A 55,789-nucleotide genomic window follows, 5' to 3' on the forward strand; every position below is an offset into this window, starting at 1 on the left:
AATTGTTGAGTTAACAGAGTTGTTCTTTAAGGAGCAAATTGAGTATAATCAAGAGGCAAAGGAAGTTCTAGCAGAGGAGCAAGTACCAGAAGTCATGGCATCTTTTGCTGGTCAGCTTGAACGACTTGAATCTTTCACACCTGATGAAATCAAGGCTGCTATTAAAGCAGTACAAAAAGAAACAGGGCATAAAGGCAAGAAACTATTCATGCCAATTCGTGTGGCTGTCACAGGACAAACGCATGGCCCAGAACTTCCGCAAAGTATTGAACTACTAGGTAAAGAAACGGTATTAAACCGCATTAAACAAATATAAGGAAATCGTTGCGAGGGAGAAGTACAATGTTTTCGTCCATCACAGAAAGAGTCTTCACCGGCTGAAAGAGACTTATGGGCAGACGTTGGAAATGCACCCTCAAGACCCTTGAGGAACACGAGTACGTTAGTATGCAAGGGCGGTACCCTCCGTTATGGGATTAAGTTGAGAAGGCTGCGAAATGAGGGCTTTCTAAACAGAGTGGAACCGCGTTTTCAAAACGTCTCTGTCATATGGCAGAGGCGTTTTTTATTTGTCCAAAAAAGAGAGCAAGTCCGAAGAGAGATTGATGGGGAAGAACGGGGGGAGCATGTGTTTTTCAAAATGCTGAAAGAAGATATTGATACTGTGTTTGATCAAGATCCTGCTGCTAGAAGCTATATTGAAGTAGTGCTAACCTATTCAGGGCTTCATGCGATTTGGGCTCATCGTATCGCGCATGCATTTTATAAGCGGAAGCTGTACTTTCTTGCGCGGATCATTTCTCAGGTCAGCCGGTTTTTCACAGGGGTTGAAATTCACCCTGCGGCAACCATTGGCAGGCGCTTCTTCATTGACCACGGTATGGGAGTGGTGATTGGGGAAACATGTGAAATTGGAGACAACGTCACTGTTTTCCAAGGCGTGACATTAGGGGGAACAGGGAAAGAAAAGGGAAAGCGGCACCCGACCATTTTAGACGATGCGCTCATTGCGACAGGTGCAAAGGTGCTTGGTTCCATTACAGTCGGAAAAGGAGCCAAGATTGGGGCGGGGTCGGTCGTGTTAAAGGACGTACCCGACCATTCCACCGTTGTCGGTATACCTGGGCGAGTCGTCGTTCAAAATGGTAAGAAAATCAATCGTGATCTCAATCATCAAGATTTGCCAGATCCAATTTCCGATCGTTTCAAAGAATTGGAACGAGAAATGGAAAAGCTAAAAGGTGAGCTGGCTTCATTGAGCAGAAAGGAAGAACAATCATGACAATCAATATTTATAATACATTGACACGTAAGAAGGAAGAATTCGTCCCGCTTGAGCCAGGAAAGGTCAAAATGTATGTGTGCGGACCAACCGTTTATAACTACATTCATATCGGGAATGCAAGGCCTGCTATTGTTTATGACACTGTACGTAAGTATTTAGAATACAGCGGCTATGATGTGAACTTTGTCTCAAACTTTACAGATGTGGATGATAAGCTCATCAAAGCAGCCAATGAACTCGGGGAAGATGTCCCGACGATTGCTGACCGCTTTATTCAAGCCTACTTTGAAGACGTCAGTGCACTAGGCTGCAAAAAAGCTGACCTTCACCCGCGAGTGACGGAAAATATGGATGATATCATTGCATTTATTGCGACATTGATTGAAAAGGGCTACGCCTATGAAGCGGATGGTGACGTGTATTACAGCACACGCTCATTTGAAGGCTACGGAAAGCTTTCTCACCAGTCGATTGATGAACTGAAGACAGGTGCCCGTATTCGTGTAGGTGAGAAGAAACGAGATGCGCTGGACTTTGCTTTATGGAAGGCTGCAAAGGATCAAGAAATCTCATGGGATAGCCCGTGGGGCGAAGGACGACCAGGCTGGCACATCGAATGCTCGGCCATGGTTAAAAAATATTTAGGTGATACAATCGATATTCATGCAGGCGGACAGGATTTAACCTTCCCTCACCATGAAAATGAAATCGCTCAATCTGAGGCTTTGACAGGCAAACCTTTTGCAAAGTATTGGATGCATAACGGATATATTAATATTGAGAATGAAAAAATGTCAAAATCACTAGGCAACTTTGTGCTTGTGCATGACATTGTGAAAGAACAGGATCCTGACGTGCTTCGCTTCTTTATGTTGTCGGTTCACTACCGTCATCCAATTAACTATTCAATGGATTTGCTAGAGAGTACAAAGAGTGCGTTTAACCGGCTTAAAACGTCGTATGCCAATTTACATCATCGCCTCGAGAGCAGCACGAATATCACAGAAGACAATGCTGAATGGCTGGCGAAGGTTGAAGAGCAGCGAGCGACATTTATTTCTGAAATGAATGATGACTTCAATACGGCAAATGCGATCTCTGTTTTATTCGAACTTGCGAAACAGGCGAATTATTATATGGAAAATGATCATACTTCGGAGGAAGTGATCAAGGCATTTATCGGCTTGTTCCAAGAAATCACGTCTGTTCTTGGATTCTCTTTAGAAGAAAAGCATACGCTCGATGAAGAAGTAGAAGCGTTAATTGAAAAACGCAATGAGGCTAGAAGAAATCGTGATTTTGCGCTATCTGATCAAATTCGTGACCAGTTAAAGAGCATGAATATTGTATTGGAGGACACTCCTCAAGGTACTCGCTGGAAAAGAGGAGAATAGGTCATGTTGAATTTTGAAAAGCTGAAAGATGGTAAACAGTTAAACGGACTTGCGCTTGCTTACATGGGTGATGCCATTTTTGAAGTCTATGTGAGGCATCACCTCCTCCAAACGGGGGCGACAAAACCAAATGAGCTGCACAAACGAGCAAGCAAAATTGTTTCAGCTAAATCTCAGGCAGCTATTTTATTTACGCTACAGCAGCAAGGCTTTTTCACTGAAGCAGAAGAAGCGGTGCTGAAAAGAGGAAGAAATGCAAAATCAGGCACAGTGCCTAAAAACACAGACGTTCAAACGTATCGTTATAGTACGGCGTTTGAAGCGCTCATGGGTTATTTATTTATTGAAAAGCAGGACGAGCGCTTAGAAGAGCTGATTAGTCAGGCGATTGAAATCGGAACGTCAGGGAGGAAGACAAATGAGTCAGCAACATGATTATGTGATTGGGAAAAATGCAGTGATTGAAACACTGAAGTCAGATCGGGAGTTATACAAGCTCTGGATGGCAGAAAACACTGTAAAAGGACAAGCCCAGCAGGTCATTGAACTCGCAAAAAAACAAAATATCACCATTCAGTATGTTCCGAGGAAAAAGCTTGATCAAATGGTAACAGGTCAGCACCAGGGAATCGTTGCACAAGTAGCAGCATATGAATATGCAGAATTGGACGATCTATATCAAATCGCTGAACAGCGGAATGAACAGCCATTTTTTCTTATCTTAGATGAAATTGAAGACCCGCATAATTTAGGTTCCATTATGCGTACAGCAGATGCTGTAGGTGCACATGGGATTGTGATTCCGAAAAGGAGAGCGGTCGGCTTAACGACAACCGTTGCCAAAGCATCCACTGGGGCGATTGAACATATTCCTGTTGCCAAAGTCACCAACCTTTCAAGAGCTCTTGATGAGATGAAAGAAAGAGGAATCTGGGTTGCGGGAACAGATGCGTCTGCCAAACAGGATTACAGACAATTTGATGGCACGATGCCGCTTGCTCTCGTGATTGGCAGTGAAGGAAAAGGGATTGGCCGATTGATCAAAGAAAAGTGTGATTTTCTGATTAAGCTGCCTATGGCCGGAAAGGTCACTTCGTTAAACGCGTCAGTTGCCGCTAGTCTATTGATGTATGAAGTGTATCGAAAACGTTATCCGTTAGGAGAATAGAGATGGACATCCTCTTAGTCGATGGATACAACATGATAGGTGCTTGGCCACGGCTGCAGCACTTAAAGGAAAACAGCTTTGAAGAAGCCAGAGACATACTGATTCAAAATTTAGCAGAATATCAAGCATACACAGGGTATCGAGTCATTGTTGTATTCGATGCCCATATGGTCAAAGGAATCGAAAAAAAGCGGATCAATCACCGAGTAGAGGTCATCTTTACGAGAGAGAATGAAACAGCTGATGAGCGGATTGAAAAGCTTGCCCAGGATTTGAATAATATTCGGACGCAGATTCATGTGGCGACCTCAGACTTTACAGAACAATGGGCAATCTTTGGACAAGGAGCTCTTCGAAAGTCGGCTCGAGAGCTTTTAAGAGAGATTGAAGTGATCGAACGAAAGATTGAAACGAGAGTCAAAAAGATTACTTCTGATAAACCAGCATCCAAGATTGAATTGTCAGAAGATGTATTGAAAACGTTTGAAAAATGGCGGCGTGGGAATCTAGAATAGCTTGACGATATTTCAACCATTAATGTATAATATTTCTATCTAGGTGCGGTCGGGGGGATCGAAGTGAATCTAAACAACAGCAAGGATAAATCCATCAGAGAGCAATTTTGCCAGTTGGAAGATGAACAAGTCATTGAAAGGGTTCATGTCGGAGATAGTGATGCGCTAGATTACTTAATAACGAAATACCGCAATTTTGTACGTGCAAAAGCAAGATCTTATTTCTTGATTGGAGCGGATCGAGAGGACATTGTCCAAGAGGGGATGATCGGACTTTATAAGTCTATCCGCGATTTCAGAGAGGACAAGCTTACTTCATTTAAGGCTTTTGCAGAATTATGTATTACCCGCCAAATTATCACCGCAATTAAAACAGCTACTCGCCAAAAACATATCCCGTTAAATTCCTATGTATCATTAGATAAGCCAATATATGATGAAGAATCAGACAGAACATTATTGGACGTCATTTCCGGTGCTAAAGCGCTTAACCCAGAAGATTTAATCATTAGCAAAGAAGAATTTGATGATATCGAAATGAAGATGGGTGAACTACTAAGCGAGCTGGAAAGAAAGGTTCTTGTGCTTTACCTTGATGGCAGATCCTATCAAGAGATTTCTGAAGATTTAAACCGTCATGTGAAATCAATTGATAACGCACTCCAAAGAGTAAAGAGAAAATTAGAGAAATATTTAGAGCTTCGCGAGATTAGTCTCTAATCAAACCTATATTGACAGCTTTTTCGACACTGTGATAAGGTACTAAGGAAATGATGTCGAGAAAATAGGTGTAAATATGAGGAAAAAGATTACTCTAGCCTGTAAAGACTGCGGAAGCCGCAATTATACGACAATGAAAAGTGATGCTTCAGCAGCTGAAAGATTAGAAGTTAAGAAATATTGCAAGACTTGTAATTCACATAAAACACATTTAGAAACGAAGTAAGATTTGCGTTCTTTAATCTGTGGAGGTCTTTTACAATGCGTATTATCAGTTTCTTAAAAAGTGTCGGGAAAGAAATGAAGAAGGTCAGCTGGCCAAAGAAAAACGAAATGATTCGTTACACAATCACTGTTATTTTAACAGTCGTATTCTTTGCAATCTTTTTCTCTTTTCTTGATATAGGAATCTCACAATTAATCGAATTAATTCATTAATACTTGAATAATGGTCTGCTGAACGTGCTATAATAGATCATAATATGACTTGCCAAAAAACCCGTTTTACGGGTTTTTTCAATTGCTTGAAAATATTTACCGGTACTCGAGATTCGTCAAATAGACATTACGAAATGTGGGGAGGGAAGGACTAAATAGTCCTGAACGAAATGGAAAAGAATTGGTATGTTGTGCATACGTACTCTGGCTATGAAAACAAAGTAAAAGCGAACTTGGAAAAGCGTGTTGAATCAATGGGCATGCAAGATAAGATCTTCCGCGTTGTTGTACCAGAAGAAGAAGAAACAGATATTAAAAATGGTAAGAAAAAAGTTGTCAAAAAGAAAGTATTCCCTGGCTATGTCCTAGTGGAAATCGTGATGACTGACGACTCTTGGTATGTTGTTCGTAATACACCAGGTGTCACAGGATTCGTTGGATCAGCTGGATCAGGCTCAAAGCCGACAGCGCTTTTGCCAGGCGAAGCTGAAACCATTCTGAAGAGAATGGGTCTTGAAGAACGCAAAACAGAAATCGACTTTGAATTGAAAGAAACAGTCAAGGTCATCGACGGACCATTTGCGAACTTCACAGGCTCTATCGAAGAGATTGATTACGATAAAAGCAAAGTCAAAGTATTCGTTAATATGTTTGGTAGAGAAACACCCGTGGAACTTGAGTTCACGCAGATCGATAAATTGTAATTCAAAAGAGCTTGAAATGAGTGTATAGAAGTGGTAATATAGCAAAGGTACGTCTTGAGTTCGCTCAAGATCGCTAGCTAGTTATTTCGTCATTCATATAAAGAATGAAGTTGTTGAGTGGGAGGGGGATTCCCCTATTACCACATCACGGACTTTAAGGAGGTGTGTCTCGTGGCTAAAAAAGTAGTTAAAGTTGTTAAATTGCAAATTCCTGCTGGAAAAGCTAACCCAGCTCCACCAGTTGGACCTGCACTAGGTCAAGCCGGTGTTAATATCATGGGATTCTGTAAGGAGTTTAATGCTCGTACAGCTGACCAAGCTGGTCTTATCATTCCTGTTGAAATTTCGGTTTTTGAAGACCGTTCATTTACATTTATTACTAAAACTCCACCTGCTGCAGTTTTACTTAAAAAAGCAGCTGGTATTGAGTCTGGTTCTGGTGAACCTAACCGTAATAAAGTGGCAACTGTTAAGCGTGATAAAGTACGCGAAATCGCGGAAACAAAAATGCCTGACTTAAACGCTGCTAGCGTTGAATCAGCTATGCGCATGGTTGAAGGTACTGCACGCAGTATGGGTATTGTCATCGAAGATTAATTTATTGTCTTGTTGGGTTGCGAGTTTGGTTTTGACAAGTTCGCAACCCTTATTCGTGGGAGGTTATTCCGCTAAAACCACATAAGGAGGATTTTTATAATGGCTAAAAAAGGTAAAAAGTATGTAGAAGCTGCTAAGCTAATCGAACGTACTAAAGCGTATGATGTAGCTGAAGCTGTTTCTCTTACAAAAAAAGCAAATACAGCGAAATTTGATGCGACTGTAGAAGTTGCTTTTCGTTTGGGCGTAGACCCTCGTAAAAACGACCAACAAATCCGCGGTGCAGTTGTACTTCCTAACGGAACTGGTAAAACTCAACGCGTTCTTGTGTTCGCTAAAGGCGAAAAAGCAAAAGAAGCAGAAGCTGCTGGAGCAGACTACGTTGGAGATTCTGATTACATCACTAAAATCCAACAAGGCTGGTTCGATTTCGATGTAATCGTTGCAACACCTGACATGATGGGTGAAGTTGGTAAGATCGGTCGTGTACTTGGACCAAAAGGTCTTATGCCAAACCCTAAAACAGGAACTGTTACATTTGAAGTAGAAAAAGCAATCAATGAAATCAAAGCTGGTAAAGTAGAATACCGCGTTGATAAAGCTGGTAACATCCACGCGCCAATCGGAAAGGTTTCTTTCGAGGACGAAAAGCTTGTTGAGAACTTTGCAACAATCTATGACACAATCCTTAAAGCAAAACCTGCAGCGGCTAAAGGTGTATACGTGAAAAACGTTTCTGTTACATCTACTATGGGCCCTGGTGTGAAAGTGGATCCATCTTCTTTCTCTGCAAAATAAATCTTGACTTATCACAATCATTTTGATAATATCAAAATGTTGTAAAATAGAATATGTCCATTTATACCGTAGACAGCAGGGGCCTTATGGCTTAATTAACCCGCCGAGGTGTATATGTCACAGTCTTACGTTAACGTATGCTTGTATATACAGCCTCCATGTCTTAATGGAGGCTTTTTATATGGAGAACCGTTCGTTAGGAACGTGATGGCCTGATCGGTATAAGTGTTACACAAACAATGTACAGGAGGTGTAACCATGAGCAATGCAATCGATACAAAAAAAGTTGTCGTTGATGAAATTACTTCTAAATTTAAAGACAGTATGTCTACTGTAATTGTAGATTACCGCGGTCTTTCAGTTTCTGAAGTGACTGAACTTCGTAAACAGCTTCGTGACGCTGGCGTAGAATTCAAAGTTTACAAAAACACTTTGACTCGCCGTGCAGTTGAACAAGTTGAACTAACAGGTTTAAACGATTTCTTAACAGGTCCAAACGCTATCGCATTCAGTAACGAAGATGTTATCGCACCTGCGAAAATCATCAACGAATTTGCGAAAAGCCACGAAGCTTTAGAAATCAAAGCTGGTGTCATCGAAGGAAACGTAGCGACTGTAGAAGAAGTGAAGGCTCTTGCGGAACTTCCGTCTCGCGAAGGCTTACTATCTATGTTGCTTAGCGTTCTTCAAGCTCCAGTTCGTAACCTTGCTCTTGCTACTAAAGCAGTTGCAGATCAAAAAGAAGAACAAGGCGCTTAATGCGTACTTAACGTAAAAAACTTAAAATGGAGGAATTACAAATGGCTTTAAATATCGAAGAAATCATTGCTTCAGTTAAAGAAGCAACTGTACTTGAGTTAAACGACTTAGTAAAAGCAATCGAAGAAGAATTTGGCGTAACTGCTGCTGCTCCTGTAGCTGTAGCTGCAGCTGGTGGTGCCGCTGCTGAAGAGAAAACTGATTTTGATCTAGTACTTGCTGGTGCTGGAGACCAAAAAATCAAAGTTATCAAAGTGGTTCGTGAAATCACTGGTCTTGGCTTGAAAGAAGCTAAAGAACTTGTTGACAACACTCCAAAACCACTTAAAGAAGGTATTGCTAAAGAAGAAGCTGAAGAACTTAAAGCTAAGCTTGAAGAAGTTGGCGCTTCTGTAGAAGTTAAGTAATCTTCGCCTAATCTTTTGGGAAAGCTCGCTTTTACTGGCGGGCTTTTTCTTTTCTATTCTCCTGAAACGATTGAATCCAGAGGAGGTCCATTCACCATGAGTGACCACTATTATACGGAAAAGCCATCAGTGAAAAGCAATAAACAGACATGGGACTTCACCTTGAGAAACCGTACCTTTACTTTTACAAGTGACAGTGGAGTGTTTTCTAAGAAAGAAGTCGACTTTGGTTCAAGGCTTTTAATTGAAGCTTTTGAAGAACCTGATGTGGATGGCGATATCTTAGATGTCGGTTGCGGTTATGGACCGATTGGCTTATCGTTAGCAAACGAAATGACGAGCCGCACCATTCATATGATTGATGTGAACGAAAGAGCAGTCGAACTTTCAAAGGAAAACGCTAAACATAATCGCGTTGATAATGTCCGCATCTATCAAAGTGATTTGTTCTCGAATGTTCATTCATCAGCTGCTTTTGCCTCTATACTGACCAATCCCCCAATACGGGCAGGGAAGAAAGTTGTACATGCGATCTTTGAAAAAAGTGCTGATCATTTATTGCCGGAAGGTGAGTTGTGGGTGGTTATTCAGAAAAAGCAGGGCGGACCATCTGCGATTGAGAAATTAGAACAGCTCTTTGGAGAAGTCGAAGTTGTATTGAAAAAAAAGGGCTACTATATTATCAAAGCTAAAAAAGTTTGACGCAGTTTCCTAGCTGTGTTAACATTATAAAATGCCAATGTGTATATTTTGCTTAATAGGCTTAAAAAACAACTGTTTTGTATAAATTATGCATATTTGGGAAAACTAATAAAATCGGTATTTGTTTTTGGATGTGGTTTTCTTATTTTAGAAACCCTTTTTTCTTTTGTCTTGTAAAAGTATTTCTTTACTGACATTTGAAAGGCTGAAATACTTTTTACACATATAATACGCATGATTTGAGGGGTGAATCAGTTGACAGGTCAACTAGTTCAGTATGGACGACACCGCCAGCGCAGAAGCTACGCACGCATAAGCGAAGTGTTAGAATTACCAAATCTCATTGAAATTCAAACCTCTTCTTATCAGTGGTTTCTTGATGAGGGTCTTAGAGAGATGTTTCAAGATATATCCCCAATTGAGGATTTTACTGGTAACCTTTCTCTTGAATTCATTGATTACAGCCTAGGGGATCCTAAGTATCCTGTAGCAGAATCAAAAGAACGTGATGTAACTTACTCTGCTCCACTAAGAGTAAAAGTTCGTTTAATTAACAAAGAAACTGGAGAAGTAAAAGACCAAGATGTGTTCATGGGTGATTTCCCAATCATGACAGACACAGGTACTTTTATCATTAACGGTGCGGAACGTGTAATCGTTTCTCAGTTAGTACGTTCTCCAAGTGTATATTTCAGTGGTAAAGTAGACAAAAACGGTAAAAAAGGTTTTACTGCGACTGTCATTCCAAACCGTGGCGCATGGTTAGAATACGAAACTGATGCGAAGGATGTAGTCTATGTACGCATCGATCGCACACGTAAGTTGCCGGTTACGGTTCTTTTGCGTGCTCTCGGCTTCAGCTCTGATCAAGAGATTCTTGACCTCATTGGCGAGAATGAATACTTACGCAACACGCTGGAAAAAGACAATACAGAGAATGCGGATAAAGCACTTCTCGAAATCTACGAGCGCCTCCGTCCTGGAGAGCCGCCAACTGTTGAAAATGCGAAAAGCCTGCTAGACTCTCGCTTCTTCGATCCGAAGAGATATGACCTAGCAAATGTTGGACGCTACAAGATTAATAAAAAGCTTCATATTAAAAATAGACTGTTCAATCAAAAATTGGCTGAAACGTTAGTTGACCCTGAAACAGGTGAAATTCTAGCAGAAAAAGGTCAAATTTTAGACAGAAGAGTTCTTGATAAAGTTCTTCCATACTTAGAAAACGGCATCGGATTTAGAAAGCTTTATCCAAATGGTGGCGTAGTAGAAGATGAAGTAGAACTTCAATCTATTAAGATTTATGCACCGTCTGATCAAGAAGGCGAGCAAGTGATCAACGTGATCGGTAATGCATACGTAGAGGAAGCTGTGAAAAACATCACGCCTTCTGACATCATTGCATCGATCAGTTACTTCTTCAACCTTCTTCATGGTGTAGGTGACACAGATGATATCGATCACCTTGGTAACCGTCGCCTGCGTTCTGTAGGTGAGCTTCTGCAAAACCAATTCCGTATTGGTTTAAGCAGAATGGAGCGTGTTGTTCGTGAAAGAATGTCGATTCAAGACACAAACACGATCACACCTCAGCAACTGATCAACATCCGTCCTGTGATCGCTTCTATCAAAGAGTTCTTTGGTAGCTCTCAGCTTTCTCAGTTCATGGATCAAACAAACCCGCTTGCTGAATTGACGCACAAACGTCGTCTGTCAGCGCTTGGGCCTGGTGGTTTGACACGTGAGCGTGCAGGAATGGAAGTTCGTGACGTTCACTACTCTCACTATGGTCGTATGTGTCCGATTGAAACACCAGAGGGTCCAAACATTGGTTTGATCAACTCTCTATCTTCATTTGCAAAAGTGAATCGTTTCGGCTTTATTGAAACACCTTACCGCCGGGTTGATCCTGAAACAGGTAAAGTGACACCAAGAATCGATTACTTAACTGCGGATGAAGAGGATAACTACGTAGTAGCACAAGCGAACGCTATATTAGGTGAAGATGGTTCGTTTATCGATGATAATATCATTGCTCGTTTCAGAGGAGAAAACACCGTTGTTCCTCGAAACCGCGTTGACTACATGGACGTTTCGCCAAAGCAGGTTGTTTCTGCAGCGACAGCATGTATCCCATTCCTAGAAAACGATGACTCTAACCGTGCTCTAATGGGAGCAAACATGCAACGTCAGGCTGTGCCTTTGATGCAGCCGGAATCACCGATTGTTGGTACAGGTATGGAGTATGTATCAGGTAAAGACTCTGGTGCTGCTGTCATCTGCCGTTACCCAGGTGTTGTAGAACGTGTTGAAGCTAAAAATATTTGGGTTCGCCGCTATGAAGATGTCGACGGACAACAAGTCAAAGGAAACCTAGACAAATACAGCTTGCTGAAATTTGTCCGCTCTAACCAAGGGACTTGCTACAACCAGCGTCCAATCGTAAGTGTTGGAGATGAAGTCGTAAAAGGAGAAATCCTTGCAGACGGTCCTTCAATGGAAAAAGGTGAATTGGCTCTAGGACGTAACGTCATGGTCGGCTTCATGACTTGGGACGGTTATAACTACGAGGATGCGATCATCATGAGTGAGCGCCTTGTAAAAGATGACGTCTACACGTCTATTCATATTGAAGAATATGAATCAGAAGCTCGTGATACAAAGCTTGGACCGGAAGAAATCACTCGTGATATTCCAAACGTTGGGGAAGATGCTTTACGCAACCTTGACGAGCGTGGAATCATCCGTATCGGTGCAGAAGTAAAAGACGGAGACCTTCTTGTAGGGAAAGTAACGCCTAAAGGTGTAACAGAACTAACAGCTGAAGAACGTCTATTACATGCAATCTTCGGTGAAAAGGCTCGTGAAGTACGTGATACATCTCTACGTGTTCCACACGGCGGCGGCGGAATTATCCACGATGTCAAAGTCTTTAACCGTGAAGATGGAGATGAATTACCTCCAGGTGTTAACCAATTAGTCCGCGTATACATCGTTCAGAAGCGTAAAATTTCTGAAGGTGACAAAATGGCTGGACGACATGGTAACAAAGGGGTTATCTCTAAAATCCTTCCAGAAGAAGATATGCCGTATCTTCCAGATGGAACACCGATTGATATCATGTTAAACCCTCTAGGGGTACCATCTCGTATGAACATCGGTCAGGTACTTGAGCTTCATATGGGTATGGCTGCACGTTACCTTGGCATCCACATTGCGTCACCAGTATTTGATGGTGCGCGTGAGGAAGATGTTTGGGAAACGCTTGAAGAAGCAGGTATGTCCCGTGATGCGAAAACAGTCCTTTATGACGGTCGAACTGGTGAACCATTCGATAACCGTGTATCAGTCGGAATCATGTACATGATCAAACTGGCTCACATGGTTGACGACAAACTTCACGCTCGTTCAACTGGACCATACTCACTTGTTACGCAGCAGCCACTTGGCGGTAAAGCACAGTTTGGTGGTCAGCGTTTCGGAGAGATGGAAGTATGGGCACTTGAAGCTTACGGTGCAGCATACACACTTCAAGAGATCTTAACAGTTAAATCGGATGACGTTGTGGGTCGTGTGAAAACATACGAAGCCATCGTCAAAGGGGATAACGTCCCTGAACCAGGTGTCCCTGAATCATTCAAAGTGTTAATTAAAGAACTTCAAAGTTTAGGTATGGATGTCAAAATCCTATCTGGCGATGAAGAAGAGATAGAAATGAGAGATTTAGAAGACGATGAGGAAACGAAGAAAGCAGACGGATTAGCGTTATCTAATGACGAAGATGCTGCAGATCTCGCACCTGTCGATCTTGAACGTGACGCAGTCACAAAAGAATAGCAGAAACGATTAGAGCAAGTGACTAGGGTATAACCCGAAGATTAAAAGGGAGGTAGGCCCCTTGCTAGATGTGAACAATTTTGAGTATATGAACATCGGTCTCGCATCACCTGATAAAATCCGTTCTTGGTCTTTTGGTGAAGTGAAAAAGCCTGAAACGATTAACTATCGTACACTGAAACCTGAAAAAGATGGTCTCTTTTGTGAACGTATCTTCGGACCACAAAAAGACTGGGAATGTCATTGTGGAAAGTATAAACGCGTTCGTTATAAGGGTGTTGTATGTGACCGTTGTGGTGTAGAAGTAACACGGGCAAAAGTCCGTCGTGAGAGAATGGGGCATATCGAACTGGCTGCCCCAGTTTCCCACATTTGGTATTTCAAAGGTATCCCAAGCCGTATGGGTCTTGTTCTTGATATGTCACCACGTGCGTTAGAAGAAGTGATTTACTTCGCTTCATACGTCGTGACAGATCCTGGCAACACACCGCTTGAGAAAAAACAACTTCTTTCTGAGAAGGAATTCCGTGCTTATTTAGATAAATACGGTAATACATTCCAAGCAGCTATGGGTGCAGAAGCAATCAATAAACTTCTTCAAGATATCGATCTTGTAAAAGAAGTAGATGCACTGAAAGAAGAGCTGAAAACTGCTCAAGGACAGCGTCGTACTCGTGCGATTAAACGCCTTGAAGTGCTAGAAGCCTTCCGTAACTCAGGAAACAAACCATCATGGATGATTCTTGATGTACTTCCGGTTATTCCGCCAGAATTACGTCCAATGGTTCAGCTTGATGGTGGACGTTTTGCTACTTCTGACTTAAACGACCTTTATCGTCGTGTCATCAACCGTAACAATCGTCTGAAACGTTTATTAGATCTTGGCGCGCCAAGCATCATCGTTCAGAACGAGAAGCGTATGCTTCAAGAAGCTGTCGATGCCTTGATTGATAATGGACGTAGAGGCCGACCAGTAACAGGACCAGGAAACAGACCATTGAAATCTCTTTCTCATATGCTGAAAGGGAAACAAGGACGTTTCCGTCAAAACTTGCTTGGTAAACGTGTTGACTATTCTGGACGTTCCGTTATCGTCGTAGGACCACATTTGAAAATGTATCAGTGTGGACTTCCGAAAGAAATGGCTCTTGAATTATTCAAACCATTCGTGATGAAGGAGCTTGTTGAAAAAGGTTTAGCTCACAACATCAAGAGTGCGAAGCGTAAAATTGAGCGCGTGCAGCCGGAAGTATGGGATGTTTTAGAATCAGTGATTCGTGAGCATCCAGTCTTACTAAACCGTGCACCGACTCTTCACAGACTTGGTATTCAAGCGTTTGAACCTACACTTGTGGAAGGACGCGCAATTCGTCTGCATCCACTTGTATGTACAGCCTACAACGCTGACTTTGACGGTGACCAAATGGCGGTTCACGTACCATTATCTGCTGAGGCTCAAGCTGAAGCTCGTATCTTAATGCTTGCTGCTCAAAACATTTTGAACCCGAAAGATGGAAAACCTGTTGTTACGCCATCTCAGGATATGGTGCTTGGTAACTACTACCTTACACTTGAGCGTAAAGGTGCTATCGGAGAAGGTATGATCTTCAAAGATACGAACGAAGCCCTTCTAGCTTATCAAAATGGGTATGTGCATCTTCATACACGTGTAGCTGTTGCAGCTAACTCGTTGAAGAATGTGACATTCACTGATGAACAGCGTTCTAAATTGTTGATTACAACAGTTGGAAAACTAATCTTTAACGAAATCTTACCGGAATCATTCCCTTACATGAATGAGCCGACAAAGAGCAATATTGAAGAAAAAACGCCTGACCGCTTCTTCCTTGAAAAAGGTGAAGATGTCAAAGTTGCGATTGAGAAACAAGAAATCAATGCGCCGTTCAAAAAAGGTATTTTAGGTAAAATCATTGCGGAAATCTTTAAGAGATTCCATATCACTGAGACATCTAAAATGCTTGACCGCATGAAAAATCTTGGTTTCAAATACTCTACTAAAGCGGGTATTACGGTTGGGGTGTCTGATATCGTCGTATTAGATGATAAACAGAAGATCCTCGAAGAAGCGCAAGCAAAAGTAGATAACGTCATGAAGCAATTCAGACGTGGTTTGATTACTGAAGAAGAGCGTTACGAGAGAGTCATTTCGATCTGGAGTTCTTCTAAAGATGTCATCCAAGGTAAACTGATGAAGTCCCTTGATGAAGTCAACCCAATCTACATGATGAGTGACTCTGGGGCGCGTGGTAACGCATCTAACTTCACTCAGCTGGCTGGTATGCGTGGTCTGATGGCCAACCCGGCTGGACGTATCATTGAACTTCCGATCAAATCTAGTTTCCGTGAAGGTTTAACCGTATTGGAATACTTTATTTCCACTCACGGAGCGCGTAAAGGTCTTGCCGATACAGCCCTTAAAACAGCTGACTCAGGTTACCTCACGCGTCGTCTCGTCGACGTTGCACAGGATGTTATCATCCGTGAAACAGATTGCGGTACAGACCGTGGTATCTTGGCAAAGTCCATTAGAGAAGGAAATGAAATTATTGAGAAACTTGAAGAACGTCTAATTGGACGTTTTGCAAGAAAACCAATTGTTCATCCTGAAACGGGCGAAGTCATTGTTGGCGAAAACGAACTAATTGATGAAGATAAAGCACTTGAAGTAGTTGAAGCAGGAATTGAGGAAGTATGGATCCGTTCTGCATTTACATGTAACACGCCTCATGGTGTATGTAAACGATGCTACGGCCGTAACCTTGCAACTGGTACTGACGTTGAAGTCGGTGAAGCAGTTGGAATCATCGCTGCTCAATCAATCGGTGAGCCAGGAACACAGCTTACAATGCGTACGTTCCACACCGGTGGGGTAGCAGGAGACGATATCACACAAGGTTTACCTCGTATCCAAGAGCTATTTGAAGCGCGTAATCCGAAAGGGCAAGCGACGATTTCTGAAATTGATGGTGTCGTTGCTGAAATTAACGATGTTCGTGACAAGCAGCAGGAAATTGTGGTTCAAGGCGACGTTGAAACTCGCTCTTACACAGCTCCTTACAATGCACGTCTGAAAGTTGTTGAAGGTGACAAAGTTACTCGTGGTCAAGTACTGACAGAAGGTTCGATCGATCCGAAAGAACTTCTTAAAGTGACTGACATGACAGCTGTTCAAGAATATCTGCTTCATGAAGTACAAAAAGTATACCGTATGCAAGGGGTAGAAATCGGAGATAAGCACGTTGAGGTAATGGTTCGCCAAATGCTTCGTAAAGTGCGTGTCGCTGATGCAGGGGATACAGATGTATTACCAGGCACACTTCTTGATGTACATCAATTCACTGAAGCGAACAAAAAAGTACTATTCGAAGGCAAGCGCCCTGCAACAGGCCGCCCAGTTCTTCTTGGTATTACAAAAGCATCGCTTGAAACAGACTCATTCTTGTCTGCAGCATCCTTCCAAGAAACGACTCGTGTCCTAACAGATGCGGCGATCAAAGGAAAACGTGATGAACTGCTTGGCTTGAAAGAGAATGTTATCATCGGTAAACTTGTTCCAGCTGGAACAGGAATGCCAAACTACCGTAAAGTTAAGCCGGTTTCACAAGTGCAACCGTCTGACGATATGGTGCCTGTAGAGTAATCTTTCTCGTGAGATTCCTATAAAATCATCAAAAAATGGTGAAGGATGTCAAGATAATCTGTCATATGATATTGACATCCTTCTGCCATGATGATAATATAACCAAGGTGCTCAAAATAAAACCTGTTACTTTGGAGGATATTCGATGTCTTATGATAAAGTATCACAGGCTCAATCCATTATTATTGGTACGAAGCAAACAGTAAAAGCTCTGAAACGAGATTCAGTAAAGGAAATCGTCGTAGCGAAAGATGCTGATCCTGCTTTAACAGCTAGTGTAACAAAACTAGCGCAAGAGAAGGGTGTAGACATTTTAGTGGTAGATTCCATGAAAAAGCTCGGCAAAGCCTGCGGAATTGAAGTTGGGGCAGCAGCTGTTGCCATTATGTTATAGCGTACTTGTTTTGTTTTTGCATGTGTAAATGCAAAAGCATTGTTTTTTGCCTTTTAATGAACCACCTGGGTATGTGGGTTATAAAAAAAGCAACGAAGGGAGGAATAACAACATGCCTACAATTAATCAGCTAATACGCAAAGGACGCGTGAGTAAAGTTGAAAACTCAAAGTCTCCTGCACTTAACAAAGGATACAACAGTTTCAAAAAAGAGCACACTAACGTAACATCTCCACAGAAGCGCGGGGTTTGTACTCGTGTCGGCACAATGACACCGAAAAAACCAAACTCAGCACTACGTAAATATGCTCGTGTACGTTTGTCTAACCTGATTGAGGTAACAGCTTACATTCCTGGTATCGGACATAATCTACAAGAGCACAGTGTAGTACTTATCCGTGGCGGACGTGTAAAAGACTTACCGGGTGTACGTTACCACATCGTTCGTGGTGCGCTTGATACTGCCGGAGTTGACGGTCGTATGCAAGGACGTTCTAAATACGGAACAAAACGCCCTAAACAAAGTAAATAATACAAACAAACATAAGGGTTTTTAGAAGTTGATATCAGATCAGTGGAGTCAGGCAACTGACAATGATATTGAGATGAGAGACAGATAGAAATCCTTTTAAATGAGAAGGGAGGCTATCAGATGCCACGTAAAGGTCCTGTAGCAAAAAGAGACGTATTGCCAGATCCAATTTACAATTCTAAACTTGTATCTCGTTTGATCAACAAAATGATGATCGACGGTAAAAGAGGAAAGTCACAAACAATTCTCTACAAGTCATTTGATATCATCAAAGAACGTACTGGTAATGAAGCGATGGAGGTTTTCGAACAAGCCTTGAAAAACATCATGCCAGTTCTTGAAGTTAAAGCACGTCGTGTAGGTGGAGCTAACTACCAAGTTCCTGTAGAAGTTCGCCCAGACCGTCGTACTACTTTAGGTCTTCGCTGGTTAGTAAACTACGCTCGTCTTCGTGGAGAAAAAACGATGGAAGAGCGTCTTGCTAACGAAATCCTTGATGCAGCTAACAACACTGGTGCTGCTGTTAAGAAACGTGAAGATACACACAAAATGGCAGAAGCGAACAAAGCATTCGCTCACTACCGCTGGTAGGATTTATACCAAACTAAAAAAACTATTCCCTAATAAGGAAGGAGAAATTACCCAATGGCAAGAGAGTTCTCCTTAGACAAAACTCGTAATATTGGTATCATGGCTCACATCGATGCTGGTAAAACGACAACGACTGAGCGTATCTTATACTACACTGGTCGTATCCATAAAATTGGTGAAACTCACGAAGGAGCTTCCCAAATGGACTGGATGGAGCAGGAGCAAGAACGTGGTATTACAATCACTTCTGCTGCTACTACAGCACAATGGAAAGGTTACCGTGTAAACATCATCGATACACCAGGACACGTAGACTTCACTGTTGAAGTTGAACGTTCTTTACGTGTACTTGATGGTGCGGTAGCAGTTCTTGATGCACAATCAGGTGTAGAGCCACAAACTGAAACAGTTTGGCGCCAAGCAACAACTTACGGAGTACCTCGTATCGTATTCGTTAACAAAATGGATAAAACCGGTGCGGACTTCCTTTACTCTGTAGGCACATTAAGAGATCGTCTTCAAGCGAACGCTCATGCAATTCAATTGCCGATCGGCGCTGAAGATCAATTCGAAGGAATCATCGACCTTGTAGATAACGTAGCATACTTCTACGAAGATGACCTTGGAACTCGCTCTGATGCACAAGAAATCCCTGCTGAGTATAAAGACAAAGCTGAAGAGCTTCGCAACAGCCTTATTGAAGCTGTCGCTGAGCTTGATGAAGAGCTTATGGAAAAATACCTTGAGGGTGAAGAAATTACAATTCCTGAATTGAAAGCTGCAATCCGTAAAGGAACGTTGAATGTTGAATTCTACCCAGTTCTTGTTGGATCTGCTTTCAAAAACAAAGGTGTTCAGCTTGTACTTGATGCTGTGCTTGATTACCTTCCTGCACCAACTGATGTTGCTGCAATCAAAGGTATCCTGCCAGATTCAAATGAAGAGGTTGTTCGTGAGTCTACTGATGATGCACCATTCGCAGCTCTTGCATTTAAAGTTATGACTGACCCTTATGTTGGGAAACTAACTTTCTTCCGCGTATACTCTGGAACACTTGCTTCAGGTTCATACGTGAAGAACTCTTCTAAGAACAAGCGTGAGCGTGTTGGACGTATCCTTCAAATGCACGCAAACAGCCGTGAAGAAATCTCTACTGTATATGCAGGAGATATCGCAGCAGCTGTTGGTCTTAAAGATACATCTACTGGTGACACTCTTTGTGACGAGAAAGATACTGTTATCCTTGAGTCTATGGAATTCCCAGAGCCAGTTATCGATGTAGCAATCGAGCCTAAATCAAAAGCTGATCAAGATAAAATGGGTATCGCTTTAGCTAAACTAGCTGAAGAGGATCCAACATTCCGTACACAAACAAACCCTGAAACTGGTCAAACGATCATCTCTGGTATGGGTGAGCTTCACCTTGATATCATTGTTGACCGTATGAAGCGTGAGTTCAAGGTTGAAGCTAACGTAGGTGCTCCTCAAGTTGCGTACCGTGAAACATTCCGTTCTGGTGCAAAAGTTGAAGGTAAATTCGTACGTCAGTCTGGTGGACGTGGTCAGTTCGGACACGTTTGGATCGAATTCGAACCAAACGAAGAAGGCGCAGGCTTCGAATTCCAAAATGCAATCGTCGGTGGGGTTGTTCCTCGTGAATACATTCCAGCTATTCAAGCAGGTCTTGAAGATTCACTTGAAAATGGTGTATTAGCTGGATTCCCATTAATCGACATCAAAGCTAAATTATTTGATGGATCATACCACGATGTTGACTCTAACGAAATGGCGTTTAAAATTGCTGCATCTATGGCGTTGAAAAATGCTGTCAGCAAATGTAACCCAGTTCTACTTGAGCCAATGATGAAAGTAGAAGTCGTTATCCCTGAAGAATACATGGGAGACATCATGGGTGATATCACATCTCGTCGTGGACGTGTAGAAGGTATGGAAGCTCGCGGTAACGCTCAAGTTGTTCGCGCAATGGTTCCACTTTCTGAAATGTTCGGATATGCAACTTCACTCCGTTCTAACACACAAGGACGCGGTACTTTCACTATGCACATGGATCACTACGAAGAAGTGCCTAAGAGCATTAGTGAAGAAATCATCAAAAAAAATAAAGGTGAATAATTGATTTTGCCTTTAAACTAAAGTATAACTACTATTGAAGATCAGAAAGTGAGAGGTAACTCTTCACTTTCTATCACTCTATACCAAATACAATGAACCTTTAAGGAGGATTTTTAGAATGGCTAAAGAAAAATTCGACCGTTCCAAATCGCATGCTAACATTGGTACAATTGGACACGTTGACCATGGTAAAACAACTCTAACTGCTGCTATCTCAACAGTTCTTCATAAGAAGTCTGGTAAAGGATCAGCTATGGGATATGACCAAATCGATGGTGCTCCAGAAGAGCGCGAGCGTGGAATCACAATCTCAACTTCACACGTCGAGTATGAAACAGACACTCGTCACTATGCACACGTAGACTGCCCAGGACACGCTGACTACGTTAAAAACATGATCACTGGTGCTGCTCAAATGGACGGCGCGATCTTAGTAGTATCTGCTGCTGATGGTCCAATGCCACAAACACGTGAGCACATCCTACTTTCTCGTAACGTAGGTGTACCATACATCGTAGTATTCCTTAACAAATGTGACATGGTTGACGATGAAGAGTTACTTGAACTTGTTGAAATGGAAGTTCGTGACCTTCTTTCTGACTATGACTTCCCTGGTGATGATGTTCCAGTTATCAAAGGTTCTGCTCTTAAAGCTCTTGAAGGAGATGCTGATTACGAAGCAAAAATCTTTGAACTTATGGATGCGGTTGATGAGTACATCCCAACTCCAGAACGTGACATTGAGAAGCCATTCATGATGCCAGTTGAGGATGTATTCTCAATCACTGGTCGTGGAACTGTTGCTACTGGTCGTGTTGAGCGTGGACAAGTTAAAGTCGGTGACGAAGTTGAAATCATCGGTCTTCAAGAAGACAATGGTAAAACAACTGTTACAGGTGTTGAAATGTTCCGTAAACTTCTTGACTATGCTGAAGCTGGTGACAACATCGGTGCACTACTTCGTGGTGTATCTCGTGAAGATATCCAACGTGGTCAAGTACTTGCTAAACCAGGTACAATCACTCCACATAGCCGTTTCAAAGCTGAAGTTTATGTACTTTCTAAAGAAGAGGGTGGACGTCATACTCCATTCTTCGCTAACTACCGTCCGCAGTTCTACTTCCGTACAACTGACGTAACTGGTATCGTACATCTTCCAGAAGGTACTGAAATGGTTATGCCTGGCGATAACACTGAGATGGAAGTTGAACTTATCTCTACTATCGCTATCGAAGAAGGAACTCGTTTCTCTATCCGTGAGGGTGGACGTACTGTAGGTTCTGGCGTCGTTTCAAATATCATTAAGTAATAAACATATAAAAGAGACTCCTTGCAAAAGGGTCTCTTTTTTTGCTTTTCCAGATCAGAACGGCTACTATAAGCTATAGAATCTAAATGGAACCGAGAGGATCACTGGAATGGCGAAGACATATTTGAAGAAATGGTTAATCGGCGGGGTTGACCAATGGATTATGATCAAAGAAGATCACGCAAGTGAAGCGAAGCCTGTTCTTTTATTTTTACACGGTGGGCCCGGCTCCGCTCAAATCAGTTATATCGATTCGTTTCATGAGGAACTTAATCAAGATTTTACAGTTGTTCATTGGGATCAGCGAGGTGCGGGACTTTCCTATCAAAAGAACCTCCCCAATACTTCTATGACCATTCAGCAATTTATTGAAGATACGATTGAACTGACAGAGAAAGTCCTTTCATATCTAGGTCAATCAAAATTGTACATCGCCGGATATTCATGGGGGTCATTAATCGCCATACAAGCAGTACATAAGCGCCCAGATCTATATCACGCTTATTATGGAATTAGTCAGGTAGTAGATGTAATAAAAGAAGATATTGTGTCATACAAGCTTCTTTTAGAGAAATGCGAACGAAATCGGTTGTTTACTTGTTGCCTGCGATTACTGACGCCTCCTCCGTGGAAACGAATATCAGCTCATGCTCTGTTCTCTCTATATAAAGAGCTCGGAAGCGTAGGTCTCACACATAGGTGGAAGCCGCTGATTCAAATGCTACGCGGATTTCTTTTTAGTAAGGAATATCAGCTCAAAGATAAGTGGAATTTCCTTAAAGGACAGAAGCTTAGTCAGGACATGCTATGGAATGAATTGATGAATGAGAGCATTGAATACCGAGTTTCTACTATATTAATACCTTGTTACTTTATCATTGGTGAATATGACATGATTACACCAGTTGCTGTATCAAAACCTTATGTTGAGCAATTAACAGCACCAGTCAAAGAATGGTTCACCTTTAAAGAATCTGCACATTCCCCGCATCTAGAAGAACCAGAAGAATTTATTCGTACCATAAAAAAGACGGCTGTACATCATCTTCAGGGAAAGCTTGATTTATAGGCTCAACCCCTGTATAATATGAAAAGTGTGCAAATCATAAATTTATCCGATTTATTATTGCAACACGCAGGCCAATTTGGTACAATAGTGCATGTTGGTCTTTGACTGCGATGAAGTGAGAGGTTGCTGACACACCCGGCCGCTTTGCCATGGCAAGGTGATCAGGTTTTTCTCACGGAGAACTGTCTAACGTAAGTAGGCGAAAAGGAGGGAAAATAATGGCAAAACAAAAAATTCGTATTCGTTTAAAAGCATATGATCATAGAATTCTTGATCAATCTGCTGAGAAGATTGTTGAAACGGCTAAGCGTTCTGGTGCTAGTGTATCTGGTCCAATCCCGCTTCCAACTGAAAAATCAGTTTACACAATCCTTCGTGCGGTGCATAAGTACAAAGATTCTCGTGAGCAATTTGAGATGCGTACTCACAAACGTCTAATCGACATCGTGAATCCAACTCCACAAACAGTTGATGCACTTATGCGTTTAGATTTACCATCTGGTGTAGATATCGAAATCAAACTTTAATTCAAATAGAAAACACATATTATAGGAGGTGTGACTAATGACCAAAGGAATCTTAGGTAGAAAAATTGGTATGACGCAAGTATTCGCAGAAAACGGTGATCTTATCCCTGTAACTGTTGTTGAGGCTGCTGCTAACGTTGTTCTTCAAAAGAAGACTGCTGACACGGATGGCTATGAAGCAATCCAAATCGGTTTTGACGACAAACGTGAAAAGCTTTCTAACAAACCAGAGAAGGGCCACGTTGCTAAAGCGGAAACTGCTCCTAAGCGCTTCGTAAAAGAATTACGCGGTGCGGAGTTAGATGCGTATGAAGTTGGTCAGGAAGTCAAAGTTGATATTTTCGCAAATGGAGATATCGTAGATGTAACAGGAACATCAAAAGGTAAAGGATTCCAAGGGGCTATCAAGCGCCACGGACAATCACGCGGACCAATGACTCACGGTTCACGTTACCACCGTCGTCCTGGTTCAATGGGACCTGTTGATCCAAACCGAGTATTCAAAGGTAAACTTCTTCCAGGTCGTATGGGCGGAGAGCAAATCACTGTCCAAAACCTTGAGATCGTTAAAGTTGATGCAGAACGTAATCTTCTATTGATCAAAGGAAATGTACCAGGAGCTAAAAAATCTCTAGTAACTGTAAAGAGTGCAGTTAAATCTAAATAACTCTCTTAGGAAAGGAGGAAACAAGTCATGCCAAAAGTAGCATTATTTAACCAAAACGGTTCTACTAACGGTGAAATCGAATTAAACGCTTCTGTGTTTGGAATCGAGCCAAACGAAAGCGTAGTATTCGATGCTATTCTTATGCAAAGAGCTTCCTTACGTCAAGGAACTCACAAAGTAAAAACTCGTTCTGAAGTACGTGGCGGAGGTCGTAAGCCTTGGAGACAGAAGGGTACTGGTCGTGCTCGTCAAGGTTCTATCCGTTCACCACAATGGCGCGGAGGCGGTATCGTATTCGGTCCAACACCACGCAGCTATTCTTATAAATTACCTAAAAAAGTTCGCCGCTTGGCTATCAAGTCAGTATTGTCTTCTAAAGTAATCGACAACAACATCATCGTTCTTGAAGATCTGACTCTTGATGCAGTGAAAACGAAAGAATTCGCAGGCATCCTTAAAGGATTATCTGTCGAGAAGAAAGCGTTGATCGTCACTGCGGATGCAAACGAAACAGTTGCTTTATCTGCTCGTAACATCCCTGGAGTAACAGTTGTTGAAGCTAACGGTATCAACGTTCTTGACGTTGTCAACCACGAGAAACTTCTGATCACTAAAGCAGCGGTTGAAAAAGTAGAGGAGGGACTTGCATAATGAAAGATCCTCGTGATGTTCTAAAGCGCCCTATCATTACTGAACGTTCTGCTGATCTAATGACAGAGAAGAAGTACACGTTCGAAGTTGATGTCAGAGCTAACAAAACAGAAGTGAAAGACGCTGTTGAAGAAATCTTTGGAGTGAAAGTTGAGAAAGTCAACGTTCAAAATTACAAAGGGAAATCTAAACGCGTTGGACGCTACACTGGTATGACTAGCCGTCGCAGAAAAGCGATCGTGAAATTAACAGCTGACAGCAAAGAAATCGAAATTTTTGAAGCGTAAATCTTAAAAAGAAGGAGGGAAATTCAAAATGGCGATTAAAAAGTATAAACCAACCAGTAATGGTCGTCGTGGCATGACTACTTCAGATTTTGCTGAAATCACGACTGACAAACCAGAAAAATCGTTGCTTGCGCCGCTTCACAGAAAAGGCGGACGTAACAACCAAGGTAGAATGACTGTTCGTCATCAAGGTGGCGGTCATAAACGTCAATACCGTATCATCGACTTTAAACGTGATAAAGACGGTATACCTGGACGCGTTGCTACAATCGAGTATGATCCAAACCGTTCAGCGAACATCGCTCTTGTAAACTATGCAGATGGTGAGAAACGTTACATTCTTGCTCCGAAAGGAATCCAAGTTGGTACTGAAGTTACTTCTGGACCAGAATCTGACATCAAACCAGGTAATGCTCTTCCACTTATCAACATCCCAGTTGGTACAGTTGTGCATAACATTGAATTAAAACCAGGTAAAGGTGGACAATTAGTTCGTTCTGCTGGTACTTCTGCTCAAGTTCTTGGTAAAGAAGGTAAATACGTTCTTGTACGTTTGAACTCAGGAGAAGTTCGTATGATTCTTTCTGCTTGCCGTGCGACTATCGGTCAAGTTGGAAACGAGCAACACGAATTAATTAACATCGGTAAAGCTGGACGTTCACGCTGGAAAGGCGTACGCCCAACAGTTCGTGGTTCTGTAATGAACCCTAACGATCACCCACACGGTGGTGGTGAAGGACGTGCTCCAATCGGACGTAAATCACCAATGTCTCCTTGGGGCAAACCGACTCTTGGATTCAAGACTCGTAAGAAAACCAACAAGTCTGATAAATTCATTGTACGTCGTCGTAAAAACAAGTAACGGGGTTGTCTACGGTTCATTTAGGACCGTAGTTCAATCACGAAGGGAGGTTCCACAATGGCTCGCAGCTTAAAAAAAGGACCATTTGTTGATGATCATTTGATGGCTAAAGTCGAGAAATTGAATGAAACTGACAAAAAGCAAGTCGTAAAAACTTGGTCTCGTCGTTCTACAATTTTCCCACAATTCATCGGTCACACAATCGCTGTCTATGACGGACGCAAACATGTACCTGTTTTCATTTCTGAAGATATGGTAGGTCACAAATTGGGCGAATTCGCACCAAGCCGTACTTACAAAGGTCATGCTAGTGACGATAAAAAAACAAGACGCTAATGAGAGGAGGCTTTTAAATGCAAGCTAAAGCTGTCGCAAGAACAGTCCGTATTGCTCCTCGTAAAGCACGTCTAGTAATGGACCTGATCCGAGGTAAGCAAGTAGGAGAAGCAGTTTCTATCTTAAACCTTACACCTAAGGCTGCTTCACCAATTATTGAAAAAGTATTAAAATCTGCTATCGCAAACGCTGAGCACAACTACGAGTTGGACGCTAACAGCCTAGTGATTACTCAAGCATTCGTTGACGAAGGTCCAACACTTAAGAGATTCCGTCCACGTGCTATGGGTCGTGCGAGCGCAATTAACAAACGTACTAGCCACATTACAATCGTTGTATCAGAAAAGAAGGAGGGATAATCCGTGGGTCAAAAGGTAAATCCAGTAGGTCTTCGTATTGGCGTCATTCGTGATTGGGAATCTAAATGGTTCGCAGGAAAAGATTACGCTGACTTCTTACATGAAGACTTGAAAATCCGTGAATTCATCAGCAAGCGTTTGTCTGACGCGTCTGTTTCTAAAGTAGAAATCGAACGTGCTGCAAACCGCGTAAATATCACAATCCACACGGCTAAACCAGGTATGGTAATTGGTAAAGGCGGATCTGAAGTTGAAGCACTTCGTAAAGCTCTTAACAGCCTAACTGGCAAACGTGTACACATCAACATCCTTGAAATCAAAAGAGCAGATCTTGATGCTCAGCTAGTTGCTGAAAACATTGCTCGTCAACTTGAAAATCGTATTTCATTCCGTCGTGCACAAAAACAAACAATCCAACGCACAATGCGTGCTGGAGCACAAGGAATCAAAACAATGGTTTCTGGTCGTCTTGGCGGTGCAGATATTGCTCGTTCTGAATATTACAGTGAAGGTACTGTTCCGTTGCACACACTTCGTGCTGACATCGACTATGCTACTGCTGAAGCTGACACTACTTATGGTAAGCTTGGCGTAAAAGTATGGATCTATCGTGGAGAAGTCCTTCCAACTAAGAAGAATACTGCGGAAGGAGGAAAATAATATGTTATTGCCAAAACGCGTGAAGTATCGCAGAGAACATCGTGGAAAAATGCGTGGACGTGCAAAAGGTGGTACTGAAGTACATTTCGGTGAGTACGGTATCCAAGCTCAAGAAGCTTCTTGGATCACGAACCGTCAAATCGAAGCTGCTCGTATTGCTATGACTCGTTACATGAAACGTGGCGGTAAAGTTTGGATTAAAATTTTCCCTTCTAAGCCATACACAGCTAAACCTCTAGAGGTCCGCATGGGTTCCGGTAAAGGTGCTCCAGAAGGATGGGTGGCTGTAGTAAAACCAGGCAAAGTTTTATTTGAAATTTCTGGTGTGTCTGAAGAAGTTGCTCGTGAAGCTCTTCGTCTTGCATCTCACAAATTGCCAATTAAAACGAAGTTCGTAAAACGTGAAGAAATTGGTGGTGAATCAAATGAAAGCTAATGAAATTCGTGACCTTACCACTGCTGAAATTGAACAAAAAGTAAAGTCTCTTAAAGAAGAACTTTTCAATCTTCGTTTCCAATTAGCGACTGGGCAGCTTGAAAACACTGCTCGCATTCGTGAAGTGCGTAAATCAATCGCACGCATGAAAACTGTGATTCGTCAAAGAGAAATCGCTGCTAATAAATAATAATTAGAGGGGAGGCCCCGCAAACATGAGCGAACGTAACCAACGTAAAGTGTATCAAGGTCGTGTTGTTTCTGACAAAATGGATAAAACCATCACTGTTGTAGTTGAAACATACAAAAAGCATTCACTTTATGGCAAACGTGTAAGATACTCTAAAAAGTTCAAAGCACATGATGAAAACAACCAAGCAAAAATCGGAGACATCGTAAAGGTCATGGAAACTCGTCCTTTATCTGCGACTAAACGCTTTCGTCTAGTTGAAGTTGTCGAAGAAGCCGTTATTATCTAATAAAGTTCGGATTTCTTTTTCCGAAAGGAGGTAACATTAATGATTCAACAGGAGACTCGTTTAAAAGTAGCTGACAACTCTGGCGCACGCGAAGTACTAACGATTAAAGTTCTTGGTGGCTCTGGACGTAAGACGGCTAACATCGGTGATGTCATTGTTTGTACGGTTAAACAAGCAACACCAGGAGGCGTTGTCAAAAAAGGTGAAGTTGTGAAAGCAGTTATCGTTCGTACAAAGAGCGGAGCTCGCAGAAACGATGGATCTTACATCAGCTTCGATGAAAATGCATGTGTCATTATCCGTGACGACAAGAGCCCACGTGGAACTCGTATCTTCGGACCAGTAGCACGTGAACTTCGTGAAAACAACTATATGAAAATTGTTTCTCTAGCACCAGAAGTACTTTAATGAATACAATCCGCGACTCAAGGAGGTGCGATTAAATGCATGTTAAAAAGGGCGATAAAGTAGTGGTTATCTCTGGTAAAGATAAAGGTAAACAAGGAGTCATCCTTGCTGCTTTCCCTAAGAATGACCGTGTTTTAGTAGAAGGTATTAACCTTGTGAAAAAACACTCTAAACCAACCCAAGCTAACCCTCAGGGCGGAATTTCTGAACAAGAAGCGCCGATCCACGTATCAAACGTAATGCCGCTTGATCCTAAAACGGGTGAAGTGACACGTGTTGGGTATAAAGTTGAGGACGGAAAGAAAGTCCGTGTAGCGAAAAAATCTGGGCAAGTTCTAGATAAATAGTAAATAAGGAAGGGAGGTCTTTCTCATGAACCGCCTTAAAGAAAAGTATGTAAAAGAAATTACACCTGCATTAGTTTCTAAGTTTGAATACAAATCAGTAATGCAAGTGCCAAAAATCGAAAAAATCGTGATCAACATGGGTGTTGGTGACGCCGTTCAAAACGCTAAAGCAATCGATACTGCTGTTGAAGAATTAACGTTTATCGCTGGTCAAAAACCTGTCGTTACTCGTGCGAAGAAGTCTATTGCTGGATTCCGTCTACGTGAAGGAATGCCAATCGGTGCGAAAGTAACACTTCGCGGAGAGCGCATGTACGATTTCCTTGATAAACTTATTTCTGTATCTTTACCACGTGTACGTGACTTCCGCGGGATTTCTAAGAAATCTTTCGACGGTCGTGGAAACTACACGCTTGGTATTAAAGAACAGTTAATCTTCCCAGAAATTGATTACGATAAAGTAACAAAAGTCCGCGGTATGGATATCGTTATCGTTACGACTGCCAATACGGACGAAGAAGCACGTGAGTTATTAACTCAAGTAGGTATGCCGTTCCAGAAATAATCAATGAAAGGGAGGCGAAATCGTGGCTAAAAAGTCTATGATTGCGAAACAACAACGCAAACAAAAGTTTAAAGTTCAAGAGTATACGCGCTGCGAACGTTGTGGACGTCCACATTCAGTAATTCGCAAGTTTAAACTTTGCCGTATTTGTTTCCGCGAACTTGCATATAAAGGACAAATTCCTGGCGTTAAAAAAGCCAGCTGGTAATCCCCATAAATGGGAAGGAGGTTATTAAATAATGGTTATGACAGATCCGATTGCAGATTTGCTGACTCGTATTCGCAATGCGAACATGGTACGTCATGAGAAGCTAGAAGTACCGGCTTCAAAAATCAAAAGAGAAATTGCTGAAATCTTAAAGCGTGAAGGTTTTATCCGTGACGTTGAATATGTAGAAGACAGCAAACAAGGAATTATCCGTATGTTCCTTAAATATGGCCAAAACAACGAACGTGTTATCACTGGTCTAAAAAGAATCAGTAAACCTGGTTTACGTGTATATGCGAAATCAAATGAAGTACCACGTGTACTTAACGGACTTGGAATCGCAATTATTTCTACATCACAAGGTGTTTTATCGGACAAAGAAGCCCGTGCTAAACAAGCTGGTGGAGAAGTACTTGCTTACGTATGGTAAAAAAAGTTTAAGATGAATGGAGGTGCTTGGTATGTCTCGTATAGGTAAAAAACTAATCGAGATCCCTTCAGGAGTTACTGTGACAAACAACGATAACACAGTGACAGTAAAGGGACCAAAAGGTGAACTAACTCGTACATTTCACCCTGATATGGAAATTAAAATTGAGGACAGCGTCTTAACTGTAAGCCGTCCGTCTGATCATAAAGAACACCGTGCATTACATGGTACAACACGTAGCTTAATTGCAAACATGGTTGAAGGTGTATCTAAAGGTTTCGAAAGAGGTTTAGAACTTATCGGTGTCGGTTACCGTGCAGCTAAATCTGGAAACAAACTTGTTCTTAACGTTGGATACTCTCATCCAGTTGAAATCGTTCCTGAGGCTGGAGTTGAAGTCGAAGTTCCATCTCAAACGAAAGTAGTCATTAAAGGTATCGATAAAGAGCGTGTGGGAGCTCTAGCTTCTAACATCCGCGCTGTCCGTTCTCCAGAGCCTTACAAAGGTAAAGGAATTCGTTACGAAGGTGAATTCGTTCGCCGTAAAGAAGGAAAAACTGGTAAGTAAGATCGCTTAATGTGAAGAAAGGAGTGACTCGGATGATTACGAAAACTAGCAAAAACGCTACTCGTCTTAAAAGACACGCTCGTGTTCGTGCGAAACTTTCAGGTACTGCTGAAAGACCTCGCCTTAACGTTTTCCGTTCTAACAAGAACATCTACGCTCAAGTAATTGATGATGTTAACGGTGTAACACTTGTAAGTGCTTCTACTCTTGATAAAGAGTTAAAGATCGAGAATAGTTCTGACGCTGCAGCTGCTACTAAAGTTGGCGAACTTGTTGCAAAACGTGCTGTTGAAAAAGGAATCTCTAACGTGGTATTTGACCGCGGAGGATACTTATATCATGGACGTGTAAAAGCTCTAGCTGAAGCTGCTCGTGAGGCTGGACTTAAATTTTAATAAAAGAAGGAGGGACACATCCGAATGAGTCGTATTGACCAAAGCAAATTAGAGTTAGAAGAACGCTTAGTTACGGTTAACCGCGTAGCGAAAGTTGTTAAAGGTGGACGTCGTTTCCGTTTTGCAGCTTTAGTTGTTGTCGGTGACAAAAACGGTCATGTAGGTTTCGGTACTGGTAAAGCACAAGAAGTACCAGAAGCGATCCGCAAAGCTGTTGAAGATGCGAAAAAGAATTTAATTGAAGTACCAATGGTTGGAACTACAATTCCACATGAAATCATCGGTCGATTCGGTGCAGGAAACGTTCTATTGAAGCCTGCTTCAGAAGGTACAGGAGTTATCGCTGGAGGCCCAGTGCGTGCGGTTCTTGAGCTTGCTGGTCTAGCTGATATCCTTTCTAAATCTCTAGGTTCTAATACACCGATCAACATGATCCGCGCAACACTTCAGGGTTTAAGTGAACTTAAACGTGCTGAAGACGTTGCGAAGCTTCGTGGAAAATCTGTAGAAGACCTGTTAGGATAAGGAGGGAACATTAATGGCAAATAAATTAGAAATTACCCTCAAACGCAGTGTAATCGGTCGCCCAGAAGATCAGCGTGTCACTGTTCGTACTCTTGGTCTTAAGAAAACAAACCAAACAGTCGTACATGAAGACAATGCAGCGATCCGCGGCATGATTAACAAGGTGTCTCATTTAGTTTCTGTTAAAGAACAATAAAACATTTTTAATCGATAAGGAGGTGCCCAAATGAAACTTCATGAATTGAAGCCTTCAGAAGGTTCACGTAAAGTACGCAACCGTGTTGGTCGTGGTATTGGATCAGGTAACGGTAAAACTTCTGGTAAAGGTCATAAAGGTCAAAACGCTCGTTCTGGCGGCGGTGTACGCCCTGGTTTCGAAGGTGGTCAGATGCCTTTATTCCAACGTCTTCCAAAACGTGGTTTTACAAACATCAACCGTAAAGATTACGCGGTAATCAACTTAGACAGATTAAACAGTTTTGACGAAGGAACGGAAGTAACTCCTGAACTTCTTCTAGAGACTGGTGCAATAAGCAAGTTAAAAGCAGGAGTAAAAATTCTTGGCAACGGTAAATTAGAAAAAAAATTAACTGTAAAAGCCAATAAATTCTCTGCTTCTGCGAAAGAAGCTATTGAAGCTGCTGGCGGTACAGCCGAGGTGATCTAACTTGTTTAAGACAATCTCCAATTTTATGCGCGTGAAAGATATACGGAATAAGATTATATTCACTCTTTTAATGTTAATCGTCTTTCGTATAGGTGCTTTCATCCCTGTGCCTAATGTGAACGCCGAAGTTCTCCAGGCACAGGATCAAATGAGTGTTTTCGGGATCCTCAACACGTTTGGGGGCGGGGCACTTTTCCAATTCTCCATTCTTGCAATGGGGATTATGCCGTATATCACCGCTTCGATCATCATTCAGCTCTTGCAGATGGATGTTGTTCCGAAGTTCACTGAGTGGTCAAAGCAAGGAGAGGTTGGCCGCCGAAAATTAGCACAATTCACAAGGTATTTTACAATTGTTCTAGGTTTTATCCAGGCGTTAGGAATGTCATATGGATTCAACAATATGGCAGGAGGCATGCTGATTGAAAACCCAGGTGTTTCAACGTACCTCTTAATTGCGGTCGTACTCACTGCGGGAACAGCATTTTTAATGTGGCTGGGAGAGCAGATTACTGCTCACGGTGTTGGTAACGGTATTTCGATTATTATCTTTGCCGGGATCATCGCAGGTATCCCTCAAACATTAAAACAAGTGTACGCTCAGCAGTTTGTAGGTGGAGATGGACAGTTGTTCATGCAAATCCTGAAAATTGCCCTTATTGTCATTGCTATTCTTGTCATTGTTATTGGTGTTATTTACATTCAAATGGCAGTGAGAAAGATTGCGATTCAATATTCAAAAGGAACTGGCCGTGCACAAATGTCTGCTAGTCAAGCAACGCACCTTCCATTGAAAGTGAATCCAGCAGGGGTGATTCCAGTCATCTTTGCCGTTTCTTTCATTATTACTCCGCAGACGGTCGCATCGTTCTTCGGAACCAATAATGTGACAACTTGGATAACCAACAACTTTGACTATACTAAGCCAATCGGTATGACGATTTATGTAGCACTGATTGTTGCTTTCACATATTTTTATGCCTTTGTCCAAGTGAATCCTGAACAAATGGCTGAAAATCTGCAAAAGCAGGGTGGCTATATCCCGGGAGTTCGTCCAGGGAAAATGACTCAAGATAGAATTACGAGCATTTTGTACCGACTCACGTTTGTGGGCGCCATTTTCTTAGCCGTGATTTCAATACTTCCTATCTTTTTCATTCAATTCGCTGGATTACCTTCCGCTGCACAAATTGGCGGCACAAGTCTTCTCATTGTTGTAGGTGTTGCACTTGAAACAATGAAACAGCTTGAAAGCCAATTAGTGAAACGAAACTACCGTGGATTTATGAAATAAAACAGAGGGCTGGGCTCCTGCCCAACCTCTCTAAGTAAGGAAGGGGAAATCCGAAATGAACTTAGTCTTAATGGGGCTTCCGGGTGCTGGTAAAGGCACTCAGGCAGAACGAATTGTTGATGATTATGGGATCCCTCATATCTCAACAGGAGATATGTTCCGCGCTGCTATGAAAGAGGAGACACAACTTGGGCTCGAAGCAAAATCCTTTATCGATAAAGGAGAGCTTGTTCCTGATGAGGTCACAATTGGTATTGTTAGAGAAAGACTTGGCAAAAATGATTGTGAACAAGGTTTTCTTCTGGACGGATTTCCGCGAACAGTCGCTCAGGCTGAAGCTTTAGAAGACATTCTAAAGGACCTTGGCAGAACGATTGATTATGTCATTAATATTAAAGTCGATAAAGATGCATTGATGAAGCGTCTGACTGGCCGAAGAATTTGCAAAAATTGCGGAGCAACCTATCATTTAGTATTCAATCCACCTGCGAAAGAAAATGTTTGCGATAAGTGTGGAAGCGAGCTTTATCAACGTGCAGATGATAATGCAGAAACCGTTTCGACTAGACTTGAAGTAAACTTAAAGCAGACTGAACCTTTACTGAACTTCTATTCAGAAAAAGGATATCTTGCAAACATTGATGGTGCAAAACACATTAACGATGTATATGCAGATATCAAGGACCTGCTTGGGGGATTAAATAAATGATTATCTGTAAAACTCCTCGCGAGCTTGAGATTATGAGAGAAGCTGGACGCATTGTCGCACTGACTCATGAAGAGCTGAAGAAACACATAAAACCAGGTATTTCGACAAAAGAATTGGATCAAATTGCCGAACGTTTTATTACAAAGCAGGGTGCAATCCCATCTTTTAAAGGGTATAATGGTTTTCGCGGGAGCATTTGCGTTTCGGTGAATGAAGAACTCGTTCACGGTATTCCTGGTAAACGGGTTTTACGTGATGGTGACATCATTAGTATCGATATTGGCGCAAAGTTAAATGGCTATCATGGTGACTCTGCTTGGACTTATCCAGTTGGGGTAATCAGTGATGAAGACCGCAAACTACTGGAAGTCACAGAGGAATCTCTATATAAAGGCTTACAGGAAGCAAAGCCAGGCGAACGTCTGTCGAACATTTCCCATGCCATACAAACGTATGTAGAAAACGAGAATTTCTCAGTTGTTAGAGAATATGTTGGACATGGGGTCGGACAGGATCTTCATGAGGACCCTCAAATTCCTCATTATGGTCCGCCCAACAAAGGCCCGCGGCTAAAACCTGGAATGGTGTTGGCCATCGAACCGATGGTGAACGCAGGCAGCCGATATGTGAAAACATTGGCTGATAACTGGACGGTTGTAACGGTTGATGGGAAAAAGTGTGCTCACTTTGAGCATACGATTGCGATTACAGATACAGGTTTTGATATACTGACTAAGATTTAGGTCTTCACTGAAGCCTTTCAGGCCCAAATCGGGCAGGTTGTCTGTATAGTCCAAAGGAAAGAACAAGATCAGTATACAGGTGTCATCGGCATGTTCGGTGGCTGCCATGTACTAATCGCAGACGGAGAAAAGCGTAAATTTCATTCTCCTAAGAAAAAATATCAATCATATAACCTTTTATGGTTGCGTATCTCCGGAAGTTCAGAACAGTATATTCAAAACAGGTCGGGTGATAGATGGACAATTGAGATGAACTCATTTGGACATTTGTCAGAGAGCAAGTTACTGATTTGAAGAAGGGAGAACACTTGAATGGCGAAAGACGATGTAATTGAAGTGGAAGGTACTGTAGCAGAAACTTTGCCAAATGCAATGTTCAAAGTTGAACTAGAGAATGGTCATACAGTTTTGGCTCATGTATCAGGAAAAATCCGTATGCACTTCATTCGCATTTTACCTGGAGACAAAGTTACGGTAGAATTATCTCCATATGACTTAACTCGTGGTAGAATTACGTACCGTTACAAATAAAGCAACTCCGGAAGAAGGAGGTTGGAAACACATGAAAGTGAGACCATCTGTTAAACCTATCTGTGAAAAATGTAAAGTTATTCGCAGAAAAGGAAAAGTAATGGTGATCTGTGAAAACCCAAAACATAAACAAAAACAAGGCTAATAACAAGGAGGTGCCCAAATCATGGCTCGTATTGCTGGTGTAGATATTCCACGTGATAAACGTGTTGTCATTTCTTTAACATATGTTTTTGGAATTGGTCGTACGACTGCGCAACAAGTCCTTAAAGAAGCAGGTGTTTCTGAAGACACTCGCGTTCGCGATCTAACTGAAGACGAACTTGGTAAAATCCGTGATATCATTGACAAACTTAAAGTAGAAGGTGACCTTCGTCGTGAAGTTTCACTTAACATTAAGCGTCTAATTGAAATCGGAAGCTACCGCGGAATCCGTCATCGTAGAGGACTTCCTGTTCGTGGACAAAACACAAAAAACAACGCGCGTACTCGTAAAGGTCCGCGTCGTACTGTAGCTAACAAGAAAAAATAAGTAAAGGAGGTAGTTAAAGAATGGCTGCTGCTCGTAAACAAAATACGCGTAAACGTCGCGTGAAAAAGAATATTGAAGCTGGAATCGCTCATATTCGTTCCACTTTCAACAACACGATTGTAACGATTACTGATGTTCATGGAAACGCAATTTCTTGGTCAAGTGCTGGTGCATTAGGATTCAGAGGTTCTCGTAAATCTACTCCTTTCGCTGCACAAATGGCTGCTGAAACTGCTGCTAAAGGTTCTATCGAACATGGTCTTAAAACACTTGAAGTAACTGTTAAAGGTCCTGGTTCTGGTCGTGAAGCTGCAATTCGTGCACTTCAAGCTGCAGGTCTTGAAGTTACTGCAATCAGAGACGTAACTCCAGTTCCTCATAACGGATGCCGTCCACCAAAACGTCGCCGCGTGTAATTTGTTTGTATAGATTTTGTGTCCCTGTCAATAATGGGTTATGATACAGTTATTTATGAGACGAATACACGACTCGTTGCCTGAGCACATACGGGACTAAACAATGAGGAATTTCGGATGGAATCTCATATGATTCTATTCGAGGTTTCGACGTTTTGAAGGAGGGTTTTATTAGATGATCGAAATTGAAAAACCAAAAATCGAAACGGTTGAAATCAGCGACGATGCCAAGTATGGCAAGTTTGTCGTAGAGCCACTTGAGCGTGGATATGGTACCACTTTAGGGAACTCCCTTCGTCGTATCCTTTTATCCTCACTTCCTGGTGCAGCTGTAACATCGATCCAGATAGATGGTGTCTTACACGAATTCTCAACGATCGAAGGCGTGGTTGAAGATGTTACAACGATTATCTTAAACATTAAAAAGCTTGCACTCAAAATCTACTCTGAAGAAGAGAAGACGCTTGAAATTGATGTACAAGATGAAGGTACTGTAACAGCTGCTGATATTACACACGACAGCGATATTGAAATCTTAAATCCAGATCTCCACATCGCAACTCTTGGCAAGAATGCGAGCTTCCGTGTTCGCTTAACTGCACAAAGAGGTCGCGGGTATAATCCTGCTGATGCAAACAAAAGAGACGATCAGCCAATCGGTGTGATTCCGATCGACTCAATCTATACACCTGTCTCTCGTGTGACTTATCAAGTGGAGAACACCCGTGTTGGGCAAATCACAAACTATGATAAATTAACACTAGATGTATGGACTGATGGAAGCACAGGACCGAAAGAAGCGATCGCTCTAGGTTCTAAGATTTTAACTGAACACCTGAATATTTTCGTTGGGTTAACTGACGAAGCTCAGCATGCTGAGATTATGGTTGAGAAAGAAGAAGACCAAAAAGAAAAAGTGCTTGAAATGACAATTGAAGAGCTTGATCTTTCTGTTCGTTCTTACAACTGTTTGAAGCGTGCGGGTATTAATACTGTTCAAGAGCTTGCTAACAAGACAGAAGAGGATATGATGAAAGTTCGTAACCTTGGACGTAAATCTCTTGAAGAAGTGAAAGCGAAACTAGAAGAACTTGGACTGGGTCTTCGTAAAGACGATTGACTAGTTTCATTGTGAACTAGGATTTTCGTGTGTTTTTTATTCATACAGCATTCTCTAACTAAGGAGGGGACATCACATGGCATACAGAAAGCTAGGACGCACTAGTGCACAACGTAAAGCAATGCTTCGTGACCTAACGACTGATTTGATCATCAACGAACGCATCGAAACAACTGAAACACGTGCGAAAGAACTTCGCTCTGTAGTTGAAAAAATGATCACTCTTGGCAAACGCGGAGATCTTCATGCTCGCCGTCAAGCTGCAGCTTACATTCGTAATGAAGTAGCTAACGCTGAAACAAACCAAGATGCACTTCAAAAATTATTCGCTGACGTTGCAACTCGCTACGAAGATCGCCAAGGTGGATACACTCGTATCATGAAGCTTGGACCTCGTCGCGGCGATGGCGCACCAATGGCTGTCATTGAATTAGTTTAATCACATAGCGTGTATCTAAGAAAGGGCGGGACAGTTCATAACTGGATCTATGCCCTTTTTTAGATACTACGGCTTTTTAGCAATAAGCAAAGAAGAGGTTGAGCTGAGAGGAGGTCCGGTAGACATGGGGAAGACATTAATTGATGTAAAGGACATTGTATTTCGTTATCACAAGGATGCAGACAAGCCCGCTTTAGATCAGGTGTCATTGCATGTGAATCAAAATGAATGGCTCGCCATTGTTGGTCATAACGGTTCCGGTAAATCCACACTTGCCCGTGTACTGAATGGGCTCATTTTACCGGATGCTGGAACGGTCAAGGTTGGAGAGATTGAGCTGAAAGAAGAGAGTGTCTGGGATATTCGCAAAAAGGTCGGAATGGTCTTTCAAAACCCAGATAATCAATTCGTTGGCTCAACGGTTCGTGATGATGTGGCTTTTGGTTTAGAAAATAACGGGGTTGAGCGGGAATTGATGATAGAACGTGTAGATTGGGCTGTCAAACAGGTCAATATGCAGGAGTTTCTTGATCAAGAGCCGCACCATCTATCAGGCGGGCAAAAGCAGAGAGTCGCCATTGCAGGTGTACTTGCCGCAAGCCCTGACATCATGATCTTGGATGAAGCAACATCGATGCTTGATCCGGTTGGGCGTGAAGAAGTGTTAGAGACTGTTAGACTACTGAAGGAACAAGGAACGGTCACAGTCATTTCCATCACACATGATTTAGACGAGGCTGCCAAGGCAGACCGGGTCATTGTCATGAATGGCGGGAAAAAATTTGCCGAGGGAACACCAGAGGAAGTATTTGAACTAGACGAACAGCTAGTTCAAATTGGACTTGATCTGCCATTCTCCTATCGGCTGAGCAAACAATTGAAGCAGCAAGGTGTACCGCTTGCAAATGCCCATTTGACACAAGAAGGATTGGTGAAAGAGCTATGGACATTACGATCAAAGAATTAGAGCATCGTTATCAAATGAAAACGCCGTTTGAGCGTCTCGCTTTGTATGATGTCAATGCTTCCATCCAAGAGGGCAGCTATGTCGCTGTCATTGGTCATACGGGCTCTGGCAAGTCCACGTTGCTGCAGCATTTAAATGGCTTGCTCAAACCAACGAAGGGGAGCATTGCGCTTGGGGATACCATCTTACAAGCCAATAAAAAGCAGAAGGATTTAAAGTCACTTCGGAAAAAAGTAGGCATCGTGTTTCAGTTTCCTGAGCATCAGCTCTTTGAAGAAACGATCCTTAAGGATATCTGCTTTGGTCCGATGAATTTCGGTGTTCCTCAGGAGAAGGCAGAAGCAAAGGCGAAGGAAATGCTGAAGCTAGTTGGTCTTCCTGAATCCTTATTATCTCGATCTCCCTTTGAACTAAGCGGCGGTCAAATGAGACGTGTGGCGATTGCAGGTGTTCTAGCGATGGAGCCAGAAGTGCTTGTGCTGGATGAGCCGACTGCAGGATTAGATCCACGCGGACGTAAGGAAATCATGGACATGTTCTATGAGCTTCATCAAAAGGCAAACCTCACCACGATTCTGGTTACACACAGTATGGAGGATGCAGCTCATTATGCGGATCAAATGATTGTGATGCATAAAGGAACGGTGAAGGCGACAGGTACGCCGAGAGAATTGTTTGCCAATCGTACAGACATGTCTTCGTTTGGTCTCGACCTCCCAGAAACGATTAAATTCCAGCAGACTGTAGAAAAAAAGCTAGGAATTACGTTTCCAAGGCCGCTTCTGACCATGGATGAAATGGCAGAAGCCTTAACAGCTCTTTATCAGGAGGACACGACATCATGATGGATAGTATGATTATCGGCAAATATGTGCCAGGTTCATCCTTTGTCCATCGTCTTGATCCAAGGACAAAGCTGTTATCAATTTTCTTTTTTGTCTTTATTGTCTTTTTTGCTAATAATTACATCACTTACGGGCTTTTAGGTGTCTTTACCCTCCTTGTGGTGATGGTTTCTCAGGTGCCGCTATACTTTATTCTCAAAGGAATGAAGCCGATCCTATGGATTGTCCTGTTTACCTTCATACTGCATATCTTCATGACAAAGGATGGCGCCTTGCTATTTCACTTTGGTTTTTTAAATATTTATGAAGAAGGTCTAAAGCAGGGGATTTTCATTTCTCTCCGTTTTGTCTATCTCATCATGATGACGACACTTCTGACGTTAACCACAACGCCTATAGAAGTGACAGACGGTATGGAAAAGCTGCTTCACCCATTCCGTAAAATCAAACTGCCCGTTCATGAGCTTGCTCTCATGATGTCCATCTCTCTTCGGTTCATTCCAACTTTACTAGAAGAGACGGACAAAATCATGAAGGCGCAAATGGCAAGAGGTGTTGATTTTACAAGCGGACCTCTTAAAGATCGCATGAAAGCCATCGTTCCTTTACTTGTCCCGCTTTTCGTCAGTGCGTTTAAGCGTGCAGAGGAACTGGCGACCGCTATGGAAGCGAGAGGCTACCGCGGAGGAGAAGGGCGGACGAAATACCGTCAACTTGTCTGGGGCATGAAAGACACGTTCACACTGCTCCTATTCATCCTGTTAACAGCACTCCTTGTATTTCTGAGAAATTAGGTGATTCCTAGATGAAGGTCAAATGTACCGTATCCTACGATGGGACACATTTTAAAGGCTATCAGGTGCAGCCTGGGCAGCGGACTGTTCAGACGGAGATCGAGTCTGCTCTTGCAAGAATGCATAAACAGGATGAACTGATTCCGATTGTGGCTTCTGGCCGGACGGACAGTGGCGTCCATGCGAAGGGGCAGGTCATCCATTTCGACACGCCGCTCTCGATTCCGATGGAAAGATGGCCTTTTGCCCTCAACAGTCTCCTGCCGGATGACATCCGGGTTCTAAAGGCTGAGGAAGTGGATGAGTCGTTTCATGCACGTTTTAGTGTCGTTTCGAAGGAGTACCGTTATAAGGTCTCAACGGAAACGCACCAAAATGTGTTCACGAGACAGTATGCCTGCCACTTTCCTTACCGGCTGGATGCAGACAAAATGAGAGAAGCTGCTGGGCACCTCATTGGCACACACGACTTCACAAGCTTTTGTGCGGCCAATACAGAGGTCCAGGACAAGGTGAGGGAGATTTACACCCTCGAGTGGAAAAACGTCTCAGATGGGCTTGAAATGCGTGTGAGAGGAAATGGGTTTTTATACAACATGGTGCGAATTATCGCTGGAACGTTACTTGAAATCGGATCTGGTAAATTTCACCCTGAGGAGATAAAAGCCATGCTTGCCGCCCGAAATCGCGAAGCGGCAGGCAAGACTGCGCCTAGTCACGGACTGTATTTATGGGAAGTTTTCTATGACAACTAAACCAGGTGTAACATGTTCTTGACACAGGAAGCAGAAAGTTATAAGATATCATATGGTATGTATTTCAACCCCACAAATAAGCCCCGGAAGACTTATCTTGTGTTTTGAAATAGAACGTAGCATTTGATTCAAGGAAAAATCATTGATTTATTTAGGAGGGAAACTCATGCGTACAACACCAATGGCGAACGCAAGCACAATTGAGCGCAAATGGCTAGTTGTTGATGCGGCAGGCAAGACTCTAGGTCGTCTTTCTACTGAAGTAGCATCACTTTTGCGCGGTAAGCACAAACCAACTTATACACCACACGTTGATACAGGTGATCACGTCATCATCATCAATGCTGAGAAAATCGAATTAACAGGTAAGAAATTGACGGACAAAATTTACTACCGTCACACAATGCACCCAGGTGGTTTGAAACAAAGAACTGCTCTTGAGATGCGTACAAACTACCCTGAAAAAATGTTGGAGCTTGCTATCAAAGGTATGCTTCCAAAGGGTCCATTAGGCCGTCAAATGTTCAAAAAATTAAATGTGTACCGTGGTTCTGAGCATCCACATCAAGCACAACAACCTGAAGTTTACGAACTTCGCGGTTAATTATAAGGGAGGTTAACAATTTGGCACAGGTTCAATATTACGGTACAGGTCGTCGTAAAAGTTCTGTAGCGCGCGTTCGCTTAGTTCCAGGTGAAGGCCGTATCGTCGTTAATAATCGTGAAATTACTGAATACATTCCATTCGCTGCTTTAATCGAAGACGTGAAACAGCCTTTGAACATCACAGAAACAGCTAACAGCTACGATGTTCTTGTAACTGTTCACGGTGGTGGATTCTCTGGTCAAGCTGGAGCAATTCGTCACGGTATCTCTCGTGCTCTTCTAGAAGTAGATCCTGAGTACCGTACATCACTTAAACGTGCTGGACTTCTTACTCGTGACCCTCGTATGAAAGAGCGTAAGAAATACGGTCTTAAAGGCGCACGTCGCGCACCTCAGTTCTCAAAACGTTAATCAATTTTATATTGTATGGACGTTTTACAAAGGTTTGTTACAAACAAACCTTATAAAAAAAGCATCAGCTTCGTGCTGGTGCTTTTTTTTGTGCTTTTTATGTGGATAGATCATGACTGGTCTCTTCCTCTTGAATACGTATAAAATATGAGTATAGAAGTTTTCTGTTAAAAAAGATGGAGGTTGTCCTATGAATCTAACGACAGAAAGATGTCTCATTCGACCATTTGCTGATGATGATTGGCAGGATGTCTATGCATATACATCTGATCCGGTAGTGATGAAGTATATTCCGGAAGATGTATTTTCTAAAGAAGATGCGAAGGAATTTGTCAAAAATAATCGTCATGAAGATGCTAAGTATGTCGGTGTCCTATTAAAAGAAGATCATACATGCATCGGGCATATCGCATTTCATCCTTACTTTGGTGATCACACGTATGAAATTGGCTGGGTCTTCAATCCTGTATATCAAAACAAAGGCTATGCATCTGAAGCAGCCTATGCTGTACTACATCTTGGCTTTCACACAATGAATTTACATCGGATTATTGCCACTTGTCAGCCTGAAAATGTGCCATCGTGGAGAGTGATGGAGAAAATGGGGATGAGAAGAGAGGGATATTTTAAAAAATGTATCCCACAAGGAAAAGAGTGGTGGGATGAGTTTTACTATGCCATCTTACGAGAGGAATGGGAAACTTGATAAGTTTTCATGATATGAAGTAATTCGTCATTCCAAATATCCCTTGGCTTTCGCTATTGATATAATCAGATCAAATAAGCAGAAGAGGGGCGCCAAGCATGAGGATCTTTGATGCACATTTTCATATCATTGATTTTGATTTTCCCATTCAAGAAAACCAAGGGTATACACCCCCTAGTTATGTGGTGAATGATTATAAGAGAGAGACGGCTGATCTAGGGATTTTAGGTGGAGCAATCGTCTCAGGGTCATTTCAAGGCTTTGATCAAGGCTATTTGTTGAAAGCGCTAGATGAAATGGGGCCAGATTTTTGCGGCGTGACTCAATTACCTTTTACGGCAACTGATGATGAGATTGTTCATTTGGATCAACATGGGGTGAAGGCTTTACGTTTTAATGTGAAGCGGGGCGGTTCGGAGGATATTTCGAAGCTCGATTATTTTGCGAGAAGGGTGTATGAGCTGGCGGGATGGCATAGTGAGCTCTACATAGACGCTAAGCATCTCCCTGCAATTTCATCTACGCTTGAACAGCTGCCGGCCGTTTCGATTGATCATTTAGGCTTATCGGAAGAAGGTTTGCCGCATTTGCTCAAGCTGGTTGAAAAAGGAGTTCGGGTAAAAGCAACAGGTTTTGGACGTGTCGATTTAAACGTTGAACATGCGTTGACATCAATTTATCAAACGAATCCTGATGCACTGATGTTTGGTACAGACCTTCCATCCACAAGAGCAAAGCGTCCATTTGAATACGGTGATGTTGAGTTGATTCAACGGCTCTTTGATGAAAAAGCAGCTGATCACATCTTATATAAGAACGCGCATCAATGGTATTTTGGTCAATAATTTCATAGGAGGTGTGTTCAATGGGGTTCAGTCAACTGACGTTCAGAGAAGCCAAGCTGGATGATCTCGATAAAATCGTCTTTATGCTCGCGGATGATATGTTAGGTCAAAAAAGAGAGCGTTACACGCAACCATTGTTAGAAAGCTATATCGAAGCCTTTCATTCAATAGATGCTGATCCAAATATTGAACTCATTGTTGCGTGTGATCAGGAAGAAGCTGTAGGTGTTCTCCAATTGACCATGACGCCATTTCTTACACATCAAGGAGGATGGAGAGCTTCAATAGAAGGAGTTCGTACAGCCTCGTCTCATAGAGGGAAAGGAATTGGCACGCTGCTCATAAAATGGGCGATTCAACGCGCCATCGACCGCGGGTGTCATATGGTTCAGCTAACAACAGACAAACAGAGACCAGATGCACGCCGTTTTTACGAAAAGTTGGGCTTTGAAGCTACGCATGATGGGATGAAGCTGCAAGTTCATCGTCAATAAACACACAAAGAAGCAAAGGTATTCACAATCCTTTGTTTTTTGTGCCTTTATTTCAAATATTTGTTATATTGAAGATGAGAATCTATAGTGGTTGGGAAAGGAGAAACATTTGAATAAAACAAAGGAAGATCTTTTGACATTTGTCACGAAAAACAAAAAGGACGTATCAGTGACAATTATTGAAAATGAAGATGTGATATTAGATTGGAATGGTGATCAAAAAACACCACTTGCAAGTACGGTGAAATTAATGGTTTTATTTCATTTTGTTAAAACCGTCTCTAGCGGTGACATCAAGCTAGGTGAAAAAGTGGCATTGGCGGACATAGAGCGGTTTTATATTGATAGAACAGATGGCGGTGCTCACACATACTGGCTGGAGGTCAACGATTTTTCTGAGCATGCAACTTTATTAGATGTTGCCAAAGGGATGATGCAAGTCAGTTCGAATGCTTGTACTGATTATTTGATTGAACGCCTCGGCTTAGATAAGATCAATGATCGAATGAAACAAGCGGACCTTACAGAACATGGTGAAGTCATGCCACTGACACCCAAGCTGTTGTGGCCAGCCTATATATCTGATCATGAGCGGGATGCATTCAAGCAAATGAGCGATGTAACTGATGGACAATACAAATTTCTGATGATTGAGATTTTTAATATCATGAAAAATGACCTAGAGCATAAAAAGGCGTTAGAAGAAAAATTGATGAAAAAAGACTTGTTAAGCTTGCGTATTCAATCATTACTGACGCAAAAAATGACAAGGTCTACAACTAATCAATATGCACATTTTATGAAACGTCTACAGGATGAGCTGTTAACAACAGAAGAAAAGCGTCTTTTTAGCCAAATTGTGCTGGGAGAAACATTCAAGGCGGAAACAGATCAATATCTTTGGTATAAAAGCGGAGCAACATTGTTTGTTTTCACAGCTGCTTTATATCGAAGCACAGATACATCCTCTATATCCGTCTCTCTTTTTATCAATGATCCTAAAGCGAACAATTCTCATTGGATTGAGGGAGTATTCAATGAATTTATGCTTACTGCAGCAGTGGATCAACACTTTCGACAAAGATTGATTCAAGCTTTTACTAAATAATCATCAAAAAAACAGAGGGAGATACCCCTCTGTTTTATTATTTCTTCATGGGAAACACTTTGTATACATCTTGGCGTTTCTCTTTTGACTTCACAACTCCATCAACCAGTTCCTTTTGCCAAAGCGCTGCATCGTCTTGATACTCTTTAAATGAGTGAGGCAGCTTTTTTTCTAGCTCTTGTCTTTTAAACGTGACGGATTGTTTGTCGTTAGAGTTCATCTTGAGTGTCACTTGCTCAGCATTATCGATAAGAATAAAAAGTGCCAATGCGTTATATAAGTAGTTTTTTTCAATGGTATCCTTCTTGTCAAACCAAAATGTATCAAATTGTTCTTCTGTATCATTGGCATTTTCTTTCACGCCATATGTCACTTTTAGCTCTTTTTCATCTACGATTTCATACTCACGAATCACGTTACCTGGAAGATCTGATAAAATAGCGCCAATTGCTCCGTTGTCTCCAATATAAGAATTTTTGTGCTTAGAAAGCTGTTTTAATGATATGTCTTCTATTCCTTTTATGTCGCTCTTCTGCTCGGTCGCGTGACTGCTGCATCCAGATAAGACGACTGTTAGTAGCAGTAGGATATACATCCACTTCTTCATGAATTTTGCCCCTTTTCCATTCTTTCTATATATAAGTGTTCATCTTATCACAATTTTCCAATCCATTAGCTCATTGATTTCCATTTACTGAACTGCATGTTTTGTTCAAACCAACGAACAATACAAAGAAAAAAGGAGTTCAGTCCATGGCAGAGGTTCTTTCATTTTATCAATTGAAAACAAAACGAGATGTCACGCTTGAAAAGAAACTGTTGCGTACATTGTCTCTTCAACAGGTGACGGTCGCTTCCGAGAAATTCACGAAGAAGCTGTTCCCATTTGCAGACGATCCAGCTGGGATTATGAGTGATGGCTGCATCGATTTCGCCATTGAAGCTTTTTTAGCAGGTGGGAGATACGGTGAGTCGAGCAAGTACGGTGAATCGTTCGATGATATAAAGAAGCGGTCAGTTCATGAAGAAGATGAGCTGGTTGAGGAGCTAGCAGGGTGTTTGCAATCGTGGGGGAATATGTTCCGAATGGAGCGGAAGATGTCGTGTCTGTATCCATTTGCGAAGGATTTTTTAAGCACGTGGTGGCAGGAAGGCTTTCGAGAATCAGAAAAAAGGCATAAGCTTCGGCTGCATTAAGCATATTTCCAGTCCTTGTCCCATATCTATAAAATAATGGTGTATGGGAGGGACAGGGATGAAAAGAAAGCTGAAATGGACAGGGTTTTTAATCGGGTTTATTGTCCTCTTATTCTTATTCAGGTTTCAATTTCTAAATGATGATTCGTGGAAATCGTGGAACTTGCCTCTGAGCGGCAAGATCATCTATTTAGATCCGGGTCATGGCGGTCCAGATGGCGGGGCTGTAGGAGGAGAGCTGCTTGAAAAAGAGATTGCACTGGATGTATCCATGAAGATACGTGACTATTTGCAGGAGCAGGGAGCGCTTGTTCTCATGACCCGCGAGGATGATTCTGATTTATCATCAAAGAATACAAGGGGATATGCCCGGAAGAAAGCGGAGGATTTAAGAAACCGCGTAAAAGTCATCAATGAGTCTGAAGCGGATCTCTATTTAAGTATTCATTTAAATGCGATCCCATCGAACAAATGGAGCGGCGCGCAGACGTTTTTTTACGGAAAGTATGAAGAGAATGAAAAGGCAGCGAAGTTCATACAAGATGAATTACGCAATAATCTTGAAAACACAGATCGAAAGGCGAAGCGGATCAATGGCATTTATTTAATGCAAAATGTGACAAAGCCAGGAGCTCTTGTGGAGATTGGGTTTCTCTCCAATCCGAAAGAGGCCGGTCAGCTGGCAACACCTAAATATCAAGATCAAATAGCCGCCTCCATTTATAAAGGCATTTTAAGATATTTAACAGAGCAAAAAGAGCCGCCTGAATAAGGGGCTTTTTCCTTTTGAACGCAGGCAAACAGGACAGACATTGTAAGGATATGTATGATATACTTGGATTGTAAACGAATTCAATAAAGGGTGAGGTTCTGCTATGATCGGACAAGATGATGTGAGAAAACTAGTTGGGAAGATGGACGAACCTTTCCTTCATATACCGCTTGGTGAGCTGGATGCCATCAAGGAAATCAGCCTAAAGCCTGAAAAAGAACATGTGAGCTTAAAGGTGGCCATTGCCAAAACGGGTACTGCTGAGCAGATGAAGCTGCAGCAAGACATCGTACAAGCCTTGAAAGCAGAGGGTGCTAACACAGTAGGACTTCGTTTTGAAGAACTGCCTCAGGAAACACTTGAAAGGTTTATGCCTTCACAAGATGAGGAAGAAAACCTGCTCAATTCTAAAAATCCGCCTGAGTTCTTAGCGATAGCGAGCGGAAAGGGCGGCGTTGGGAAATCCACCGTGTCTGTTAACCTTGCTGTAGCGCTGGCTCGTCTAGGGAAAAAAGTCGGACTGATTGATGCAGATATTTATGGCTTTAGTGTACCGGATATGATGGGAATCACCGTCAGACCAACGGTTAAAGGGGAAAAAATTATTCCTGTGGAACGCTTTGGTGTCAAAGTGATTTCAATGGGCTTTTTTGTTGAAGAAAATGCACCGGTCATTTGGAGAGGACCGATGCTTGGTAAAATGCTAAATAACTTCTTCCACGAAGTCGAGTGGGGAGAATTAGATTACTTACTATTAGACCTTCCGCCTGGAACGGGAGATGTGGCGCTTGATATTCATACAATGCTTCCAAGCTGTAAAGAAATCATTGTCACAACACCGCACCCTACAGCTGCCTTCGTTGCTGCTAGAGCAGGCGCAATGGCACTGCAAACAGATCACGAAGTGCTAGGGGTCGTTGAGAATATGAGCTATTATGAAAGCAAAAAAACAGGTGAGAAAGAACATGTCTTTGGAAAAGGGGGCGGGGACAAGCTGGCAGAAGAACTGCGTGTATCGGTCCTTGGCCAAATTCCTTTAAGACAGCCTGATTGGAATGAAGAGGATTTTGCTCCATCCGTCTATGATGCGAGTCATCCGACAGGAGAAGTGTATCAACACATTGCGAATAAAGTCATTGAACAATTAGCAGTAAAAGCATAATGAAAGCCCGAGTGGATGTATGTCCACTCGGGTGATGTTTAACTGCCGCTTTCTTCGCTGCCTTTTGATCCGGAATCACTGCTTTCAGATGCTGCTTTTTTAAGCTCATCTTCGAATTTCTTCTTATAAAGAGGACTGCTTAATGTTTCCGTAATAACTTTTTCTAAATGCTTTCTGAACTCTTTGCTTTTCACCAGTTCACCGTATTTCTTTTCCATTTCAGGATCCTTGAGAATATCCATCATCAATTGCTGATAGTCAGGGTCCTTCATTAACTGTTTTAACATCTTTTCATGCTGTTGCTGCATGGATTTTGCGAAAGTCTCGGCAAATTTAGAATCCTCAAAGACCTTCTTCCAGAACTCTTTGCCTTTATCAGAAGTCAGTGTTTTCTCTATCGTTTTTTTCACAGTTTGTTCATCCATTACCAAAGCTTCATTCATTGCCTCGTCATTTAATAACTGTTGAATGGCCTTTTTACCGTCATCTGTCTTCAATATATCGACGACCATTTTCTTTGTTTCGTCATAGTCCATATTAGATGAGGATTGGGTTTTGGGAGCACAAGCTGTTAGAGATAAAAGGAGAAAACAGCTCATTATACGCAAGATGCCTTTTGACATACTGTGGCTCCTTTCGTTACATGTCTTACTTTTAATATGAATGTTTCACGTGAATTTATACATAACAAAAATAGGGGTTGGGTCAATTCAATGAAAAGTCGGGATTTAGTTCGTTTCTTCTTCTCTGTGCTAGCTGTTGGAGCGGTCATTACAAGCGTGGTAGGCTTTGCGCTGGAGTGGGGGAAATATCAGAAGCTTTTTATATCGTTTGAAATACTAGAAATCGCATCTGTGTTATTTTGGTTCATTGGTGTGGGGATGATTTTTAGTGTCATTAGTCAGATGGGGTTTGTTGTCTTTTTGACGGTGCACCGGTTTGCGCTAGAGATATTCCGGTCACATTCTTTATGGAATACCATTCAGCTGTTTCTGGTGATCTTTGTGCTGTTTGATTTAGCTTACTTGCGATTTTTGTTTTTCGGGGAGAATGAATCATTTCTTCCATACCTATGGCTGCCTGTCTTTATCGGTGTGTTCGCATTGATCGTGGCGTACTTTAAACAGCAGCAGTCCTCTAAGAAAACATTTGTTTCCGCAATGTTTCTCATGGTCGTCATCACGTCGCTAGAATGGTTCCCGGCGCTCAGAGTTAATGAAGAGGACTGGCTGTATTTAATGCTATTCCCGCTATTAGGCTGTAATGCGTTTCAGTTATTAGCTATGCCGCGGTTTTCAAAGGCAAAAGCTACTTAACTTCCGATGACCTTGTTTTGGTATTGGAGATCAGTTCGCCAACCGTCACATTCTTTAAATTCTTTTCTTTGATTTGTTTCAAAATAGCTGGTAAGGCTTGAGCGGTTTGGGTTGCTGAATCTGAGGCATGGAGGAGAACAATGTCTCCGCTTTTCATTCGATCATTTACATTCTGCACAATCTGATCGACGCCTGGATTCAGCCAATCCTGTGAATTGACGCTGTAATGGACAACGGTATAACCGTACTGTGTGGCAATTTTTAAAGCTTTTTCGTTAAATTGCCCAGTTGGCGGTCTTAATAGTTGAATGTCATCTAGTCCAAGCTTTTGAAATGAATTTTGTGCCCGGACAAGATCTTGCTTGATTTCACTATCTTCAAGCTGGCTATAATTTTTATAAGCATAGCCAAGGCTGCCGATTTGGTGACCGTCCTCTCTAATTTGTTTGACGATATCAGGATGACGCTCAGCCCAAGAAGCAGACAGAAAGAAAGTAGCGTTCTTTATATCGTACTCTCGAAGGACATTTAAAATAGGAACTGCCTTCTCATCTCCCCAGCCGATATTAAAAGTAAGGGAGACATGTTTTGAGGAAGTCTCGCCTTTATAAATGGCTCGGGGTCCGTGTTCTGTTTTAAATACCGACAGCGGCGGTGCCTTTTGTACATAAAAAAAGGTTGCAGCTGCAAGGGCTGCTACAAGAATAATGACAACTTGCTTCAGCCGTGTAATAGGCAACACATATAATCGACTCAATTCAAACACTCCTGCCTTGTCCAAGATTGTTACTTGATTGTATGCAGGACAAGGGTTTGAGATGCACAATAAAACTATTTCAAAAAAAGTTTTGAAAAGGCGTTGACCAATAGAAAGTTTTCGTGATATATTATTAATCGTCGCTGACACACAGTGACAAACACAAAACGCTTCGGGAAATAAACTTGAAAAAAGTTATTGACATAAGATGAAGCGAAATGTTATATTATTAAAGCCGCTAAGAACGGCGAAGATGATCTTTGAAAACTAAACAAGACAAAACGTACCTGTTAATTCGAGTTTTTATAAAAAAATCCTATGAAGCATCATAGGTAGTCAGTCAAACACTGACGAAAAACAAAACTTCGGTTTTGTACTTTTTCGGAGAGTTTGATCCTGGCTCAGGACGAACGCTGGCGGCGTGCCTAATACATGCAAGTCGAGCGGACAGAAGGGAGCTTGCTCCCGGATGTTAGCGGCGGACGGGTGAGTAACACGTGGGTAACCTGCCTGTAAGACTGGGATAACTCCGGGAAACCGGAGCTAATACCGGATAGTTCCTTGAACCGCATGGTTCAAGGATGAAAGACGGTTTCGGCTGTCACTTGCAGATGGACCCGCGGCGCATTAGCTAGTTGGTGGGGTAATGGCTCACCAAGGCGACGATGCGTAGCCGACCTGAGAGGGTGATCGGCCACACTGGGACTGAGACACGGCCCAGACTCCTACGGGAGGCAGCAGTAGGGAATCTTCCGCAATGGACGAAAGTCTGACGGAGCAACGCCGCGTGAGTGATGAAGGTTTTCGGATCGTAAAGCTCTGTTGTTAGGGAAGAACAAGTGCGAGAGTAACTGCTCGCACCTTGACGGTACCTAACCAGAAAGCCACGGCTAACTACGTGCCAGCAGCCGCGGTAATACGTAGGTGGCAAGCGTTGTCCGGAATTATTGGGCGTAAAGGGCTCGCAGGCGGTTTCTTAAGTCTGATGTGAAAGCCCCCGGCTCAACCGGGGAGGGTCATTGGAAACTGGGAAACTTGAGTGCAGAAGAGGAGAGTGGAATTCCACGTGTAGCGGTGAAATGCGTAGAGATGTGGAGGAACACCAGTGGCGAAGGCGACTCTCTGGTCTGTAACTGACGCTGAGGAGCGAAAGCGTGGGGAGCGAACAGGATTAGATACCCTGGTAGTCCACGCCGTAAACGATGAGTGCTAAGTGTTAGGGGGTTTCCGCCCCTTAGTGCTGCAGCTAACGCATTAAGCACTCCGCCTGGGGAGTACGGTCGCAAGACTGAAACTCAAAGGAATTGACGGGGGCCCGCACAAGCGGTGGAGCATGTGGTTTAATTCGAAGCAACGCGAAGAACCTTACCAGGTCTTGACATCCTCTGACAACCCTAGAGATAGGGCTTTCCCTTCGGGGACAGAGTGACAGGTGGTGCATGGTTGTCGTCAGCTCGTGTCGTGAGATGTTGGGTTAAGTCCCGCAACGAGCGCAACCCTTGATCTTAGTTGCCAGCATTTAGTTGGGCACTCTAAGGTGACTGCCGGTGACAAACCGGAGGAAGGTGGGGATGACGTCAAATCATCATGCCCCTTATGACCTGGGCTACACACGTGCTACAATGGACAGAACAAAGGGCTGCGAGACCGCAAGGTTTAGCCAATCCCATAAATCTGTTCTCAGTTCGGATCGCAGTCTGCAACTCGACTGCGTGAAGCTGGAATCGCTAGTAATCGCGGATCAGCATGCCGCGGTGAATACGTTCCCGGGCCTTGTACACACCGCCCGTCACACCACGAGAGTTTGCAACACCCGAAGTCGGTGAGGTAACCTTTATGGAGCCAGCCGCCGAAGGTGGGGCAGATGATTGGGGTGAAGTCGTAACAAGGTAGCCGTATCGGAAGGTGCGGCTGGATCACCTCCTTTCTAAGGATATATGGAGCAGCGTGCGTTTTCGTCTTGTTTAGTTTTGAAGGATCATTCCTTCAAGACATGTCTCTAGCGAGACAGGATTGTTCTTTGAAAACTAGATAACAATAAGTAATACATTCACATTGAATGCAATGCAAAGTTCATCACACATAGTGATTCTTTCTAAAGTAAGAAATGGTTAAGTTAGAAAGGGCGCACGGTGGATGCCTTGGCACTAGGAGCCGATGAAGGACGGGACGAACACCGATATGCTTCGGGGAGCTGTAAGCAAGCTTTGATCCGGAGATTTCCGAATGGGGAAACCCACTGCTCGTAATGGAGTAGTATCCATACTTGAATACATAGAGTATGAGAAGGCATACCCGGGGAACTGAAACATCTAAGTACCCGGAGGAAGAGAAAGCAAATGCGATTCCCTGAGTAGCGGCGAGCGAAACGGGATCAGCCCAAACCAAGAGGCTTGCCTCTTGGGGTTGTAGGACACTCTATACGGAGTTACAAAGGAACGATATAAGCGAAGAGGTCTGGAAAGGCCCGCCAAAGAAGGTAACAGCCCTGTAACTGAAATGTTGTTCTCTCCAGAGTGGATCCTGAGTACGGCGGAACACGTGAAATTCCGTCGGAATCCGGGAGGACCATCTCCCAAGGCTAAATACTCCCTAGTGACCGATAGTGAACCAGTACCGTGAGGGAAAGGTGAAAAGCACCCCGGAAGGGGAGTGAAATAGATCCTGAAACCGTGTGCCTACAAGTAGTCAGAGCCCGTTAAAGGGTGATGGCGTGCCTTTTGTAGAATGAACCGGCGAGTTACGATCCCGTGCAAGGTTAAGCAGAAGATGCGGAGCCGCAGCGAAAGCGAGTCTGAATAGGGCGCATGAGTACGTGGTCGTAGACCCGAAACCAGGTGATCTACCCATGTCCAGGGTGAAGTTCAGGTAACACTGAATGGAGGCCCGAACCCACGCACGTTGAAAAGTGCGGGGATGAGGTGTGGGTAGGGGTGAAATGCCAATCGAACCTGGAGATAGCTGGTTCTCTCCGAAATAGCTTTAGGGCTAGCCTCAAGGTAAGAGTCTCGGAGGTAGAGCACTGATTGGACTAGGGGCCCCTACCGGGTTACCGAATTCAGTCAAACTCCGAATGCCGATGACTTATCCTTGGGAGTCAGACTGCGAGTGATAAGATCCGTAGTCGAAAGGGAAACAGCCCAGACCGCCAGCTAAGGTCCCAAAGTATACGTTAAGTGGAAAAGGATGTGGAGTTGCTTAGACAACCAGGATGTTGGCTTAGAAGCAGCCACCATTTAAAGAGTGCGTAATAGCTCACTGGTCGAGTGACTCTGCGCCGAAAATGTACCGGGGCTAAACGTATCACCGAAGCTGCGGACTGTTCTTACGAACAGTGGTAGGAGAGCGTTCTAAGTGCTGTGAAGTCAGACCGGAAGGACTGGTGGAGCGCTTAGAAGTGAGAATGCCGGTATGAGTAGCGAAAGACGGGTGAGAATCCCGTCCACCGAATGCCTAAGGTTTCCTGAGGAAGGCTCGTCCGCTCAGGGTTAGTCGGGACCTAAGCCGAGGCCGAAAGGCGTAGGCGATGGACAACAGGTTGATATTCCTGTACCACCTCCTCACCATTTGAGCAATGGGGGGACGCAGGAGGATAGGGTAAGCGCGGTATTGGATATCCGCGTCCAAGCAGTTAGGCTGGGAAATAGGCAAATCCGTTTCCCGTGAAGGCTGAGCTGTGATGGCGAGCGAAATTTAGTAGCGAAGTTCCTGATTCCACACTGCCAAGAAAAGCCTCTAGCGAGGTGAGAGGTGCCCGTACCGCAAACCGACACAGGTAGGCGAGGAGAGAATCCTAAGGTGATCGAGAGAACTCTCGTTAAGGAACTCGGCAAAATGACCCCGTAACTTCGGGAGAAGGGGTGCTTCTTAGGGTGTTAAAGCCCCGAGAAGCCGCAGTGAATAGGCCCAGGCGACTGTTTAGCAAAAACACAGGTCTCTGCGAAGCCGTAAGGCGAAGTATAGGGGCTGACGCCTGCCCGGTGCTGGAAGGTTAAGAGGAGCGCTTAGCGTAAGCGAAGGTGCGAATTGAAGCCCCAGTAAACGGCGGCCGTAACTATAACGGTCCTAAGGTAGCGAAATTCCTTGTCGGGTAAGTTCCGACCCGCACGAAAGGCGCAACGATCTGGGCACTGTCTCAACGAGAGACTCGGTGAAATTATAGTACCTGTGAAGATGCAGGTTACCCGCGACAGGACGGAAAGACCCCGTGGAGCTTTACTGCAGCCTGATATTGAATGTTGGTACAGCTTGTACAGGATAGGTAGGAGCCTTGGAAACCGGAGCGCTAGCTTCGGTGGAGGCATCGGTGGGATACTACCCTGGCTGTATTGACCTTCTAACCCGCTGCCCTTATCGGGCAGGGAGACAGTGTCAGGTGGGCAGTTTGACTGGGGCGGTCGCCTCCTAAAATGTAACGGAGGCGCCCAAAGGTTCCCTCAGAATGGTTGGAAATCATTCGCAGAGTGTAAAGGCACAAGGGAGCTTGACTGCGAGACCTACAAGTCGAGCAGGGACGAAAGTCGGGCTTAGTGATCCGGTGGTTCCGCATGGAAGGGCCATCGCTCAACGGATAAAAGCTACCCCGGGGATAACAGGCTTATCTCCCCCAAGAGTCCACATCGACGGGGAGGTTTGGCACCTCGATGTCGGCTCATCGCATCCTGGGGCTGTAGTCGGTCCCAAGGGTTGGGCTGTTCGCCCATTAAAGCGGTACGCGAGCTGGGTTCAGAACGTCGTGAGACAGTTCGGTCCCTATCCGTCGCGGGCGCAGGAAATTTGAGAGGAGCTGTCCTTAGTACGAGAGGACCGGGATGGACGCACCGCTGGTGTACCAGTTGTTCTGCCAAGGGCATCGCTGGGTAGCTATGTGCGGACGGGAT

70 protein-coding genes, 2 rRNA genes, 1 pseudogene and 2 other annotated features (2 of these 75 cut by a window edge) are annotated in these 55,789 nt (G+C 43.0%); of the genes and pseudogenes, 70 read left to right on the forward strand and 3 right to left on the reverse strand.

Annotated features, from left to right (window positions below; all coding sequences use genetic code 11):
• The 64 genes and pseudogenes from gltX to CKW02_RS00930 all read left to right on the forward strand — a co-directional run.
• On the forward strand, positions 1-316 hold the final stretch of the coding sequence (gltX, locus tag CKW02_RS00615) for a glutamate--tRNA ligase (RefSeq protein ID WP_003217162.1). 1,136 nt of this gene lie to the left of the window's left edge; the window shows 316 of its 1,452 coding nt (coding positions 1,137-1,452); its start codon lies off the left edge, out of view; its stop codon occupies positions 314-316.
• Positions 316-547, forward strand: a binding site (T-box leader). It overlaps the preceding gene by 1 nt.
• 81 nt (positions 548-628) lie before the next feature.
• A complete protein-coding gene (gene cysE, locus CKW02_RS00620; RefSeq protein WP_012008691.1) occupies positions 629-1,282 on the forward strand; it encodes a serine O-acetyltransferase in 654 nt (217 codons plus the stop codon).
• Entirely contained in the window at positions 1,279-2,679 is a 1,401-nt protein-coding gene (cysS, locus tag CKW02_RS00625) for a cysteine--tRNA ligase (protein WP_003217177.1), read from the forward strand. Before cysE ends, cysS begins: the two co-directional genes overlap by 4 nt.
• A gap of 3 nt (positions 2,680-2,682) precedes the next feature.
• Positions 2,683-3,114, forward strand: coding sequence for a Mini-ribonuclease 3 (locus tag CKW02_RS00630; RefSeq protein WP_003217007.1), 432 nt, complete (start codon positions 2,683-2,685; stop codon positions 3,112-3,114).
• Positions 3,098-3,847 (forward strand): 23S rRNA (guanosine(2251)-2'-O)-methyltransferase RlmB, encoded by a 750-nt coding sequence (gene rlmB / locus CKW02_RS00635; protein WP_003217141.1) that lies wholly within the window; start codon positions 3,098-3,100, stop codon positions 3,845-3,847. Before CKW02_RS00630 ends, rlmB begins: the two co-directional genes overlap by 17 nt.
• 2 nt (positions 3,848-3,849) lie before the next feature.
• Positions 3,850-4,362 (forward strand): ribosome-dependent mRNA decay endonuclease Rae1/YacP, encoded by a 513-nt coding sequence (gene rae1 / locus CKW02_RS00640; RefSeq protein WP_003216949.1) that lies wholly within the window; start codon positions 3,850-3,852, stop codon positions 4,360-4,362.
• A 63-nt stretch (positions 4,363-4,425) separates the two neighbouring features.
• Positions 4,426-5,082, forward strand: coding sequence for an RNA polymerase sporulation sigma factor SigH (gene sigH, locus CKW02_RS00645; RefSeq protein ID WP_003217132.1), 657 nt, complete (start codon positions 4,426-4,428; stop codon positions 5,080-5,082).
• A gap of 76 nt (positions 5,083-5,158) precedes the next feature.
• Positions 5,159-5,308, forward strand: coding sequence for a 50S ribosomal protein L33 (gene rpmG / locus CKW02_RS00650; protein WP_012008694.1), 150 nt, complete (start codon positions 5,159-5,161; stop codon positions 5,306-5,308).
• A 35-nt stretch (positions 5,309-5,343) separates the two neighbouring features.
• On the forward strand, positions 5,344-5,520 hold the full coding sequence (gene secE, locus CKW02_RS00655) for a preprotein translocase subunit SecE (protein WP_003216942.1): 177 nt from the start codon (positions 5,344-5,346) through the stop codon (positions 5,518-5,520).
• Positions 5,521-5,690: 170 nt separating this feature from the next.
• Entirely contained in the window at positions 5,691-6,224 is a 534-nt protein-coding gene (gene nusG, locus CKW02_RS00660; RefSeq protein WP_003217197.1) for a transcription termination/antitermination protein NusG, read from the forward strand.
• Positions 6,225-6,395: 171 nt separating this feature from the next.
• On the forward strand, positions 6,396-6,821 hold the full coding sequence (rplK, locus tag CKW02_RS00665; protein ID WP_003216956.1) for a 50S ribosomal protein L11: 426 nt from the start codon (positions 6,396-6,398) through the stop codon (positions 6,819-6,821).
• Between the two features lie 99 nt (positions 6,822-6,920).
• On the forward strand, positions 6,921-7,619 hold the full coding sequence (gene rplA, locus CKW02_RS00670) for a 50S ribosomal protein L1 (protein ID WP_003217271.1): 699 nt from the start codon (positions 6,921-6,923) through the stop codon (positions 7,617-7,619).
• A 48-nt stretch (positions 7,620-7,667) separates the two neighbouring features.
• Positions 7,668-7,808 (forward strand) — a sequence feature (ribosomal protein L10 leader region).
• A gap of 69 nt (positions 7,809-7,877) precedes the next feature.
• Positions 7,878-8,378: a 50S ribosomal protein L10 gene (gene rplJ, locus CKW02_RS00675; RefSeq protein ID WP_003217048.1), complete on the forward strand. Its 501-nt coding sequence runs from the start codon at positions 7,878-7,880 to the stop codon at positions 8,376-8,378.
• 41 nt (positions 8,379-8,419) lie between these two features.
• Positions 8,420-8,785, forward strand: coding sequence for a 50S ribosomal protein L7/L12 (gene rplL / locus CKW02_RS00680; protein ID WP_003216952.1), 366 nt, complete (start codon positions 8,420-8,422; stop codon positions 8,783-8,785).
• Between the two features lie 96 nt (positions 8,786-8,881).
• Positions 8,882-9,487, forward strand: a complete 606-nt coding sequence (locus CKW02_RS00685; RefSeq protein ID WP_034620762.1) for a class I SAM-dependent methyltransferase — start codon at positions 8,882-8,884, stop codon at positions 9,485-9,487.
• Between the two features lie 255 nt (positions 9,488-9,742).
• Positions 9,743-13,324 (forward strand): DNA-directed RNA polymerase subunit beta, encoded by a 3,582-nt coding sequence (gene rpoB / locus CKW02_RS00690; RefSeq protein WP_003217223.1) that lies wholly within the window; start codon positions 9,743-9,745, stop codon positions 13,322-13,324.
• Between the two features lie 61 nt (positions 13,325-13,385).
• Entirely contained in the window at positions 13,386-16,985 is a 3,600-nt protein-coding gene (gene rpoC, locus CKW02_RS00695) for a DNA-directed RNA polymerase subunit beta' (protein WP_003217032.1), read from the forward strand.
• Between the two features lie 145 nt (positions 16,986-17,130).
• Complete coding sequence (locus CKW02_RS00700; RefSeq protein ID WP_003216985.1) at positions 17,131-17,379, forward strand: 50S ribosomal protein L7ae-like protein; 249 nt, start codon at positions 17,131-17,133, stop codon at positions 17,377-17,379.
• A gap of 112 nt (positions 17,380-17,491) precedes the next feature.
• A complete protein-coding gene (gene rpsL / locus CKW02_RS00705; RefSeq protein ID WP_003216962.1) occupies positions 17,492-17,911 on the forward strand; it encodes a 30S ribosomal protein S12 in 420 nt (139 codons plus the stop codon).
• 120 nt (positions 17,912-18,031) lie between these two features.
• Positions 18,032-18,502, forward strand: a complete 471-nt coding sequence (rpsG, locus tag CKW02_RS00710) for a 30S ribosomal protein S7 (protein WP_003216884.1) — start codon at positions 18,032-18,034, stop codon at positions 18,500-18,502.
• A gap of 54 nt (positions 18,503-18,556) precedes the next feature.
• Entirely contained in the window at positions 18,557-20,635 is a 2,079-nt protein-coding gene (gene fusA, locus CKW02_RS00715) for an elongation factor G (protein ID WP_050945820.1), read from the forward strand.
• A gap of 118 nt (positions 20,636-20,753) precedes the next feature.
• Entirely contained in the window at positions 20,754-21,944 is a 1,191-nt protein-coding gene (tuf, locus tag CKW02_RS00720; protein ID WP_003217109.1) for an elongation factor Tu, read from the forward strand.
• Between the two features lie 109 nt (positions 21,945-22,053).
• A complete protein-coding gene (locus tag CKW02_RS00725; RefSeq protein ID WP_003217236.1) occupies positions 22,054-23,013 on the forward strand; it encodes an alpha/beta fold hydrolase in 960 nt (319 codons plus the stop codon).
• Between the two features lie 218 nt (positions 23,014-23,231).
• Positions 23,232-23,540 (forward strand): 30S ribosomal protein S10, encoded by a 309-nt coding sequence (gene rpsJ / locus CKW02_RS00730; RefSeq protein ID WP_003156464.1) that lies wholly within the window; start codon positions 23,232-23,234, stop codon positions 23,538-23,540.
• Between the two features lie 37 nt (positions 23,541-23,577).
• Entirely contained in the window at positions 23,578-24,207 is a 630-nt protein-coding gene (rplC, locus tag CKW02_RS00735; protein WP_003217069.1) for a 50S ribosomal protein L3, read from the forward strand.
• 27 nt (positions 24,208-24,234) lie between these two features.
• Complete coding sequence (rplD, locus tag CKW02_RS00740) at positions 24,235-24,858, forward strand: 50S ribosomal protein L4 (protein ID WP_003217216.1); 624 nt, start codon at positions 24,235-24,237, stop codon at positions 24,856-24,858.
• The gene (gene rplW, locus CKW02_RS00745; RefSeq protein ID WP_003217016.1) at positions 24,858-25,145 is read left to right on the forward strand and encodes a 50S ribosomal protein L23; all 288 of its coding nucleotides are present in this window, start codon (positions 24,858-24,860) and stop codon (positions 25,143-25,145) included. Before rplD ends, rplW begins: the two co-directional genes overlap by 1 nt.
• Before the next feature lie 28 nt (positions 25,146-25,173).
• Positions 25,174-26,007 carry a 50S ribosomal protein L2 gene (gene rplB, locus CKW02_RS00750; RefSeq protein ID WP_003217065.1) on the forward strand — a complete coding sequence of 278 codons (834 nt, stop codon included), beginning with the start codon at positions 25,174-25,176 and terminating at the stop codon, positions 26,005-26,007.
• A gap of 57 nt (positions 26,008-26,064) precedes the next feature.
• Positions 26,065-26,343 (forward strand): 30S ribosomal protein S19, encoded by a 279-nt coding sequence (rpsS, locus tag CKW02_RS00755; protein WP_003216920.1) that lies wholly within the window; start codon positions 26,065-26,067, stop codon positions 26,341-26,343.
• Between the two features lie 17 nt (positions 26,344-26,360).
• A complete protein-coding gene (rplV, locus tag CKW02_RS00760) occupies positions 26,361-26,702 on the forward strand; it encodes a 50S ribosomal protein L22 (protein ID WP_007496316.1) in 342 nt (113 codons plus the stop codon).
• A 3-nt stretch (positions 26,703-26,705) separates the two neighbouring features.
• A complete protein-coding gene (rpsC, locus tag CKW02_RS00765; protein ID WP_003217241.1) occupies positions 26,706-27,362 on the forward strand; it encodes a 30S ribosomal protein S3 in 657 nt (218 codons plus the stop codon).
• Position 27,363: 1 nt separating this feature from the next.
• Positions 27,364-27,798, forward strand: coding sequence for a 50S ribosomal protein L16 (gene rplP / locus CKW02_RS00770; protein ID WP_003217039.1), 435 nt, complete (start codon positions 27,364-27,366; stop codon positions 27,796-27,798).
• On the forward strand, positions 27,788-27,988 hold the full coding sequence (rpmC, locus tag CKW02_RS00775; protein ID WP_003217155.1) for a 50S ribosomal protein L29: 201 nt from the start codon (positions 27,788-27,790) through the stop codon (positions 27,986-27,988). The genes rplP and rpmC overlap by 11 nt, the downstream gene beginning before the upstream one ends.
• Positions 27,989-28,013: 25 nt before the next feature.
• Positions 28,014-28,277 carry a 30S ribosomal protein S17 gene (gene rpsQ / locus CKW02_RS00780; protein WP_003216906.1) on the forward strand — a complete coding sequence of 88 codons (264 nt, stop codon included), beginning with the start codon at positions 28,014-28,016 and terminating at the stop codon, positions 28,275-28,277.
• Between the two features lie 39 nt (positions 28,278-28,316).
• Entirely contained in the window at positions 28,317-28,685 is a 369-nt protein-coding gene (gene rplN / locus CKW02_RS00785) for a 50S ribosomal protein L14 (RefSeq protein ID WP_003216882.1), read from the forward strand.
• Between the two features lie 35 nt (positions 28,686-28,720).
• Positions 28,721-29,032: a 50S ribosomal protein L24 gene (gene rplX, locus CKW02_RS00790; RefSeq protein ID WP_003217151.1), complete on the forward strand. Its 312-nt coding sequence runs from the start codon at positions 28,721-28,723 to the stop codon at positions 29,030-29,032.
• A 25-nt stretch (positions 29,033-29,057) separates the two neighbouring features.
• A complete protein-coding gene (rplE, locus tag CKW02_RS00795; protein WP_003217159.1) occupies positions 29,058-29,597 on the forward strand; it encodes a 50S ribosomal protein L5 in 540 nt (179 codons plus the stop codon).
• Positions 29,598-29,619: 22 nt separating this feature from the next.
• On the forward strand, positions 29,620-29,805 hold the full coding sequence (rpsN, locus tag CKW02_RS00800) for a 30S ribosomal protein S14 (RefSeq protein ID WP_008356542.1): 186 nt from the start codon (positions 29,620-29,622) through the stop codon (positions 29,803-29,805).
• 31 nt (positions 29,806-29,836) lie between these two features.
• The gene (rpsH, locus tag CKW02_RS00805; RefSeq protein WP_003217040.1) at positions 29,837-30,235 is read left to right on the forward strand and encodes a 30S ribosomal protein S8; all 399 of its coding nucleotides are present in this window, start codon (positions 29,837-29,839) and stop codon (positions 30,233-30,235) included.
• A 31-nt stretch (positions 30,236-30,266) separates the two neighbouring features.
• A complete protein-coding gene (gene rplF, locus CKW02_RS00810; RefSeq protein WP_003217186.1) occupies positions 30,267-30,803 on the forward strand; it encodes a 50S ribosomal protein L6 in 537 nt (178 codons plus the stop codon).
• 32 nt (positions 30,804-30,835) lie between these two features.
• Positions 30,836-31,198, forward strand: coding sequence for a 50S ribosomal protein L18 (rplR, locus tag CKW02_RS00815; RefSeq protein WP_003216951.1), 363 nt, complete (start codon positions 30,836-30,838; stop codon positions 31,196-31,198).
• A 24-nt stretch (positions 31,199-31,222) separates the two neighbouring features.
• Positions 31,223-31,723 (forward strand): 30S ribosomal protein S5, encoded by a 501-nt coding sequence (gene rpsE / locus CKW02_RS00820; protein ID WP_003217179.1) that lies wholly within the window; start codon positions 31,223-31,225, stop codon positions 31,721-31,723.
• A gap of 13 nt (positions 31,724-31,736) precedes the next feature.
• The gene (rpmD, locus tag CKW02_RS00825) at positions 31,737-31,919 is read left to right on the forward strand and encodes a 50S ribosomal protein L30 (protein ID WP_003217067.1); all 183 of its coding nucleotides are present in this window, start codon (positions 31,737-31,739) and stop codon (positions 31,917-31,919) included.
• Positions 31,920-31,949: 30 nt separating this feature from the next.
• Complete coding sequence (gene rplO, locus CKW02_RS00830) at positions 31,950-32,390, forward strand: 50S ribosomal protein L15 (protein WP_003216888.1); 441 nt, start codon at positions 31,950-31,952, stop codon at positions 32,388-32,390.
• Position 32,391: 1 nt separating this feature from the next.
• Complete coding sequence (gene secY / locus CKW02_RS00835; RefSeq protein WP_012008710.1) at positions 32,392-33,684, forward strand: preprotein translocase subunit SecY; 1,293 nt, start codon at positions 32,392-32,394, stop codon at positions 33,682-33,684.
• A 55-nt stretch (positions 33,685-33,739) separates the two neighbouring features.
• Complete coding sequence (locus tag CKW02_RS00840) at positions 33,740-34,393, forward strand: adenylate kinase (protein ID WP_003216971.1); 654 nt, start codon at positions 33,740-33,742, stop codon at positions 34,391-34,393.
• A complete protein-coding gene (gene map / locus CKW02_RS00845; RefSeq protein ID WP_003217210.1) occupies positions 34,390-35,136 on the forward strand; it encodes a type I methionyl aminopeptidase in 747 nt (248 codons plus the stop codon). Before CKW02_RS00840 ends, map begins: the two co-directional genes overlap by 4 nt.
• Positions 35,137-35,163: 27 nt before the next feature.
• A pseudogene (locus CKW02_RS20390) lies at positions 35,164-35,471 on the forward strand (KOW domain-containing RNA-binding protein).
• Positions 35,449-35,667 carry a translation initiation factor IF-1 gene (gene infA / locus CKW02_RS00855; RefSeq protein WP_003217190.1) on the forward strand — a complete coding sequence of 73 codons (219 nt, stop codon included), beginning with the start codon at positions 35,449-35,451 and terminating at the stop codon, positions 35,665-35,667. Before CKW02_RS20390 ends, infA begins: the two are co-directional and overlap by 23 nt.
• Positions 35,668-35,698: 31 nt before the next feature.
• Entirely contained in the window at positions 35,699-35,812 is a 114-nt protein-coding gene (gene rpmJ / locus CKW02_RS00860) for a 50S ribosomal protein L36 (RefSeq protein ID WP_003156543.1), read from the forward strand.
• Positions 35,813-35,833: 21 nt separating this feature from the next.
• Positions 35,834-36,199 carry a 30S ribosomal protein S13 gene (gene rpsM, locus CKW02_RS00865; RefSeq protein WP_003217023.1) on the forward strand — a complete coding sequence of 122 codons (366 nt, stop codon included), beginning with the start codon at positions 35,834-35,836 and terminating at the stop codon, positions 36,197-36,199.
• A gap of 20 nt (positions 36,200-36,219) precedes the next feature.
• Positions 36,220-36,615 (forward strand): 30S ribosomal protein S11, encoded by a 396-nt coding sequence (gene rpsK / locus CKW02_RS00870; protein ID WP_003217231.1) that lies wholly within the window; start codon positions 36,220-36,222, stop codon positions 36,613-36,615.
• A gap of 175 nt (positions 36,616-36,790) precedes the next feature.
• Positions 36,791-37,735 carry a DNA-directed RNA polymerase subunit alpha gene (locus CKW02_RS00875; protein WP_003217009.1) on the forward strand — a complete coding sequence of 315 codons (945 nt, stop codon included), beginning with the start codon at positions 36,791-36,793 and terminating at the stop codon, positions 37,733-37,735.
• Between the two features lie 76 nt (positions 37,736-37,811).
• Positions 37,812-38,174: a 50S ribosomal protein L17 gene (gene rplQ, locus CKW02_RS00880; RefSeq protein ID WP_003216944.1), complete on the forward strand. Its 363-nt coding sequence runs from the start codon at positions 37,812-37,814 to the stop codon at positions 38,172-38,174.
• A 124-nt stretch (positions 38,175-38,298) separates the two neighbouring features.
• Entirely contained in the window at positions 38,299-39,141 is an 843-nt protein-coding gene (locus CKW02_RS00885; RefSeq protein WP_003217199.1) for an energy-coupling factor ABC transporter ATP-binding protein, read from the forward strand.
• Positions 39,117-39,986: an energy-coupling factor ABC transporter ATP-binding protein gene (locus tag CKW02_RS00890; protein WP_003216922.1), complete on the forward strand. Its 870-nt coding sequence runs from the start codon at positions 39,117-39,119 to the stop codon at positions 39,984-39,986. The genes CKW02_RS00885 and CKW02_RS00890 overlap by 25 nt, the downstream gene beginning before the upstream one ends.
• Positions 39,983-40,780: an energy-coupling factor transporter transmembrane component T family protein gene (locus CKW02_RS00895; protein ID WP_003217024.1), complete on the forward strand. Its 798-nt coding sequence runs from the start codon at positions 39,983-39,985 to the stop codon at positions 40,778-40,780. Before CKW02_RS00890 ends, CKW02_RS00895 begins: the two co-directional genes overlap by 4 nt.
• A gap of 11 nt (positions 40,781-40,791) precedes the next feature.
• Positions 40,792-41,535, forward strand: coding sequence for a tRNA pseudouridine(38-40) synthase TruA (gene truA / locus CKW02_RS00900; protein ID WP_003216948.1), 744 nt, complete (start codon positions 40,792-40,794; stop codon positions 41,533-41,535).
• Positions 41,536-41,701: 166 nt separating this feature from the next.
• Complete coding sequence (gene rplM, locus CKW02_RS00905; protein ID WP_003217042.1) at positions 41,702-42,139, forward strand: 50S ribosomal protein L13; 438 nt, start codon at positions 41,702-41,704, stop codon at positions 42,137-42,139.
• 20 nt (positions 42,140-42,159) lie between these two features.
• Positions 42,160-42,552, forward strand: coding sequence for a 30S ribosomal protein S9 (gene rpsI / locus CKW02_RS00910; protein WP_003217273.1), 393 nt, complete (start codon positions 42,160-42,162; stop codon positions 42,550-42,552).
• Positions 42,553-42,742: 190 nt separating this feature from the next.
• Positions 42,743-43,258: a GNAT family N-acetyltransferase gene (locus CKW02_RS00915; RefSeq protein WP_003217033.1), complete on the forward strand. Its 516-nt coding sequence runs from the start codon at positions 42,743-42,745 to the stop codon at positions 43,256-43,258.
• Between the two features lie 98 nt (positions 43,259-43,356).
• Positions 43,357-44,103: an amidohydrolase family protein gene (locus CKW02_RS00920; RefSeq protein ID WP_003217156.1), complete on the forward strand. Its 747-nt coding sequence runs from the start codon at positions 43,357-43,359 to the stop codon at positions 44,101-44,103.
• A 20-nt stretch (positions 44,104-44,123) separates the two neighbouring features.
• Positions 44,124-44,597 (forward strand): GNAT family N-acetyltransferase, encoded by a 474-nt coding sequence (locus CKW02_RS00925; RefSeq protein WP_003217035.1) that lies wholly within the window; start codon positions 44,124-44,126, stop codon positions 44,595-44,597.
• A 109-nt stretch (positions 44,598-44,706) separates the two neighbouring features.
• Positions 44,707-45,705, forward strand: a complete 999-nt coding sequence (locus tag CKW02_RS00930; RefSeq protein WP_003217272.1) for a serine hydrolase — start codon at positions 44,707-44,709, stop codon at positions 45,703-45,705.
• Positions 45,706-45,742: 37 nt separating this feature from the next.
• Here CKW02_RS00930 and CKW02_RS00935 read toward each other — a convergent pair whose 3' ends face one another.
• Positions 45,743-46,312, reverse strand: a complete 570-nt coding sequence (locus CKW02_RS00935) for a DUF4825 domain-containing protein (protein WP_003216937.1) — start codon at positions 46,310-46,312, stop codon at positions 45,743-45,745.
• 146 nt (positions 46,313-46,458) lie between these two features.
• On the opposite strand from CKW02_RS00935, the gene CKW02_RS00940 reads away from it, so the two are divergent.
• The 3 genes from CKW02_RS00940 (at position 46,459) to CKW02_RS00950 (ending at position 48,836) form a co-directional block, all read left to right on the forward strand.
• Positions 46,459-46,902, forward strand: coding sequence for a YbaK family protein (locus tag CKW02_RS00940; RefSeq protein ID WP_003217192.1), 444 nt, complete (start codon positions 46,459-46,461; stop codon positions 46,900-46,902).
• 58 nt (positions 46,903-46,960) lie between these two features.
• Positions 46,961-47,674, forward strand: a complete 714-nt coding sequence (gene cwlD, locus CKW02_RS00945) for an N-acetylmuramoyl-L-alanine amidase CwlD (protein ID WP_003217264.1) — start codon at positions 46,961-46,963, stop codon at positions 47,672-47,674.
• A gap of 103 nt (positions 47,675-47,777) precedes the next feature.
• The gene (locus CKW02_RS00950; protein ID WP_003217013.1) at positions 47,778-48,836 is read left to right on the forward strand and encodes an Mrp/NBP35 family ATP-binding protein; all 1,059 of its coding nucleotides are present in this window, start codon (positions 47,778-47,780) and stop codon (positions 48,834-48,836) included.
• A 38-nt stretch (positions 48,837-48,874) separates the two neighbouring features.
• Here CKW02_RS00950 and gerD read toward each other — a convergent pair whose 3' ends face one another.
• Positions 48,875-49,459 (reverse strand): spore germination lipoprotein GerD, encoded by a 585-nt coding sequence (gene gerD / locus CKW02_RS00955; protein WP_003217144.1) that lies wholly within the window; start codon positions 49,457-49,459, stop codon positions 48,875-48,877.
• 90 nt (positions 49,460-49,549) lie between these two features.
• On the opposite strand from gerD, the gene kbaA reads away from it, so the two are divergent.
• Entirely contained in the window at positions 49,550-50,152 is a 603-nt protein-coding gene (kbaA, locus tag CKW02_RS00960; protein WP_003217204.1) for a KinB-signaling pathway activation protein, read from the forward strand.
• Here kbaA and pdaB read toward each other — a convergent pair.
• Positions 50,145-50,909, reverse strand: coding sequence for a polysaccharide deacetylase family sporulation protein PdaB (gene pdaB, locus CKW02_RS00965; RefSeq protein ID WP_003217051.1), 765 nt, complete (start codon positions 50,907-50,909; stop codon positions 50,145-50,147). The two genes, kbaA and pdaB, sit on opposite strands and share 8 nt — an antisense overlap.
• 378 nt (positions 50,910-51,287) lie before the next feature.
• Here pdaB and CKW02_RS00970 point away from each other — a divergent pair.
• Positions 51,288-52,836: ribosomal RNA gene (locus CKW02_RS00970) — 16S ribosomal RNA — on the forward strand.
• A gap of 182 nt (positions 52,837-53,018) precedes the next feature.
• A 23S ribosomal RNA gene (locus CKW02_RS00975) occupies positions 53,019-55,789 on the forward strand; it runs 160 nt beyond the window's last position.
• The 16S and 23S rRNA genes sit together here, the layout of an rRNA operon.

The organism is Bacillus pumilus (genome assembly GCF_900186955.1).
GTDB lineage: Bacteria > Bacillota > Bacilli > Bacillales > Bacillaceae > Bacillus > Bacillus pumilus.

Excerpts from the sequence above, each read along its gene's own strand:
- rpsM (WP_003217023.1), top strand. The coding sequence starts at position 35,834 with ATGGCTCGTATTGCTGGTGTAGATATTCCACGTGATAAACGTGTTGTC.
- CKW02_RS00920 (WP_003217156.1), top strand. The coding sequence starts at position 43,357 with ATGAGGATCTTTGATGCACATTTTCATATCATTGATTTTGATTTTCCC.
- rpsE (WP_003217179.1), top strand. The coding sequence starts at position 31,223 with ATGAGTCGTATTGACCAAAGCAAATTAGAGTTAGAAGAACGCTTAGTT.
- rpsJ (WP_003156464.1), top strand. The coding sequence starts at position 23,232 with ATGGCAAAACAAAAAATTCGTATTCGTTTAAAAGCATATGATCATAGA.
- rplD (WP_003217216.1), top strand. The coding sequence starts at position 24,235 with ATGCCAAAAGTAGCATTATTTAACCAAAACGGTTCTACTAACGGTGAA.
- secE (WP_003216942.1), top strand. The coding sequence starts at position 5,344 with ATGCGTATTATCAGTTTCTTAAAAAGTGTCGGGAAAGAAATGAAGAAG.
- CKW02_RS00895 (WP_003217024.1), top strand. The coding sequence starts at position 39,983 with ATGATGGATAGTATGATTATCGGCAAATATGTGCCAGGTTCATCCTTT.
- rplW (WP_003217016.1), top strand. The coding sequence starts at position 24,858 with ATGAAAGATCCTCGTGATGTTCTAAAGCGCCCTATCATTACTGAACGT.
- rpmJ (WP_003156543.1), top strand. The coding sequence starts at position 35,699 with ATGAAAGTGAGACCATCTGTTAAACCTATCTGTGAAAAATGTAAAGTT.
- CKW02_RS00875 (WP_003217009.1), top strand. The coding sequence starts at position 36,791 with ATGATCGAAATTGAAAAACCAAAAATCGAAACGGTTGAAATCAGCGAC.
- rplE (WP_003217159.1), top strand. The coding sequence starts at position 29,058 with ATGAACCGCCTTAAAGAAAAGTATGTAAAAGAAATTACACCTGCATTA.
- tuf (WP_003217109.1), top strand. The coding sequence starts at position 20,754 with ATGGCTAAAGAAAAATTCGACCGTTCCAAATCGCATGCTAACATTGGT.
- rpsL (WP_003216962.1), top strand. The coding sequence starts at position 17,492 with ATGCCTACAATTAATCAGCTAATACGCAAAGGACGCGTGAGTAAAGTT.
- CKW02_RS00700 (WP_003216985.1), top strand. The coding sequence starts at position 17,131 with ATGTCTTATGATAAAGTATCACAGGCTCAATCCATTATTATTGGTACG.
- gerD (WP_003217144.1), bottom strand. The coding sequence starts at position 49,459 with ATGTCAAAAGGCATCTTGCGTATAATGAGCTGTTTTCTCCTTTTATCT.
- CKW02_RS00885 (WP_003217199.1), top strand. The coding sequence starts at position 38,299 with ATGGGGAAGACATTAATTGATGTAAAGGACATTGTATTTCGTTATCAC.
- rplA (WP_003217271.1), top strand. The coding sequence starts at position 6,921 with ATGGCTAAAAAAGGTAAAAAGTATGTAGAAGCTGCTAAGCTAATCGAA.
- cysS (WP_003217177.1), top strand. The coding sequence starts at position 1,279 with ATGACAATCAATATTTATAATACATTGACACGTAAGAAGGAAGAATTC.
- CKW02_RS00940 (WP_003217192.1), top strand. The coding sequence starts at position 46,459 with ATGGCAGAGGTTCTTTCATTTTATCAATTGAAAACAAAACGAGATGTC.
- CKW02_RS00840 (WP_003216971.1), top strand. The coding sequence starts at position 33,740 with ATGAACTTAGTCTTAATGGGGCTTCCGGGTGCTGGTAAAGGCACTCAG.
- rplC (WP_003217069.1), top strand. The coding sequence starts at position 23,578 with ATGACCAAAGGAATCTTAGGTAGAAAAATTGGTATGACGCAAGTATTC.
- rplF (WP_003217186.1), top strand. The coding sequence starts at position 30,267 with ATGTCTCGTATAGGTAAAAAACTAATCGAGATCCCTTCAGGAGTTACT.
- rpmC (WP_003217155.1), top strand. The coding sequence starts at position 27,788 with ATGAAAGCTAATGAAATTCGTGACCTTACCACTGCTGAAATTGAACAA.
- CKW02_RS00935 (WP_003216937.1), bottom strand. The coding sequence starts at position 46,312 with ATGAAGAAGTGGATGTATATCCTACTGCTACTAACAGTCGTCTTATCT.
- rpsQ (WP_003216906.1), top strand. The coding sequence starts at position 28,014 with ATGAGCGAACGTAACCAACGTAAAGTGTATCAAGGTCGTGTTGTTTCT.
- CKW02_RS00890 (WP_003216922.1), top strand. The coding sequence starts at position 39,117 with ATGGACATTACGATCAAAGAATTAGAGCATCGTTATCAAATGAAAACG.
- infA (WP_003217190.1), top strand. The coding sequence starts at position 35,449 with ATGGCGAAAGACGATGTAATTGAAGTGGAAGGTACTGTAGCAGAAACT.
- rplJ (WP_003217048.1), top strand. The coding sequence starts at position 7,878 with ATGAGCAATGCAATCGATACAAAAAAAGTTGTCGTTGATGAAATTACT.
- CKW02_RS00950 (WP_003217013.1), top strand. The coding sequence starts at position 47,778 with ATGATCGGACAAGATGATGTGAGAAAACTAGTTGGGAAGATGGACGAA.
- rplO (WP_003216888.1), top strand. The coding sequence starts at position 31,950 with ATGAAACTTCATGAATTGAAGCCTTCAGAAGGTTCACGTAAAGTACGC.
- rplX (WP_003217151.1), top strand. The coding sequence starts at position 28,721 with ATGCATGTTAAAAAGGGCGATAAAGTAGTGGTTATCTCTGGTAAAGAT.
- rpsS (WP_003216920.1), top strand. The coding sequence starts at position 26,065 with ATGGCTCGCAGCTTAAAAAAAGGACCATTTGTTGATGATCATTTGATG.
- rplN (WP_003216882.1), top strand. The coding sequence starts at position 28,317 with ATGATTCAACAGGAGACTCGTTTAAAAGTAGCTGACAACTCTGGCGCA.
- rpsK (WP_003217231.1), top strand. The coding sequence starts at position 36,220 with ATGGCTGCTGCTCGTAAACAAAATACGCGTAAACGTCGCGTGAAAAAG.
- truA (WP_003216948.1), top strand. The coding sequence starts at position 40,792 with ATGAAGGTCAAATGTACCGTATCCTACGATGGGACACATTTTAAAGGC.
- CKW02_RS00630 (WP_003217007.1), top strand. The coding sequence starts at position 2,683 with ATGTTGAATTTTGAAAAGCTGAAAGATGGTAAACAGTTAAACGGACTT.
- rplL (WP_003216952.1), top strand. The coding sequence starts at position 8,420 with ATGGCTTTAAATATCGAAGAAATCATTGCTTCAGTTAAAGAAGCAACT.
- rplQ (WP_003216944.1), top strand. The coding sequence starts at position 37,812 with ATGGCATACAGAAAGCTAGGACGCACTAGTGCACAACGTAAAGCAATG.
- cwlD (WP_003217264.1), top strand. The coding sequence starts at position 46,961 with ATGAAAAGAAAGCTGAAATGGACAGGGTTTTTAATCGGGTTTATTGTC.
- fusA (WP_050945820.1), top strand. The coding sequence starts at position 18,557 with ATGGCAAGAGAGTTCTCCTTAGACAAAACTCGTAATATTGGTATCATG.
- rpsG (WP_003216884.1), top strand. The coding sequence starts at position 18,032 with ATGCCACGTAAAGGTCCTGTAGCAAAAAGAGACGTATTGCCAGATCCA.
- CKW02_RS00725 (WP_003217236.1), top strand. The coding sequence starts at position 22,054 with ATGGCGAAGACATATTTGAAGAAATGGTTAATCGGCGGGGTTGACCAA.
- rpmD (WP_003217067.1), top strand. The coding sequence starts at position 31,737 with ATGGCAAATAAATTAGAAATTACCCTCAAACGCAGTGTAATCGGTCGC.
- rplB (WP_003217065.1), top strand. The coding sequence starts at position 25,174 with ATGGCGATTAAAAAGTATAAACCAACCAGTAATGGTCGTCGTGGCATG.
- rplM (WP_003217042.1), top strand. The coding sequence starts at position 41,702 with ATGCGTACAACACCAATGGCGAACGCAAGCACAATTGAGCGCAAATGG.
- CKW02_RS00925 (WP_003217035.1), top strand. The coding sequence starts at position 44,124 with ATGGGGTTCAGTCAACTGACGTTCAGAGAAGCCAAGCTGGATGATCTC.
- rpsH (WP_003217040.1), top strand. The coding sequence starts at position 29,837 with ATGGTTATGACAGATCCGATTGCAGATTTGCTGACTCGTATTCGCAAT.
- map (WP_003217210.1), top strand. The coding sequence starts at position 34,390 with ATGATTATCTGTAAAACTCCTCGCGAGCTTGAGATTATGAGAGAAGCT.
- CKW02_RS00685 (WP_034620762.1), top strand. The coding sequence starts at position 8,882 with ATGAGTGACCACTATTATACGGAAAAGCCATCAGTGAAAAGCAATAAA.
- rae1 (WP_003216949.1), top strand. The coding sequence starts at position 3,850 with ATGGACATCCTCTTAGTCGATGGATACAACATGATAGGTGCTTGGCCA.
- nusG (WP_003217197.1), top strand. The coding sequence starts at position 5,691 with ATGGAAAAGAATTGGTATGTTGTGCATACGTACTCTGGCTATGAAAAC.
- CKW02_RS00915 (WP_003217033.1), top strand. The coding sequence starts at position 42,743 with ATGAATCTAACGACAGAAAGATGTCTCATTCGACCATTTGCTGATGAT.
- rplR (WP_003216951.1), top strand. The coding sequence starts at position 30,836 with ATGATTACGAAAACTAGCAAAAACGCTACTCGTCTTAAAAGACACGCT.
- rplV (WP_007496316.1), top strand. The coding sequence starts at position 26,361 with ATGCAAGCTAAAGCTGTCGCAAGAACAGTCCGTATTGCTCCTCGTAAA.
- rplP (WP_003217039.1), top strand. The coding sequence starts at position 27,364 with ATGTTATTGCCAAAACGCGTGAAGTATCGCAGAGAACATCGTGGAAAA.
- kbaA (WP_003217204.1), top strand. The coding sequence starts at position 49,550 with ATGAAAAGTCGGGATTTAGTTCGTTTCTTCTTCTCTGTGCTAGCTGTT.
- rlmB (WP_003217141.1), top strand. The coding sequence starts at position 3,098 with ATGAGTCAGCAACATGATTATGTGATTGGGAAAAATGCAGTGATTGAA.
- rpmG (WP_012008694.1), top strand. The coding sequence starts at position 5,159 with ATGAGGAAAAAGATTACTCTAGCCTGTAAAGACTGCGGAAGCCGCAAT.